Annotated in this window: 46 protein-coding genes; 19 read left to right on the top strand and 27 right to left on the bottom strand. The window is 71.3% G+C overall.

From position 1 onward, the window contains the following. Positions 1 to 325: 325 nt before the first annotated feature. From GON04_RS01440 to GON04_RS01430, 3 genes are all read left to right on the top strand, one after another. The gene (locus GON04_RS01440) at positions 326 to 799 is read left to right on the top strand and encodes a GNAT family N-acetyltransferase (protein ID WP_157396236.1); all 474 of its coding nucleotides are present in this window, start codon (positions 326 to 328) and stop codon (positions 797 to 799) included. Between the two features lie 28 nt (positions 800 to 827). Beyond that, positions 828 to 1,328: a nucleoside 2-deoxyribosyltransferase gene (locus tag GON04_RS01435; protein ID WP_338050953.1), complete on the top strand. Its 501-nt coding sequence runs from the start codon at positions 828 to 830 to the stop codon at positions 1,326 to 1,328. 104 nt (positions 1,329 to 1,432) lie between these two features. Continuing rightward, complete coding sequence (locus tag GON04_RS01430; RefSeq protein WP_157396235.1) at positions 1,433 to 2,560, top strand: NHL repeat-containing protein; 1,128 nt, start codon at positions 1,433 to 1,435, stop codon at positions 2,558 to 2,560. 177 nt (positions 2,561 to 2,737) lie between these two features. Here GON04_RS01430 and GON04_RS01425 read toward each other — a convergent pair whose 3' ends face one another. Then, the gene (locus tag GON04_RS01425) at positions 2,738 to 3,181 is read right to left on the bottom strand and encodes a VOC family protein (protein ID WP_157396234.1); all 444 of its coding nucleotides are present in this window, start codon (positions 3,179 to 3,181) and stop codon (positions 2,738 to 2,740) included. Positions 3,182 to 3,253: 72 nt separating this feature from the next. On the opposite strand from GON04_RS01425, the gene GON04_RS01420 reads away from it, so the two are divergent. Next, on the top strand, positions 3,254 to 4,129 hold the full coding sequence (locus GON04_RS01420) for a LysR family transcriptional regulator (RefSeq protein ID WP_157396233.1): 876 nt from the start codon (positions 3,254 to 3,256) through the stop codon (positions 4,127 to 4,129). Positions 4,130 to 4,349: 220 nt separating this feature from the next. Here the strand turns inward: GON04_RS01420 and GON04_RS01415 are convergent, their stop codons facing one another. The 3 genes from GON04_RS01415 to GON04_RS01405 all read right to left on the bottom strand — a co-directional run bounded on the left by GON04_RS01415 (position 4,350) and on the right by GON04_RS01405 (position 6,333). Beyond that, positions 4,350 to 4,517, bottom strand: a complete 168-nt coding sequence (locus GON04_RS01415) for a hypothetical protein (RefSeq protein WP_157396232.1) — start codon at positions 4,515 to 4,517, stop codon at positions 4,350 to 4,352. Positions 4,518 to 4,560: 43 nt separating this feature from the next. Beyond that, positions 4,561 to 5,280, bottom strand: coding sequence for a pseudouridine synthase (locus tag GON04_RS01410; RefSeq protein ID WP_157396231.1), 720 nt, complete (start codon positions 5,278 to 5,280; stop codon positions 4,561 to 4,563). A gap of 345 nt (positions 5,281 to 5,625) precedes the next feature. Then, positions 5,626 to 6,333 carry a Crp/Fnr family transcriptional regulator gene (locus GON04_RS01405; protein ID WP_157396230.1) on the bottom strand — a complete coding sequence of 236 codons (708 nt, stop codon included), beginning with the start codon at positions 6,331 to 6,333 and terminating at the stop codon, positions 5,626 to 5,628. Between the two features lie 254 nt (positions 6,334 to 6,587). On the opposite strand from GON04_RS01405, the gene GON04_RS01400 reads away from it, so the two are divergent. The 3 genes from GON04_RS01400 to GON04_RS01390 are packed head-to-tail and all read left to right on the top strand — an operon-like array spanning position 6,588 to position 15,892. After that, on the top strand, positions 6,588 to 10,709 hold the full coding sequence (locus tag GON04_RS01400; protein ID WP_157396229.1) for an AAA family ATPase: 4,122 nt from the start codon (positions 6,588 to 6,590) through the stop codon (positions 10,707 to 10,709). A gap of 45 nt (positions 10,710 to 10,754) precedes the next feature. Further along, positions 10,755 to 12,515 (top strand): cytochrome P450 family protein, encoded by a 1,761-nt coding sequence (locus GON04_RS01395; protein WP_157396228.1) that lies wholly within the window; start codon positions 10,755 to 10,757, stop codon positions 12,513 to 12,515. Continuing rightward, entirely contained in the window at positions 12,512 to 15,892 is a 3,381-nt protein-coding gene (locus GON04_RS01390) for a patatin-like phospholipase family protein (RefSeq protein ID WP_157396227.1), read from the top strand. Before GON04_RS01395 ends, GON04_RS01390 begins: the two co-directional genes overlap by 4 nt. A gap of 41 nt (positions 15,893 to 15,933) precedes the next feature. On the opposite strand, the gene GON04_RS01385 is transcribed toward GON04_RS01390, so the two are convergent. From GON04_RS01385 to GON04_RS01370, 4 genes are all read right to left on the bottom strand, one after another. Further along, complete coding sequence (locus GON04_RS01385; protein WP_157396226.1) at positions 15,934 to 16,371, bottom strand: hypothetical protein; 438 nt, start codon at positions 16,369 to 16,371, stop codon at positions 15,934 to 15,936. Between the two features lie 190 nt (positions 16,372 to 16,561). Further along, entirely contained in the window at positions 16,562 to 17,458 is an 897-nt protein-coding gene (locus GON04_RS01380; protein WP_157396225.1) for a LysR family transcriptional regulator, read from the bottom strand. 52 nt (positions 17,459 to 17,510) lie between these two features. Further along, entirely contained in the window at positions 17,511 to 18,470 is a 960-nt protein-coding gene (locus GON04_RS01375) for a Tim44 domain-containing protein (protein WP_157396224.1), read from the bottom strand. A 100-nt stretch (positions 18,471 to 18,570) separates the two neighbouring features. Continuing rightward, positions 18,571 to 19,263, bottom strand: coding sequence for a hypothetical protein (locus GON04_RS01370; protein ID WP_157396223.1), 693 nt, complete (start codon positions 19,261 to 19,263; stop codon positions 18,571 to 18,573). A 128-nt stretch (positions 19,264 to 19,391) separates the two neighbouring features. Here GON04_RS01370 and GON04_RS01365 point away from each other — a divergent pair, with 128 nt between their 5' ends. Beyond that, the gene (locus GON04_RS01365; protein WP_157396222.1) at positions 19,392 to 19,604 is read left to right on the top strand and encodes a hypothetical protein; all 213 of its coding nucleotides are present in this window, start codon (positions 19,392 to 19,394) and stop codon (positions 19,602 to 19,604) included. 436 nt (positions 19,605 to 20,040) lie between these two features. On the opposite strand, the gene GON04_RS01360 is transcribed toward GON04_RS01365, so the two are convergent. From GON04_RS01360 to GON04_RS01350, 3 genes are read right to left on the bottom strand one after another with little or no spacing between them, the layout of a single operon-like run. Beyond that, entirely contained in the window at positions 20,041 to 21,447 is a 1,407-nt protein-coding gene (locus GON04_RS01360) for an efflux transporter outer membrane subunit (protein WP_181653826.1), read from the bottom strand. Beyond that, positions 21,444 to 22,634: an efflux RND transporter periplasmic adaptor subunit gene (locus GON04_RS01355; RefSeq protein WP_157396221.1), complete on the bottom strand. Its 1,191-nt coding sequence runs from the start codon at positions 22,632 to 22,634 to the stop codon at positions 21,444 to 21,446. The genes GON04_RS01360 and GON04_RS01355 overlap by 4 nt, the downstream gene beginning before the upstream one ends. A gap of 8 nt (positions 22,635 to 22,642) precedes the next feature. After that, entirely contained in the window at positions 22,643 to 25,822 is a 3,180-nt protein-coding gene (locus GON04_RS01350) for an efflux RND transporter permease subunit (RefSeq protein ID WP_157396220.1), read from the bottom strand. Between the two features lie 205 nt (positions 25,823 to 26,027). Between GON04_RS01350 and GON04_RS01345 the strand changes: the two genes are divergently transcribed. From GON04_RS01345 to GON04_RS01325, 5 genes are all read left to right on the top strand, one after another. After that, positions 26,028 to 27,083, top strand: coding sequence for a serine hydrolase domain-containing protein (locus GON04_RS01345; RefSeq protein WP_157396219.1), 1,056 nt, complete (start codon positions 26,028 to 26,030; stop codon positions 27,081 to 27,083). 124 nt (positions 27,084 to 27,207) lie between these two features. Further along, on the top strand, positions 27,208 to 28,176 hold the full coding sequence (locus GON04_RS01340) for a Bug family tripartite tricarboxylate transporter substrate binding protein (protein WP_157396218.1): 969 nt from the start codon (positions 27,208 to 27,210) through the stop codon (positions 28,174 to 28,176). Between the two features lie 93 nt (positions 28,177 to 28,269). Further along, on the top strand, positions 28,270 to 28,683 hold the full coding sequence (locus GON04_RS01335) for a DUF3597 domain-containing protein (RefSeq protein WP_157396217.1): 414 nt from the start codon (positions 28,270 to 28,272) through the stop codon (positions 28,681 to 28,683). Positions 28,684 to 28,728: 45 nt separating this feature from the next. Next, positions 28,729 to 29,268, top strand: coding sequence for a GAF domain-containing protein (locus GON04_RS01330; protein WP_157396216.1), 540 nt, complete (start codon positions 28,729 to 28,731; stop codon positions 29,266 to 29,268). Positions 29,269 to 29,369: 101 nt separating this feature from the next. Beyond that, on the top strand, positions 29,370 to 29,657 hold the full coding sequence (locus tag GON04_RS01325) for a hypothetical protein (RefSeq protein WP_181653825.1): 288 nt from the start codon (positions 29,370 to 29,372) through the stop codon (positions 29,655 to 29,657). A gap of 70 nt (positions 29,658 to 29,727) precedes the next feature. Here the strand turns inward: GON04_RS01325 and GON04_RS01320 are convergent, their stop codons facing one another. Continuing rightward, positions 29,728 to 30,108, bottom strand: coding sequence for a hypothetical protein (locus GON04_RS01320; RefSeq protein ID WP_181653824.1), 381 nt, complete (start codon positions 30,106 to 30,108; stop codon positions 29,728 to 29,730). A gap of 320 nt (positions 30,109 to 30,428) precedes the next feature. Here GON04_RS01320 and GON04_RS01315 point away from each other — a divergent pair, with 320 nt between their 5' ends. Continuing rightward, positions 30,429 to 30,878: a GAF domain-containing protein gene (locus GON04_RS01315; RefSeq protein WP_157396214.1), complete on the top strand. Its 450-nt coding sequence runs from the start codon at positions 30,429 to 30,431 to the stop codon at positions 30,876 to 30,878. Between the two features lie 31 nt (positions 30,879 to 30,909). Next, entirely contained in the window at positions 30,910 to 32,196 is a 1,287-nt protein-coding gene (locus tag GON04_RS01310) for an ATP-binding protein (protein ID WP_157396213.1), read from the top strand. A gap of 77 nt (positions 32,197 to 32,273) precedes the next feature. On the opposite strand, the gene GON04_RS01305 is transcribed toward GON04_RS01310, so the two are convergent. From GON04_RS01305 to GON04_RS01290, 4 genes are all read right to left on the bottom strand, one after another. Then, on the bottom strand, positions 32,274 to 33,050 hold the full coding sequence (locus GON04_RS01305) for a slipin family protein (RefSeq protein ID WP_157396212.1): 777 nt from the start codon (positions 33,048 to 33,050) through the stop codon (positions 32,274 to 32,276). Between the two features lie 29 nt (positions 33,051 to 33,079). After that, the gene (locus tag GON04_RS01300) at positions 33,080 to 34,432 is read right to left on the bottom strand and encodes an NfeD family protein (RefSeq protein ID WP_157396211.1); all 1,353 of its coding nucleotides are present in this window, start codon (positions 34,430 to 34,432) and stop codon (positions 33,080 to 33,082) included. A 313-nt stretch (positions 34,433 to 34,745) separates the two neighbouring features. Next, complete coding sequence (locus GON04_RS01295; protein ID WP_157396210.1) at positions 34,746 to 35,414, bottom strand: hypothetical protein; 669 nt, start codon at positions 35,412 to 35,414, stop codon at positions 34,746 to 34,748. Beyond that, complete coding sequence (locus GON04_RS01290) at positions 35,411 to 36,814, bottom strand: selenium-binding protein SBP56-related protein (protein WP_157396209.1); 1,404 nt, start codon at positions 36,812 to 36,814, stop codon at positions 35,411 to 35,413. The genes GON04_RS01295 and GON04_RS01290 overlap by 4 nt, the downstream gene beginning before the upstream one ends. Before the next feature lie 140 nt (positions 36,815 to 36,954). Between GON04_RS01290 and fusA the strand changes: the two genes are divergently transcribed. Next, the gene (fusA, locus tag GON04_RS01285) at positions 36,955 to 39,003 is read left to right on the top strand and encodes an elongation factor G (RefSeq protein ID WP_181653823.1); all 2,049 of its coding nucleotides are present in this window, start codon (positions 36,955 to 36,957) and stop codon (positions 39,001 to 39,003) included. A 17-nt stretch (positions 39,004 to 39,020) separates the two neighbouring features. Here fusA and GON04_RS01280 read toward each other — a convergent pair whose 3' ends face one another. Further along, the gene (locus tag GON04_RS01280; RefSeq protein WP_157396208.1) at positions 39,021 to 39,425 is read right to left on the bottom strand and encodes an RNA-binding protein; all 405 of its coding nucleotides are present in this window, start codon (positions 39,423 to 39,425) and stop codon (positions 39,021 to 39,023) included. Between the two features lie 325 nt (positions 39,426 to 39,750). On the opposite strand from GON04_RS01280, the gene GON04_RS01275 reads away from it, so the two are divergent. Beyond that, a complete protein-coding gene (locus GON04_RS01275) occupies positions 39,751 to 40,245 on the top strand; it encodes a hypothetical protein (protein ID WP_157396207.1) in 495 nt (164 codons plus the stop codon). Positions 40,246 to 40,261: 16 nt separating this feature from the next. Here GON04_RS01275 and GON04_RS01270 read toward each other — a convergent pair whose 3' ends face one another. From GON04_RS01270 to GON04_RS01225, 10 genes are all read right to left on the bottom strand, one after another. After that, entirely contained in the window at positions 40,262 to 41,539 is a 1,278-nt protein-coding gene (locus GON04_RS01270; protein ID WP_157396206.1) for an amidohydrolase family protein, read from the bottom strand. After that, entirely contained in the window at positions 41,539 to 42,462 is a 924-nt protein-coding gene (locus tag GON04_RS01265) for an ABC transporter permease (RefSeq protein ID WP_157396205.1), read from the bottom strand. The genes GON04_RS01270 and GON04_RS01265 overlap by 1 nt, the downstream gene beginning before the upstream one ends. 436 nt (positions 42,463 to 42,898) lie before the next feature. Next, the gene (locus GON04_RS01260) at positions 42,899 to 43,960 is read right to left on the bottom strand and encodes an ABC transporter permease (RefSeq protein WP_157396204.1); all 1,062 of its coding nucleotides are present in this window, start codon (positions 43,958 to 43,960) and stop codon (positions 42,899 to 42,901) included. Next, positions 43,957 to 45,618, bottom strand: coding sequence for an ABC transporter ATP-binding protein (locus GON04_RS01255; RefSeq protein ID WP_338050867.1), 1,662 nt, complete (start codon positions 45,616 to 45,618; stop codon positions 43,957 to 43,959). The genes GON04_RS01260 and GON04_RS01255 overlap by 4 nt, the downstream gene beginning before the upstream one ends. Before the next feature lie 120 nt (positions 45,619 to 45,738). Next, positions 45,739 to 46,737 carry a BMP family protein gene (locus tag GON04_RS01250; protein WP_157396203.1) on the bottom strand — a complete coding sequence of 333 codons (999 nt, stop codon included), beginning with the start codon at positions 46,735 to 46,737 and terminating at the stop codon, positions 45,739 to 45,741. A 223-nt stretch (positions 46,738 to 46,960) separates the two neighbouring features. Beyond that, a complete protein-coding gene (locus tag GON04_RS01245) occupies positions 46,961 to 48,091 on the bottom strand; it encodes a HupE/UreJ family protein (protein WP_157396202.1) in 1,131 nt (376 codons plus the stop codon). Then, positions 48,088 to 49,266 carry a tetratricopeptide repeat protein gene (locus tag GON04_RS01240; protein WP_157396201.1) on the bottom strand — a complete coding sequence of 393 codons (1,179 nt, stop codon included), beginning with the start codon at positions 49,264 to 49,266 and terminating at the stop codon, positions 48,088 to 48,090. Before GON04_RS01240 ends, GON04_RS01245 begins: the two co-directional genes overlap by 4 nt. Positions 49,267 to 49,270: 4 nt before the next feature. Beyond that, complete coding sequence (upp, locus tag GON04_RS01235) at positions 49,271 to 49,900, bottom strand: uracil phosphoribosyltransferase (RefSeq protein ID WP_157396200.1); 630 nt, start codon at positions 49,898 to 49,900, stop codon at positions 49,271 to 49,273. A gap of 72 nt (positions 49,901 to 49,972) precedes the next feature. Continuing rightward, positions 49,973 to 51,241: a DUF1688 family protein gene (locus GON04_RS01230; RefSeq protein ID WP_181653822.1), complete on the bottom strand. Its 1,269-nt coding sequence runs from the start codon at positions 51,239 to 51,241 to the stop codon at positions 49,973 to 49,975. Further along, positions 51,238 to 52,506, bottom strand: a complete 1,269-nt coding sequence (locus GON04_RS01225) for a GTP cyclohydrolase II (RefSeq protein ID WP_157396199.1) — start codon at positions 52,504 to 52,506, stop codon at positions 51,238 to 51,240. Before GON04_RS01225 ends, GON04_RS01230 begins: the two co-directional genes overlap by 4 nt. A gap of 285 nt (positions 52,507 to 52,791) precedes the next feature. On the opposite strand from GON04_RS01225, the gene GON04_RS01220 reads away from it, so the two are divergent. Continuing rightward, positions 52,792 to 54,429 carry a ShlB/FhaC/HecB family hemolysin secretion/activation protein gene (locus GON04_RS01220; RefSeq protein WP_157396198.1) on the top strand — a complete coding sequence of 546 codons (1,638 nt, stop codon included), beginning with the start codon at positions 52,792 to 52,794 and terminating at the stop codon, positions 54,427 to 54,429. Positions 54,430 to 54,456: 27 nt separating this feature from the next. Continuing rightward, the coding region (locus GON04_RS01215) for a two-partner secretion domain-containing protein (protein WP_157396197.1) at positions 54,457 to 56,506 on the top strand (2,050 nt) is incomplete at its 3' end.

Raw genomic sequence — 56,506 nt, 5'->3', positions numbered from 1 at the left:
CCGGGCTCGACCCGGCATCCATCTCCTGAACCAGGCCGCGCCAGAACCGCGACTGGGAGATGGATTGCGGGTCAAGCCCGCAATGACGGGGCAGGGGGCGCGCCGGGCTCGACCCGGAGAGTCGTCATGCCGGGCCCGACCCAAGATTTCGTCATGCCGGGCTCGACTCAAGAAGTCGTCATGCCGGGCTCGACCCGGCATCCATCTCCGGAACTAGCCCACACCTGAACCGCGGACGGTTCCAGCCCCTGATCACAGGGACGCCAGGCCCACGCCCACCCAGGAATTGATCAAAGGTCGACAATGGGTCGCGAGGCGCCTCATCATGACCGTCGACCCACCCATCCACCTGGCCACCCCCGGCGACGCCGGGCGCATTGCCGCGTTGTCCCGCGACCTCATCGAGCACGGCCTGCCGTGGACCTGGCGGCCGGCACGCGTCCTGCGGTCCATCCGCGACCCGGAGACCAACGTGGCCGTGGTGCGCCAGGACGGCGACCTGGCGGGGTTCGGGATCATGGAGTACCTCGACCAGGATTCCCACCTGGTGCTGTTCGCCGTGCGGGCGGCCAGCCAGCGCCGCGGCCTGGGCAGCGCGCTGTTGCGCTGGCTGGAGGCCTCAGCCATCGCGGCCGGTGCGCAGCGCATCCGGCTGGACGCCCGGCGCGACAACGTCGCGGGCCGCTCCTTCTACAACGAGCACGGCTACCACGAGCTCGGCATCCGGCCCGGCCGCTACGGCGGCGCCATCGACGGGATCCGGCTGGAGAAATGGTTGCGGCCGTCCGACGTGGCCTGAAGGCGGCGCGCCACAATCGGGCGTGCCCATCCGACGCCTCTACCTCGCCGGTCCCGATGTGTTCCGCCCCGATGCCGCCGCCCATGGCCGCGCGCTGGTCGCGGCCTGTGCCGAGTTCGGCTACACGGGCGTGTTCCCGCTCGACGAATCGCTGCCGCCCGGCGCGCCCCTGGTGCCCGCCACCGCGGCGCGCATCTACCGGCACAACGTGGCCCACATCGACGGCTGCGACGCGGTGCTGGCCAACCTCGACTTCTTCCGCGGACCGGAGCCGGACAGTGGCACCTGCTTCGAGGTCGGCTACGCCGTCGCGCGCGGCAAGCCGGTGGTGGGCTACGTGCCGGAGTCCGGCAGCTTCGCCCAGCGCATCCGGCAGCGCCACCCCGCCGCGGTGGGCGGGACGGCGGTCGATGCCGACGGCTGGCAGCTGGAAGAGTTCGGCCTGCCCCTGAACCTGATGCTGGCCGTGCCGTGCCGCATCGTGGTCGGCGACATCCGGGTGGCCCTGGCGGCACTGCGCGACGGCTAGGGTTGCTGCGGGGGCCGCGCCGCGGGCTCTTGCGGCATAAAGGCTGGCCTCGCGCACGGCTGAGCCTGCGCGCCGGCTTCCTTCCTCGCCCGGAGACCTCTTCCATGCAGCAGCTCGCACGACTCGCCCTCGCGGTGGCCTCCGCCGCCTCCATCCTGCTCGGTGCCGGGTGCGCCGCCCCGTCCGGCTCGCCGGGCGGCGCGGCGCCGCCGGTGTTCCAGGTCGATGCGGCGTGGCCGCAGGCCCTGCCCAACCAATGGATCCTGGGCCAGGTGAGCGGCGTGGCGGTGGGGCCGGACGACAACGTCTACGTGCTGCAGCGACCGAAGAGCCTGAGCGAGGACGAGGCCGGCGCGGCCGCCCGGCCGCCGCACGGCGACTGCTGCCTGCCGGCGCCGCCGCTGCTGGTGTTTGGGCCCGACGGCCGCCTGGTGCGCTCGTGGGGTGGCCCGGGCGCCGGCTACGACTGGCCCGGCAACGAGCACGGCGTGCACGTCGACGGCAAGGGGTTCGTCTGGATCACCGGCAACGGCGACAACGACGGCCAGATCATCAAGTTCACGCCCGAGGGCCGGTTCGTGCTGCAGATCGGCAAGGTGGGGCCGCAGACCAACAGCGCCGACACCACGCGCCTGGGCCGCGCGGCCGGCGTGGAGGTGGACCTGGCCGCCAACGAGGTCTACGTGGCCGACGGCTACCACAACCGCCGCGTCATCGTGTTCGACGCCACCACCGGCGCCTACAAGCGCCACTGGGGCGCCTATGGCCGCCCGCCCAACACCACCGAGAAGCCCGAGTCGCGCCGGTCGGTCGCGCCCACCAACGAGCAGCTGCAGCACTTCGGCACGCCGGTGCATTGCGTGCGCATCGCCAACGACGGGCTGGTCTACGTGTGCGACCGCCTGAACAACCGCGTGCAGGTGTTCCGCAAGGACGGCAGCTACGTCAAGGAGTTCAGCGTGGCGCCGCGCACGGCGGCCAACGGCTCGGTGTGGGACATCGTCCTCTCCAGGGACCCGCAGCAGAAATGGCTGCACCTGGCCGACGGCCGCAACAACCTGGTCGTCACGCTGGAACGCGAGACCGGCCAGCTGGTGCAGACGCTCGGCCGGCCCGGCCGCTACGCCGGCGAGTTCCACTGGGTGCATGACCTGGCGATCGACTCCAGGGGCAACCTCTACGCCGGCGAGGTCGACAACGGCAAGCGGGTGCAGAAGTTCCAGCGCAAGTAGGTTCGCGCCGGGCCTGACACCGGAAGTCGTCATGCCGGGCTCGACCCGGCATCCATCTCCCGAACGCGGATCGGGCAGGTACGACGGGCCTGAGATGGATTGCGGGTCAAGCCCGCAATGACAGAGGTGCGGGTCAAGCCCGCAACGACGGGAGCGTGAACAGGGCGTCCGCCGCCGTCACTTCGCGAACAGGTTGTTGATGTCGGCGAACGCCTTGACTTCGATCGCGTTCTCCGACGGGTCGAGGAAGAACATCGTCGCCTGCTCGCCGGGCTGGCCCTGGAAGCGGATGTAGGGCTCGATCACGAACCGGGTCCCCTGCGCCTTCAGCCGCTGGGCCAGCGCCTCCCACTCGGCCATGGGCAGCACGATGCCGAAGTGCCGCACCGGCACGCCGTGGCCGTCGACCGCGTTGCGCTGCGCCGTCCCGGTTGCCTGGGGCGCCAGGTGGGCCACGATCTGGTGGCCGTAGAAGTTGAAGTCGATCCACTCGTCCGAACTGCGGCCCTCCGGGCAGCCCAGCTTCTCGCCATAGAACTGGCGGGCGAGGGCGAGGTCGTGCACCGGAAACGCGAGGTGGAAGGGCGAGAGCGGGGCGGGATTGGTGGTCGGGGCTTGCATGGGCGCAGATCCTACCGAGTCGAAGGCACAAATAAAATCAATGGTTCGTTGCGCTGAGCCTCAAGGAAATCGATGATTCGCGAACTCAAGACCTTCGTCGCCGTCGCGCGGGAAGGCACGTTCGCGGCCGCCGGCGACCGGATCGGGCTGACGCAGGCCGCCGTCAGCGCGCAGATGAAGCGGCTCGAGCAAGAGCTGGGCTTCGAGCTGTTCGACCGCAGCGGCCGGGCCGCCCGCCTCAACGCGATGGGGACCGACCTGCTGGCGCAGGCGCAGGACCTGCTGCAGGCCTACGGCAACCTCGGGGCGCGCCGGCCGCAGGCCGCGGCCCCGGCCGTCGTTAACGTCGGCGCCATCGCCTCGGTGCAGCGGTCCGTGCTGCCCGGCGTGCTGGCCCGGTTCCACCGGCAACTGCCCGGCTGCCGCACGCGCGTCGTGCCCGGGGTGTCGATGCAGTTGGTGGACCTCGTCGACGCCGGCGAGATCGACCTGGCCGTCGTCATCCGGCCGCCGTTCTCGGTCCAGAGCGACCTGCGCTGGACCACGCTGGCGCATGAGCCATTCCGGCTGGTGGTGCCGCGCGGGGTGCGCGGCAACGACTGGGCCGGGCTGCTCGCCACCCGGCCGTTCATCCGCTACGACCGCGCCTCGTATGGCGGCCGCCAGGTCGACCGCTTCCTGCGGGCAGCGCACATCGAGGTGCGGGAAGTGTGCGAACTCGACGAACTCGAGGCCATCGTGCAACTGGTGGCCCACGGCGCCGGCGTCGCCCTGCTGCCCCAGACGGTGGCCCAGCGGCGCTGGCCGTCGGGCGTGCGCGCGATCGACCTGGGCGAGCGCACCTTCCACCGCGACATCGGACTGGTGCACCGGCCCGTGCAGGGCCTGGGCGAGGCGGCGCGGCGGCTGGCCGACATGGTGGCCGCGGCCTACCGCCGGCGTCCCTAGCACACGCCGGCGGGCCGTCTGTCCACGGCAAGCGTGGAGAAGGGTGTGGACAAGCTTGTGGAGCGCCCCGCCGAGCCGCGCCGGCATTGGGCTGGCACGCGGTGCCACTTTCTTGGGCAGCGGCTTGCGGGAATCTGACGGTGCCGCGCGATCCGTGCATTCGTCCTCGCCGGCCGGCCGCTGGCTCGGCCTTGGAGCCGGCCTTTCGGCACCGGGGCACTCAGTGCGGCGTGCTCTTCTTCTCGCTGTGCTTGCTCGGGCCCGTGGGCGACGTGCTGGAGCGGCTCGGCTTCTTGGCGACGGCCTTGTCGGACACCGCGGGCTTGGCGGCGCCCTTCTTCTTCGCGTGGGTCTTCCCGCCCGGGGAGTCTTTGGTCGATTGGGGCATGGTGGTCCTTCCGACAGCCAGACCATCCGGCTGCACCTGCAATCTAGCCAAGGCCCGGCCCCGGTCTGTGATCCATCGCGGCGGACTCGCGTAGGACATTCCACTCCGGCCCGCATGGTGCCTCGATGCGCGGCCCCCGGGGGAAGTCGACGCAGGCCGCGTGCAGCCACAGCCGCTGCACCCCCAGCCAGGCGGCGACGGCGCGGTTGTGGGCGCCCTTGCCGTGCGTGCTGTCGCCCACCACCGGATGCGCCAGCTGCTTGAAGTGGCGCCGGATCTGGTGGCGGCGCCCGGTGAGCGGCGTCACCTCGACCAGTGCGTAGCGGCTGGTGGGGTGGCGGCCGTCGACGGCGAACGGCCATTCGAAGCAGGCCTGGCGCTCGTAGCGCGTGACGGCCGGCAGGCGCTCCTGGCCGGCCGAGGGCAGCTCCGGGTCGCGGGCCAGCGGGTAGTCGATCTCGCCGCCAGCGGGCGGCCAGCCGCGCACCAGGGCCACGTAGCGCTTGGCCACCGTGCCGGCCTCGAACGCCATCCGCCAGTGGCTGGCCGCCGTGCGCGAGCGCGCGAACAGCAGCACGCCGCTGGTGGCCTTGTCGAGCCGGTGCAGGGGGAACAGGCGCTCGCCCAGCTGGGCCTCCAGGGTGCGCAGCGCGGTGCGCTCCTCGTGCGCGTCGAGCGCGCTCGGATGGACGAGCAGGCCGGCCGGCTTGTCGATGGCGACCAGGTCGGCGTCGAGGTAGAGGAGGGTGAGGGAATCGGACATGCGGGGCCGCCGGCACTGGCGGGGGATGCGCCGCGCCGAGGCCGGCGGCGGTGGCGCGCGATCATAGGGCGTAGCCCCGTCGCCGTGGACGGGGGATGGATGCCGGATCGAGTCCGGCATGACGACGGTTGTGGTGGCACCGGGAAATTCAGGTTGTGGTGGCACCGCGGAATTCCTGGAGTGCGCCAGCCTTCACCGCACCCCCGTCATTGCGGGCTCGACCCGCAATCCATCTCCGATACCTGATCAGACCCGTCCCATCACCCACGGCCAGGACGCGGGAGCCGAATCAAATCCGGCATGACGACAGTTGGTGTGGAGCCTGATCAGGGGCCCTTCAGCGCCTCAGTGCGCCACCTCCCGGTTCGCGATGTGCTTCAGGCGCTCGAGGTCGCGCACCACCAGGGCGCCGTCCTGCCGGGCCACGACGCCCGCCTTGGCCAGGGCGGACAGCTCGCGCGTGACCTGCTCGCGGTAGCTGCTGACCAGGTGCGCCAGGTCGGCGTGCTTGGGCGCCGGCTCGATGCGGGCCTGGTTGCCGTCGACGCCGGCCGCTTGCGCCAGGCGCAGGAGCTCCAGGCACACGCGCTGTTGCACGCTCAGCGTGCTGAGGTCCAGCACGCGGTCGATCAGGCTGCGGGCCAGGTCGGTCAGTCGCAGCAGCACCCGCTCGGTCACGGTCCACTCCTGCTGCAGCAGTGCGCGGAAGGCCGCCGGTGGCAGGGAGGCGATGAGCCCGGAGCGCAGACCGATGACGTCGGCGGATCGCGGCCGCCCGTCCAGCGCGGACAGCTCGCCGAACGACATGCCGGCCTGCAGATCGCGGAAACTCGTTTCGCGCCCGCCCGGCGCATAGCTGGTGACGCGCACGGCCCCGGCCACGATCAGGTGCAGGTCGCGGTCGTCGTGCTCGCGCGCGATGAGCAGCTGGCCCGGCTCGAACCGGCGCCACAGGCACTGGCGCGAGATCTCGTCGAGGCGCTGTGGCGGCAGGCCCTGGAGCAGCTCGAGGGTGCGCAGCCCCAGGCTGGAAGGCGGCATCGGTGCGGACATGGCTTCCCCTGCGATCAGGCGTGCAGGGCGCGGAGGGTGGCCCGCGCAGCGCCTGGCGCGATTGTGCGCATGGAGCGCCTGCGCGAGGGGCGCGTGGCCTGCTGAGCTGGCGGTAACCCATCGGGGACGCAGGCCCAACGCCACGGCATTCAGTCATTGACAGCGCGCGGGACCCGTGCAGATCATGCGGACGTCCGAGGACGCCAACGACATGACTTCCCGCGCGATGGTCCCACCACGATCGACGGACGACCATGTCCCCGCCGACTGAAGGCCCGCCACTGCACCTGACCGTGCTGCCCCAACGCGGCGGGTTGGCGGCCGTGCTGACCGACCTCGGTCCGCTGGCCAGGCTGGAGACCATCGACACCGCCGAAGCCATCCTGCTCGACCTGCAGGTGCAGTCGGGGCGGTGGCTGGACACCGAAGCGCCTTCCACCGCGGATGCCAGCAGCGACCTGCGGGCGTTCGGCCGCCAGCTGCTGGACCGGCTCATCCCGCCCGGCATCGCCACCTTCCTGCGCGAGGCAGCGCCCGGCGCACTGACGCTGCAGCTCGACCGGTCGCTGGCCTGGGTGCCCTGGGAGCTGGCCTGGGACGGCCAGGACTTCCTCGGCGAGAAGTTCCGCCTGGCGCGCCGCATCGTGGCCGGCATGGAGGCCGCGCGGGCGGCGCCACCGGCCCCCACGCGCGGCACCCTGAAAGTGCTGCTGGTCGCCGGCGGCGGTGCGGCTGCTGCGACCGCGTCGCGCCTCAATGCCGGGCTGCGCAGCATGGCCGGCGTCGCGGTCAGCGTCGTCTCCTCGAACGACCTGCCGCGTGACGACCTGCTGCGGCTGATCGGCGCCAACGACATCGTCCATTTCGCCGGCCCGGTCGACGGCCGGCCGGCGCCGGACGACTCCGTGCTCTGGTGGTGGGAGGGCGAACCGCTGGACATCGGCTCGATCGGCCGGCTGGCGTCACCGCCGCCGTTGCTGCTGTCGCAGAACACGGTCCCCGGCACGGATTCGGCGCAGCCGCCGAACCGCGCGGTGGCGCTCGATGCCTGCCGGCACGGACTGAACCTCCTGTCCTGCGAGCCGGCCGGCGCCGGGCAGGCCGCTGATTTCCTGCTGCCCCTGTATGCCGCGCTGGCCCGCGGCGCGCCGCTCGCCGAAGCCCTGCGGTCGTCGCGCGGCGCGTTCCGGCGCACGGCAGGGCCCACCGCGCTGGCGGCCCTGCGGGCCGAGCTGTACGGCGACGGCGCCGTGGTCCTGTGCGACCGCCGTGCCTCGGTCGAGGACAACCTGCGCCAGGTGACCATCCTGTCGATCGACCTGGCCGGCTCGACGCGCCTGCTGGGCGAACTGGGCGCCGAGACCTATAGCGACCTGCTGTCGCGCTACCACCAGGCCTGCGTCGACATCGTGCGCCGGCACGGCGGCACGCCCGACGACTTCCAGGGTGACGATGGCGCCATGTGCTACTTCGGCACCCCGGTGGCGCGGGAGGACGCAGCGGCGCAGGCCCTGCAAGCCGCCCTGGAACTGGTCGATGCCATGCAGGCGCTCGGGCTGGGCGTGCGCATCGGCGTGTGCACGGGGCAGGTGGTGGTGCGCGACGGCCAGCCGGTGGGCTCGGCCATCCACCTGGCGGCCCGCCTGCAGGCGCTCGCGGCGCCGGCCACCGTCGTGGTGGGCGAGTCGACGCGGCGCATCGTCCGGGACCGCTTCCGCTTCGAGGCGCTGGACGACGCCATCGGGCTCAAGGGCTTCGACGGGCCGCAAGCCTGCCACCGGCTGCTCGGCGCGGCGCCGGCCGCAGCCACGCCGCTCCCGGCCGCGGCCGGTCAGCCGTCGATCACGCCCTTCGTCGGCCGCCGCGACGAGCTGCAGACCCTGCAGGCGCACTGGGCGGTGGTCAAGGCCGGCTCGCTGCGCATCGTGCGCATCCTGGGCGAAGCGGGCATCGGCAAGTCGCGGCTGCTGCGCGAGTTCAAGCAGGCCCTGGCCGACGACGGCCAGGTGTTCGAGTGCCGCTGTGCGCCCGAGCACGCCAACAGCGCCTTCCAGCCGCTGATCGGCTCGCTGCGCCACCAGCTGCGCCTGGGCGGCAACGAGCTGCCCGAGGCCGGCCTGGCGCGCCTGCGCACCGTGGTGTCGCGCGTCGACACGGCCGGGGAGGGCGCGCTGGCGCTTCTCGCCGACCTGCTGGCGCTGCCGCTGCCCACGCCGCATCCCATCCTGGAGCAGCCGGCGCAGCGCCGGCGCGAACTCACGCTGGACCTGCTGGTGGGGCTGGCCCGGCAGCGCGCGCAGCATGCGCCGGCCTGCCTCATCGTCGAGGACACGCACTGGCTCGATCCCTCCTCCGCCGAATTCCTCGACCGGCTGGCGGCGGTCACGCGCGCCCTGCCGCTGCTGATCGTCGTCACGGCCCGGCCGGACGCCGAGCTGCGCTGGCGCCCGCGGTTTCCGGCCTACGAGACCGAGTTGCAGGGCCTTGCGCCCGAGCTGGCGCGGGCCATGGTGCGGGGCGCGAGCGGCGGCCGCCGGCTGCCCGGCGAGGTGGTGCAGCTGATCGCCGAGCGCGCCGACGGGGTGCCGCTGTTCATCGAGGAGTCCACGCGCATGGCGCTCGAGACCGAGGCGAGCGGGGACGTTCCGCCGACCGGTGCCCGGGCCGTGCCCGCCACGGTGCTGGACCTGCTGACGGCCCGCCTCGACCGGTTGGGTGCGTCCAAGCAGGTGGCGCAGGTGGGCGGCACGATCGGGCGCGAGTTCCCGCTCGCGCTGCTCGAGGCCGTGCTGCAGCACCCCGGCTCTCCCATCGCCGTGGCGGCCCCGGCGGCGGCGCTGGCAGAGCTCGTGCGTGCCGGCATGCTGCTGGCCCGCCGCGACGGCGACGGTCCGCGCTACGCGTTCCGCCATGCGCTGATGCGCGATGCCGCCTACGGCTCGCTGCTCGAGCGCGACCGGCTGCGCCTGCACCAGGTCATCGCCGGCGTGATCCGCGAGCGTTTTGCCGACCTCGCCGAGCGCCAGCCCGAACTGCTGGCCGACCACTACACCGAAGCCGGCCTGGACGCCGAGGCGCTGCGGTTCTGGGAGGCGGCGGTGCGCCGGGCCGCGTCGCGCTCCGCCCATGCCGAGGCCATCGCCCATGCGGACCGCGCCCTCGCCGTGCTGGCACGCATGCCGGCCGGCGAGGACCGCGCACGGCTCGAACTGCGCCTGCAACTGCTGCTGGCTGCGCGCCTGATCGCCACCCGCGGCTACGGCTCCGAACGGGTCGAGCGCGCCTATGCCCGGGCGATGGAACTGGCGCGTCTGCTCGGCGACGAGAGCGCCGCCATGCGCGTGCTGCTGGGCCTGGAGGGCTTCCATTTCATGCGCGCCGACTTCGCCAAGGCACGCTCCTACGTGCTGGACGCCGCGGCCCGGGCCGGCAGCGGCAGCGGCGGCCCCATCCAGCGCGTGCAGTCCCGGTGGGCCCTGGCCAACATCCGGATGCACCAGGGCCAGATGCTGGAGGCGGTGCAGGAGATGGACGCCTGCCATGCCGACTACCTGCGCCTGGAGCACCGGCCCGAGGCGGTGCAGGACCCCGGCGTCATGTGCCTGTGCTACTCGGCCTGGTCCCTCTGGCAGCTGGGCCGTCCCGACGAGGCCAGGCGCCGCGTGCTGGCCGTGTCGGCGCATGCGCAGGAGATCGGGCACCGCTTCAGCATCGGCGTGGCGGACGGCTTCCGTGCCGCGGTGCTGCACTTCCGCGGCGAGAACCGCGCCGCGCTGGACGCGGCCGAGCGCGCCATCCGGGTCTGCGAGGAGAACGGTTTCGCGGTCTGGCTGGCCCACGCGCGCGTGATGCGCGGCCGCATTGCCGCCGACCTGGGCGACGTGGCGGCGGGTGTCGAGGAGATGCGGCAAGGCTTCGAGGCCTGGTCCGATTCGGGCGCCGTGGTGACCACGCCGTTCTACCTGACCATGCGCGCCGAGGGCCACGCGCTCGACCAGCGGCCGGAGGCCGGCCTCGCCCTGCTGGAGCAGGCGCTGGCGATCGTCGAGCGCACCGGCGAGCGCTACTACGAGGCCGAGATCCGCCGGCTCACCGGGCGGCTGACCTTGCAGAGCGCGCTGCGGGCCGGGCTGGACCGCGCCGGCGAAGCCGAGAGGTGGCTGCTGCAGGCGCAGGCCTGTGCCCAGGCGCGCCGGCTTGCCTCGCTGGCGCTGCGGGCGGCACTGGACCTGGCCGACCTGCGGGAAGGGCAGGGGAGGCCCGAGGAAGCACTGGCCATCCTGGCACCGGCCCGCCAGGCGGTCGAAGGGGGAATCGGCACGCGCGACGTCGACTGGGCGATGGCCCGCCTGGCGGCGCTGCGCGCGCCTGCGTAAGTCGTCTCACACAACGCGGCCGGCCGGGCCGCACGGGAGGGAGCGATGGAACACTCCAGGCTGGCCAGCATCCGGATGCAGGCCGACCCCCTGCGGCAGAACCGCAAGCTGTTCGAGACCCTGCGCAACGACCGCAAGCGCGCGCTGCTGTACCGCGAGCTGGCGGTCGAGGGCTTTCCGCCGCTGGTTTTCAAGAGCGTGCTGCGCACCGGGGGGACCGCGCATTGGCCGAGCGAGGACGTGTACCTGCTGACGGCACGCGAACACGTCGAGGCGGCGCTGGCAGCCGGCAGCGTCGCGCCCTACGCGGCCCTGGACAGCGGCGGGCGCTTCATGCTGGGCCAGGACGACCTGGACGGGCGGCCGGACTGCCCGCACGCCCGGCAGCGCCGGGCCGCCCTCGACGCCCTGGATCTCGATCCCGCCACCATCGAAGCCTGCGTCACGGCGGCCATCGACCGGGCCCTGGTGCTGCCGCGCAAGCACCACCAGTTCGACCTGGTGACCGACGTGGCCGAGCAGGCGGCCCTGCGGCTGGTCGCGGTGGTGTTCGGCCTGCCGGCGAAGTCGCATGTCCTGCTGGAGCGGGCGCTGCGGGCCACCTACACGCGGCTCACCTTCCAGATCATCGGGCGCCACTTCGTGCCGGACGACGGCCTGCCGCCCTCCGGGTCGGACGCCGCGCTGGACCTCAAGGCCCGGCTGGAAGAACACGTGGACCGGGCCATCGGCGTGGAGGATCCGCAGGAGTGGTGGGACGAGGGCGTGATCGACCACGAGGGCACCTGCAGCGCCCGGCTGGCCGGTGCGCTGGGGGAGGACGCGGGCGACACCCGCACCGTGGCGCTCGGGCTGATGGCCGGCACCGTCGGCAACGTCACGGCGGCCATCGCGAACACCGTCGACCACTTCTTCCATGCGACCGACGCATCGGACGCGAGGCTCATCGACCAAGCGACGCATGCGGCGCGGCACGGCGACGTCGGGACGCTGGAGCAGATGGTCGACGATGCCCTGCGACGCCGGCCGCCGGCCCCGTTCCTGGCCCGCACGGCGGTCAAGCCCCTGCAGTTGCGCCACCCGGGGCGCGGCCCCGACCTCCTGGTTCCGGCCGGTGCGCACCTGCTGTTGGCGATCGGCGCGCAGCCGCCGGCCAACCTGGACGCGCTGTTCGGCGGCGCCGTCGACGACCCGCGCCTGCCGCACAACTGCGTCGGCCGCCACCTGGCGCTGCCCCTGGTGCATGCCACGCTGCGCCAGGTGCTCGCCTTGCCGGGCCTGGCGCTGGACATCGACCCGGCCACGCACCTGCCGCGTCCGCTGGTCAAGCGCTGGGGCGCGATCTGCGAGAGCTTCCCACTGCGATTCCAGCGCGACCGCCTGCTCAACCAGCAACCCCTGTTCGTCGTCCTGCCCATCAAGGCGCCGGTGCGCGAGAACGCGCAGAAGCTCAAGGTCCTGACCCGCGCCGGCGCCCCCGTGGTGGAACGCGCACTGCAGGACGCGCAGAACGTGCACTTCGCCTGGTTCGGGCTGGTCGAGAACGAGACCCACCTGGCCATGTACACGGTGTACGACGGCGACTTCGATGCCTACGTCGAGCACTTCGCGCTCAAGGTGCCGCTGTTCGACGAGCAGTTCCGCTACCTCGAGGATGCGCCGCCCACGCCGATCCGGCTGCACCCCAAGGAGTTCGTCGACGTCATCCGCAAGTACAACCGCGAGCCGGTGGGCGGCTACTTCTACAGCGCCTACCCGCGGGTCGGCGTGGCCAGCATCCTGCGCGAAGGCCTGGACACCCCATGACGCACGACGCCGTCGACGCGCTCCTGGAGAAGGAGGTGCAGCGCCTGGCGCTGACGGGCTACAACGCGCCCCGCATGCGCACGCTGCTGCTGGCCGTGACCGATGCCGCCCGTGCGCGGAAGTTCCTCGCCAACCTGCTCGATGCGCAGCTGCTCGCGTTCGGCGCCCGGGGCACGGCCCGCGGCCTCGACTGCGGCATCAACATCGGCTTCACCCACCAGGGCCTGCGCGCGCTCGGCGCGCCGGCGTCGGTGCTGGTCGCGTTCAGGGACAAGTCGCCGGCGTTCGCCGAGGGCGCCGACGTGCGCGCGGCGCGCCACCTGGGCGATGCCGGCGAGAGCGCGGCCGAGCGCTGGGATGCGGTGTTCCACCACGACCGGGCACATGCCTGGATCGCCATCCACGGCAACGACGCCGCCACGCTCGACGAAGCGGTGCGCCGGCTGCGACAGCTGCGCGGCGCCGACGGGCTCGCGGGCTGGGAGCCGGCTGCGGCCCTGCCCGACGGCCAGCAGCTGCGCGACGACCAGGATCCCCGGGCCACCCGCGTGCACTTCGGCCTGCGCGACGGCATCACGCGGCCCAGCATCCTCGACCGCCAGCGCCTGCTGGGCCGCCCCGGGCCGGACGGGCAGGCGTTCCGGCCCCGGCCGGGCGAGCTGCTGCTCGGCTATCCAAACAACGACGGCGCCGACCTGTGGACCGCCGGGAAGACGCCGGACGACGTGGCGCATTTCCTGCGCCATGGCAGCTTCGGCGTCCTGCGCAAGCTCGAGCAGCACGAGTGCCGGCTGCAGCGCTACCTGGACGGGAAGGCCGCCGAGCTGCGGGCGGCCGGCCACGCATTCGTCACGCCGACTTGGCTGAAGGCCAAGATGGTCGGGCGCTGGCCCAATGGCGCGCCGGTGCTGCCCGGGGAGACCGAGGAGCCGCCCGCGCCGGACGCCGCGCGCCTCGCGCAGGTCGACTTCGAGCAGGACCGCGAGGGGCTGGGCTGCCCGTTCGGCGCCCACATGCGGCGCGCCAATCCGCGCACCGATCCGCTGATGCCCCAGCGCGACCGCACGCTGTTCCGGCGCGGCATCCCGTACGGTGCGGTGGGCGACGACGAGGTCGGCCTGTTCGGCCTGTTCTTCTGTGCCCGCATCGACGACCAGTTCGAGCACCTGGTGTCCGAGTGGCTGGAGAAGAACCCCATGGGCCCGCCCAACCGCGGCCGGGCCAAGGACCCGCTGGTGGGCCGCCACGACGAGCCGCAGGCGCAGTTCCTCATCCCGCTGCCCGGCGGCCGGCAGATCGCGCTGGACGGCTTCGAGGCTTTCGTGCGCACGCGCGGCACCCTGTATGCGCTGTTCCCCAGCCGACGGGCGCTGGAGACCCTCGCCGCCGGCGCGACCCTGCGGAATCCGACGCACGCCCACGCGGCCCGCCCGGCGCACCAGCCGTCGACCGTGCCGGATGCAGGGCCCGGGCCCGAGCCGATCGACGCACCGAACGACCGCTTCTGCGACCTCGTGATGGAGGGCGGCATCACCAGCGGCGTCATCTACGCATCGGCGGTGGTCGAACTGGCGCGCCACTACCGCTTCCGCAGCATCGGCGGCAGCTCCATCGGCGCTTTCGCCGCGGCGCTGGCGGCGGCGGCGGAATACCGGCGCCGGCACGGCTCGGGCGACGGCTTCGACCGGCTGGCGAAACTGCCGCAGGAGCTGGCCCGCGAGGAGGACGGCCGCACGCGGCTCGAGCGGGTGTTCGTGCCGCAGCATTCCACGCGCCGGCTGTTCGGCATCTTCCTCGCCACGCTGGAGCGCAGCGGGCCGGTGTCGCAGGTCGTGCATGGGCTGGCCGCGGCGCTGTGGCAGTACCGCCGTCTGGTCGCCGGCCTCACGATCGTGCTGGCCGCCATCGTGCTGGCCGGGCCCATCCAGACGGCGCTGCAGTGCTGGTCGGGCCCGGCCGCGGCGCCTTGCCTGTGGCCGCTGGTCTCCTGGACCGCCGCCGCGTTGCTGGCGCTGGGCACGGGCGCGTTCGCCGCGCTGGTCGCCGGGATCTGCTGGGACGTGCACCGCGGCCTGGTGCGCAACGGCTTTGGCCTCTGCCGCGGCTGGGACCCCGAGGCGCCGGTCGACTCGCCCGACCTGGCCGCCTTCCTGCACTACGCCATCCAGGCGGTGGCCGGGCGCGGCCTGCACGACAAGCCGCTGACCTTCCGCGATCTCTGGGATGCACCGGGCGCCGCCGACAAGGCGCTCGGCTTCGAGGTGCACGGCACCGGGGCGCGCTCGATCAACCTGGAGGTCTATGCCAGCAACCTGGCGCATGGGCGGCCGTACCGGTTTCCGCTCGACGAGACCGAGGACATGGGCCGGCTGTTCTTCCGCGTCGAGGAACTGGAGAACTACTTCCCACGCGGGCTGGTGCAGTACCTGGCGGCGCTGTCCAACCCCTACGCGGCGCGCAGCGAGGCCGACCCGCCGGCCGACACGGTGCGTCCCGGCTTCCTCGAACTGCCGGTGGCCGACCTGCCGATCGTGGTGGCGGCCCGCCTGGCGATGAGCTTCCCCCTGCTGATCTCGGCCGTGCCGCTGTACGCCGTGGAGCACGGCGCCCGGCGCATGGGCCGCTGCTGGATGTCCGACGGCGGGCTGTGCTCGAACTTCCCCATCCACCTGTTCGACAGCTTCCTGCCGATGTGGCCGACCTTCGGCATCTCGCTCGAGACGCGCGACGAGAACAACCGGGAGGCCGTGCGGCTGCCGGCCTTCCACACCAGCGGCCGTGCCGACACCTGGGACCATGGGCCCGAGACCCGGCCCTGGCAACTGGCCGGCTTCCTCGGCAGCCTGTGGCGCACGACCTGGCGCTGGAACGACAGCACCATGATGCGCATGCCCGGCGTGCGCGACCGCGTGGTGCGGCTGTACCTGACCGAGGGCGAGGGCGGCGTCAACATCCGCATGCCACCCGACCGGATCCGCCGGCTGGGCACGACCTACGGCACGCCGGCGGCGCGGGCGTTCATCGAGAAGTTCCAGTCCGTCGGCTGGCAGGAGCACCGCTGGGTGCGGCTCAACTGCCTGCTGGTTTCGGTGCGCGAGCGCATCCGCAACTTCGGCGTGGCGGCCCGGATGAACCGGCATGCGGTGCCGCTGCTCGACCAGATCGAAGCCGCGAAGACCAAGGCGCCGCTGAGCAAGCCAGGGCGCCGCAGCCGCAGCCTGCCTTCCGAGACCCCGCTGGAGCCCGGGCAGGCCGCGGAACTGCAAGCGTTGCTGGCGGCCCTGTGCGACCTGGAACAGACCTTCCTGCAGGCCGGCGACAGCGAACCCTACCGGGCCGTGCCGCGGTCCAGCCTGCGCATCCGCCACCCGACCTAGCGGTGGCGGCACCGGGCGCGTCGTGCGCCCGGCGCGCCGGCTCAGTCGGCGGTGCTGGCGGCCATCTGGGCGGGGGCGCTGCGTGCCGGCAGGCGCGCGTGCATCGTCGTCATCATTCCGCTCTGGCCGCCTTCGAAGACGTCCGGGTGGGCCTGGCGCGAGAAGGCGAAGGCTTCGCGGCGCACGTCGTCGCGGCTGCGCGTGCTGGTCGCGCGGACGTGCAGGTGCTCTTCGGCATCGGTCTGTTGGCCGCTGCGCGAGTTCATCTGGCGCCAGGTGGCGCGGGCCTCGGCGGCAACGTCGGCGCGGCTGCGCGGGGCGCCGCCGCCGTTGACGGACATGTCGACGAGGGTGATGCCGGTGGCGCCGCCACCCTCGATGGGGATGGTGGTGCCGGCATGGGCGGGCCTGCCGAGGGCAACCGCGAGGGCGGCGGCAGCGGCGAGGACGGCGGCGACTGTGAAGCGGATCGAGTTCATGGCGGTGCCTTTCGGAAGGGTTGATGACGGCGTCGGGGCGGCGGGCGTTGCTGTCTCGACGAACGCAATCTAGGCACCGGGGGAGGCACTCGAGGTGCGCGAACGCACCGGAAATCGAAGCCCGCGGCATGCGCGGGCGGGCCGGACCGTCAGTCGTCGTGCGCGCGGCGGCAGACGGCTTTCGGCGGCCTCAGCGTGCGACCTGTTTCTGCGGTGCGGGCAGCAGGCGCTGCACCAGCGGGTGCTGGATGCGCCGCTCGGCCGAGATCAGGAAGAACTGCTCGACCAGTTCGGGCGTGTCGCCCAGCCGCTGCAGGCCGCGGTCCGTGGACAGCTCGTCGCGCGACCAGCTCGACGCCGGGAAGGCGCCCAGGCCGCTGCGGCCGAACGCCGCCAGCAGCGCGCTGTCTTCGAACTCGCCGGCCACGCGCGGGCGCAGGTTCTGGCGCTCGAACCACTGGTCCAGGCGCGTGCGCACCGCCGACTGCCCGGTGGGCAACAGCAGCGGCATGTCGGCCAATGAGGCCGGGAACGGCTGCCGGGCCGCCCGGGCCATGGCCACCGGCGCCCACCAGTCCAGCACCGCCTCGCCCAGGGCATGGCTGTACAGCCGCAGGTTGGGATTGGGGGGCGCCGCCCGGTCCGACAGCACGGCGTCGAGCCGGTGCAGGGCGAGGTCGCCCAGCAGGCGGTCGAATTCGTCCTCGTGGCAGAGCAGGCGCACGTGCTCGTCGAGCGCGGGCTGCAGCAGGTGGCGCACCACCAGCTTGGGCAGCGCATCGGAGATGCCCACCGCCAGCCGCAGGCCCTGGCCGGTGGCGGCCTCGCGCACCGCATCGGGCAGCTGCTCGCCCAGCTGGAAGATCTGTTCCGCGTGGGCCAGGGCGACGGTGCCGGCCTCGGTGAGCGCCATGCCCCGCCCGGCGGGCTTGAACAGCGCGTGGCCCAGGGACTGCTCGAGCGACTTCACCTGCGCGCTGACGGTCTGCACCGCCATGTCGAGGCGGGCGGCGGCGCGTGCCATGCCGCCTTCCTTGGCGACGACCCAGAAATAGTAGAGGTGGCGGTAGTTGAGCGGGGCGGCCATGCAAGCGAGTGTGCCCTCCGGGAGGAGGGCACACGGTGGGGGACGAGGCGCGTCAGGCCGCGTTCTGCTGGATCCCCGCGATCACCCAGCCGCCCAGGCCGGCGCGCGGCTTGGTCAGGTGCCAGGTCTCGTCCAGGTCCTCGGTGGGCGAACCGGGCTCGTCGCGCACGCTGCCGGTGAAGCGCACGCTGGCGACGTAGCGGCTCTCCTCCTCGGCCACCGCCAGCACGCGGGCGTCGAGGCCGTACACCTCGGTGCGCTGCGGCGCCTGGCCGCGCTCGGCGATGTCGGCCTGGACGAGGGCGAACATCTCGGGCGTGAGGAACTCGCGCAGGCTGGCGAGGTCACCTGCATCGTTCGCGGCCTGCAGCGCCATGAACTGGCCCTTGGCATTGGCCGCGAAGCCGACCGCATCGAAACCGGCCGGGATGCTGGCCGGCTGGCCCGCCGCGACCGCGTTGCCGATGCCGCCACCGAGGCGCGAGCCGATCAGCGAGCCGCCTTGCGGGGTCTCGTCCTGCGTGTTGCGCTCCAGGATGGATGCGGGCTGCTGGCGCTGGAACGGGCCGGCCCCGCCGCCGGCACCGGCCAGTGCGGCACCCTGGGCCGCGCGCTTGCGCATCACGAAGCCGATGACCAGCAGCACGCCCATGACGAGCAGGCCGATCATCATCATGTTGGCCAGCGCCTCGCCGAACCCGAAGTGCGAGGCGAGGGCGGCCAGGCCCAAGCCTGCGGCCAGGCCGGCGATCGGGCCCATCCAGCTGCGGCGCGGGGCCGCGGCCGCGGGTGCCGTCGCAGCGGCGCCGGCAGCCGGTGCGGCCTGGGACGGCGCGCCTTGTGCGTTGTTCGCCGGCGGGGTCTGGGCCGGCGCCGACTGGGGCGGGGTCGCCTGGCGCTGCATGCCGGTGGACTTTCCACCGCCCAGCCGGCGGGCGGCTTCCGCGTCGATGGACAGCGTCGACAGGCCCACTGTCAGGGCGACGGCGAAGAGGGCCAGTGCTTTTTTCATGGAAGAGTCTCCAGGGAGATGATCGAACGGTACAAGGTAGCGGCTGGAAGCCGAAGAAAAAAGCAGAAGAATCCTGCGTCGAGCTCAGAGAAAACCGAAGTCACTGGGCCGGCGACGGCGGCACCGGTTCACCCTCGAAGCGTACTCTGATCGGGCGCTGCGCAGCGGGCTCCATTTGTTCGGCCATCCAGCGGCTGGCGAACTCGGCCACGGTGGCGGCGGCGCCTGGCTCGGCCAGGCGCTTCATCTCGGCGCGCCGGGCCCGCACCGCCAGTTCGGGACCGAGCTGGCGCACCACCGCCTCGCGGTTCGGCCCCGCGGCCGGGCTGAACCAGCCGCCGCGTTCGGTCTGCACCTGCATGCCGGCGGTCTCGAACGCGACCGGCAGCTTGGGCTCGAGCGGCGGCACCACCAGCTCGTAGTGGTCACCGTCGAGCCGCAGGGTCCACTGCTCGGCCAGGGGGATGCGGTAGGTGACATGCGCGGTGACCCTGACACGCGAGGTGGTCTTGCCCAGCAGCTCACCGCAATCGACCAGGGGGCAGGTATGGCTGACCTGCCAGCCGAACTCCTCGACCTTCTGCAGCGTGGCAACCTCCAGCATGCCGCCCGGCGTGCGCACGATGCGCACCCTGGCCGGGTCGAGCACCGTGACGGCCTCCTCGTGCGGTCGTGCCGACCACCAGGCCAGCGCGAGCACGACCACGACGGCCAGCGCGATCAGGACGAGCCAGCCCGGCCGCGAACCCGACGGCTCGGGGCGCACCGGCGATCCAGGCGGGACGGACGACATGCGCCCCACGATAGGACAGTTCGGCACCCGCGTGTGCGGCTGAGCCAGCTGCCCGACCATTGCACGCGCTGGGCTGTGGTCCCTATGATGGCCGCGGGCAATCCGCCCGACCCACCCCGGAGATCGCCATGACCCTCGACGAATACAACGCCGCCGTGAAGAAGATCGTCACCGAGCAGCAGGCCATCGCGCAGTCCACGGCGCAACTGGCGATGACCGGCCAGGCCAATCCCACCAACCCCCAGTTCACCGAGATCCTGACCAAGCAGTGGACGCTGATGCAGACCATGGCGAAGCTGAACACGGACCTGATGATGGGGATCATGTCGATGAAGAAGTAGCGCCCCGTCGTTGCGGGGACTCCCGTCCTCGCGGGCTTGAACCGCGCGTTTTCACTGCGGGCTTGTCCCACTCTGTCATTGCGGGCTTGACCCGCAATCCATCCAAGTTCGTGGTTCGTGACCGATCCGCGTTCGGGAGATGGATGCCGGGTCGAGCCCGGCATGACGACGTTCAGGGTCGAGCCTGCGCGGCGATTTTCCGAGCCCGTCACCCCCCACTCCGTCATTGCGGGCTTGACCCGCGATCGATCTCCAGCGTTGCTCCCGTCATTGCGGGCTTGACCCGCAATCCATCTCCGGTTCGTCGTTCATGCCCGATCCGCGTTCAGGAGATGGATGCCGGGTCGAGCCCGGCATGACGACTCTCGGGCGAGCCTGGCATGACGGGGTCGCCAGCGGCACGACGTCCCAGTGGACGGCGAAGGCCGCCGCCCCCTCACCACTCCCCGCCGACCGCCTTCACCAGCGCCACCGTCACCAGCAGCCGCTGCCCGAGCAGCTGCGCGGCCAGGCGCTGGCTGTTCAGGAGCGATTGCTGCGCGGTGATGACCTCCAGGTAGGTGGCCGCGCCGCCCTGGTATCGGTCGGTGGCCAGTTGCAGCACGCGCTGCGCGCTCTGCTCGGCCAGGCGAGCCTGGGCCAGCGCGCGATCGAGGGAGGCGCTGCCGTCGAGGGCGTCCTGCACTTCCTGCATGGCGGTGAGGACGGTGCGGCGGTAGTTGGCCACGGTGGCCTGGTAGCCGGCCTGGGCGAAAGCCACGGTGGCATCGGCGCGGCCGCCGTCGAACAGCACCTGCGAGGCCGAGACGCCGAACGACCACAGCAGGCTGGGCGTGTTGAACAGGGCCTCGAAGTGGCGGCTGTCGTAGCCCAGGGTGGGCAGCAGGGCGATGTTCGGGTAGTAGGCGGCGCGGGCGATGCCGATCTGCGCGTTGGCGGCGGCCACGGCGCGCTCAGCCGATGCGACGTCGGGCCGCCGCTGGAGGATTTCCGAGGGCAGGCCGACCGGGATGGCCGGCGCCGTCCTCGGCCCCAGTTCCGGGGCGATGGCGAACAGCGGGGCCGGCTGCCCGGTGAGGGTGGCGATGGCGTTCTGGAACTGGCCGCGCTGGCGGCGCAGCAGGTCGACCTGGACCAGGGTGGCATCGAGCAGCGACTGCTGCTGCGCGACGTCCAGGCCGCTGGTGGCACCCAGGTCGTAGCGGGCCTTGGCCAGGTCGAACGAGCGCCGCTGCAGCGCGATGGACTGGGCCAGCACGTCCAGCTCGATGTCCAGCTCGCGCAGGTTGAAGTACGCCGCAGCCAGGTCGGCGCCGAGCGCCAGGCGCACGTTCTGCAGGTCGGCCGCCGACTGCTCGGAGCTGGCGCGGGCCGCGGCCTGCGTGCTGCGCAGCCGGCCGAACAGGTCGAACTCCCAGGCCGCCGTGAAGTTGAGGGTGAAGTCGTCCTGGACGGTGGAGAAGTTGGGCGCGTTGTAGTTGGTCAGCGGCCGGTTGGCGGAGATGCGCTGGCGCGCGACGCGCCCGCTCGCCACCACCTGCGGCATCAGGCCGGCGTTGGCCACGTCGACCGTGGAGCGCGACTGGTCGAGGCGGGCGGTGGCGGCGGCCAGCGTGGGGCTGGCGGCCAGGGCCTGCTCCTGCAGTGCATCGAGCCGGGGGTCGCCGAACAGCTTCCACCAGGCCCCGCGCACCGCGGCGTCGTCGGGCCTGGCGACCCGGAACGGCTCCTCGATCTTCCACGCCGGGGGCACGTCGACCACCGGCTGCTGGTAGGGCGGCGCGCCCGCGCAGCCGGCCAGCGCGGCCAGCACGGCGGCCGCGACGAGACGCCGGCCGCTCACGGTGCCTTGGGCGCCGACGCCACGGACGCCCTGGCGTCCGCGACGACCTGCACCTTGTCGCCGGCCGCCAGCGAGTCGGACGGGTTGAGCACCAGCGTCTCGTTGCCGGACAGCCCGTCGAGCACCTCCACCGCGTCGCCGAAGTTGCGGCCCAGGCGCACCGGCACCAGCTGCACCGTGCCGACGGCATCGACGCGCGCCACCAGCACGCCCTGGCCGCGCATGAGCAGCGCATTGGCCGGGATGGTGGGCGTGCCGCTGGCGGCGGCCGCGAGCTGCACCTGCACGAACGCGCCAGGCAGCAGTGCGCCGTCCTTGTTCGGAATGGCCACCTCGACCTGCATGGTGCGGGAGGCGGTGTCGATGGAGCCGGCAGTGCGGGCCACCTGGCCGGTGAAGTTGCGGCCACGCAGCTCGGCCTGCACCACGGTGGCCTTCTGTCCCGGCTTGACCAGGTGCGCATAGGCCTGCGGCACGTTCACGTACACGCGCAGCGGGTCGGTCTGCGACAGCAGGAACAGGGGCCGGTTGCTGTCGATCAGGTCGCCGATGTCGACGTTGCGCTTGGTGATGACGCCGGCGAAGGGCGCCACCACGCGCTTGAAGCCGCCCAGCTGCTTGAGGCGCTCGACGTTGGCGTCGGCACCGGCCAGGTTGGCCTTGGACTGGGTGAAGGCGCTGCGCCGTTCTTCCAGTTCCTGCTGCGACACCGCATCGCGCTGGCGCAGCGCCTCCCAGCGTTCGACCGTGGTGCGCGCCAGCTCCAGGCTGGCCGCGGCCTGGTTGCGGGCGGCGACGGCCTGCGACAGCTGCTGGTCGAGCTCGGGCGTCTCGATCTCGGCCAGCAGGTCGCCCTGCTCGACGCGGCTGCCGATGTCCTTGGTCCAGCGACGCAGGTAGCCGCCGGCGCGCGCCGACACCGGCGCCTGCACGAAGCCCTGCAGCGTGCCGGGGAGCGACAGGTTCTGGCCGGTGCCGGCGGCGCGGACGGTGGTGGTGCGCACGTATTGCACCGAGCTGTCGGCTGCGATCTTGTCGAGCGCCTTGGCGTTGCTGTTGCGGCTGACCAGGGTGCGGGCGGCCCCGAGGGCCAGCAGCACCAGCAGGGTGGCGGTGACGATGCGGGTCCAGCGCTGGACCTGGCGGGGCGGCGGGCCGCCGGCGGGCAGGGTCGTGTCTTCGGTCATGGGAGCGGTCAGCCTTCCTGGGGCAGGGCGGTGGGCGGCGGGACACGGCGCGCCGCCCGGCGTGCGAGGCGTTCGTGCACGCCGGCATACAGCACGGGCACGAACAGGAGCGTGGAGACGGTGGCGAACAGCAGGCCGCCGATGACGGCGCGGCCCAGCGGCGCATTCTGCTCGCCGCCTTCGCCCAGGCCGAGGGCCATCGGGATCATGCCGATGATCATCGCCAGGGCGGTCATGAGCACCGGCCGGATGCGGGTGGCGCCGGCCGCCTGCGCCGACGCCAGCGGGCCCATGCCGGCCTCGCGCTGCTGGCGCGCGAACGAGACCACCAGGATGCTGTTGGCCGTGGCCACGCCCATGGTCATGATGGCGCCGGTGAGGGCCGGCACGCTCAGCGTGGTGCCGGTGATGAACAGCATCCAGGCGATCCCGGCCAGCGCCGCGGGCAGGGCGGCGATGATGATGGCGGCGTCGATCCACGACTGGAAGTTCACCACCACCAGCAGGTAGACCAGCACGATGGCCCCGGCCAGGCCCACGCCCAGGCCGACGAACGAGTTCTGCATCGTCTGCACCTGGCCGCGCAGCTCCACCTGGTTGCCGCGCTTGAGCTTGGGTCGGACCTCGTCGACCAGCTGGCGCACCTGCGTGGCCACGCTGCCCAGGTCGGTGCCCTGCACGCTGACGAAGACGTCGACGGCCGGCGCGATGTTGTAGCGCGAGACGATGGGCAGCTGGCGGGCCGGCTGCGCCGACACCAGGTTGCCCAGCAGCTGCGGCGTGCCGGTGCCGCCGGGCGCGCCCACCGGGATGTTCAGCAGCGAATCGATCGAGTCGACCGTGTACTGCGGGCTCTGCACCACGATGTTGTAGACCACGCCGTTGCGCGGATCGAGCCAGAACGCCGGCGCGGTCTGCGAGCTGCCCGACAGCGCGATCAGCACGTTCTGGCCCACGTTGGTGGCCGACAGGCCCAGCTGCTGCAGGCGGGTGCGGTCCATCTGCAGACTGAGCATGGGGCCGTCCAGCCGCTGGTGCACGTGGGCGTCGACGGCGCCGGGGATCTTGCGGATGGCCTTGGTCAGTTCCGCCGCCAGCTGCGCGTTGCCGGCCAGGTCGCTGCCGGTGAACTGCACGTCGATGGCGGCCGGCAGGCCGAAGTTCAGGATCTGGGTGACGATGTCGGCCGGCTGGAAGAAGAACTCCACGCCGGGGAAGCGCCGCGGCAGCTCGCGGCGCAGCTCCGACACCCAGTGCTCGGTGGGGCGATGCCCCTTCTTCAGTGACAGCAGGATCTCGCCGTCGAGGGTGCCGATGGTCCCGGCGTTGCTGTACGACAGGTTGATGCCGCTGTTGGGGATGCCCAGGTTGTCGAGGATGGTCTCCAGCTCGCTCTCGGGCATCAGCTGGCGGATGGCGTTCTCCACCTGGTCGGCAATGCGGGCCGTCTCCTCGATGCGCGTGCCGGTGGGCGTGCGCATGTGCAGCCGGATCTGGCCGGCGTCGACGCTGGGGAAGAAGTCGCGGCCGAGGAAGGGCACCAGCCCGCACGACACCACGCAGAACAGCAGGAAGACGCTGCCGAAGCGGCCCTTGCGCGCCAGCAGCCCGGCCAGCAGCACCGCGTAGGCGCCACGCAGCCGCTCGAACTGGCGGTCGAAGCCCAGGTAGATGCGGCGCAGCGGGCCCGGCGCGCCTTGGTCCTGGCCGTGCTGCTTCATCAGCAGCATCACCAGCGTGGGCACCAGCGTGCGCGACAGGAAGTAGGACGCCAGCATGGCGAACACCACCGCCTCGGCCAGCGGCACGAACAGGAAGCGCGCCACGCCGGTGAGGAAGAACATCGGCACGAACACGATGCAGATGCACAGCGTGGACACGAAGGCCGGCACGCCGATCTCGCCGGCGCCGACCTCGATCGATTCGAGCAGCGGCTTGCCCTCGTGCAGGTGGCGCTCGATGTTCTCGATGGTCACGATGGCCTGGTCGACCAGGATGCCGACCGACAGCGCCAGCCCGCCCAGCGTCATGATGTTCAGCGTCTCGCCGAGCGCGAACAGCGCCAGGATGGAAGCCAGGATCGACAGCGGGATGGTGACGGCGATGATCAGCGTGCTGCGCCAGTTGCCCAGGAACAGCAAGACCATGGCGGCGGTGAGGAGGGCGGCGATCAGCGCCTCGGCCACCACGCCCTCGATGGCGGCGGTGACGAAGATCGACTGGTCGAACAGCGGCGTGACCTTGACGTCCGCCGGCAGCTGCTGGCCCGCGATGGGCAGCATGGCCTTGAGGTTCTTGACGATGTCCAGCGTGGAGGCGCCGCCGTTCTTCAGCACCGACAGCAGCACGCCGCGCTGGCCGTCCTGGCGCACGATGTTGGTCTGTGGCTGGAAGCCGTCGCGCACGGTGGCCACGTCGCGCAGGTAGGTGGTGGCGCCGGCGGCGGTTCGCACCGGCAGTTCGCTCAGCCCGGCGATGGCGTCGGGCGAGCCGTTCATGCCCACCGTGAACTCGGTGTCGCCCAGCTTGGCCGTGCCCGAGGGCAGGATCAGGTTCTGGGTGTTGACGGCGTTCACCACGTCGGCCGGCGCCAGGTTGCGCGCCTGCAGCGCCTGGATGTCGAGGTCGACCGAGATCACCTTGACCTTGCCGCCGTAGGGGAACGGGATGGCCACCCCGGGGATGGTGACCAGCCGCGGCCGCAGGATGTTGACGGCGGCGTCGAACACCGACTGCTCGGGCAGCGTGCCGCTGGACAGGGCCAGCTGCACCACCGGGATGCTGGAGGCCGAATACTTGATGACGAGCGGCGGCGTGATGCCCGGCGGCAGCTGCCGCACCTGGGTCTGCACCGCGGCCACGGTCTGGGCGATGGCGCTCTGGATGTTGGCGTTGGGCTGGAAGAAGACCTTGATCACCGAGATGCTGGGCAGCGAGGTCGACTCGATGTGGTCGATGTCGCTGACGGTGGTGGTCAGGCCGCGCTCGCTGGAGGCGGCGATGCGCTGCCCCATCTCCTGGGCCGGCAGGCCGTTGTAGTTCCAGATGATGCTGACCACCGGGATGTTGATCTCCGGGAAGATGTCGGTGGCCATGCTGCGCAGCGCCAGCGGCGTGGCCAGCACGATCAGCAACGCCATCACGAGGAAGGTGTAGGGGCGCCGGAGTGCGGTCGAGACGAGCGACATCGTTCGGTTACAGCTGGAAACCTGCGATCTTACGAGCGCGACAGCGGAGCGCGAAGGGGGTGCGGACCTTGTAGCGCTGCTTTACCTGGGATTCACACGGCCCTGACCCGGGCGCACCAGGGCGGCGCATTGCTGATCGGGCGATCAGCGGGGCCCGTGGTTCCCCGATGGGCCTGGCCCGGCCGGATCCGTATGCTCGGGGCCCATGACCGCCTTCACCGATGCCATCGCCTACGCCAGCGCGCACGAGGTTCCCTGGCCGCGCGACCCCGCCGCCGACCCGGCGAGCTGGGGCGTGCACCACGCCGATCCGGCGCCCTTCAACCGGCTGCGCGGGCCGGTGCACCCGCGCGGCGGCGTCTCCGGGGTGGTGCGGGTCGGCGGCCATGAGGTCGCGGCCTGGGGCGAGCCCGACCGGGCCGACCTGACCTTCAGCGTGGCCAAGACCTACCTGGCACTGCTGGCCGGGGTGGCCCTGGCGCGGGGGCTGCTCGATCCGGCCGAGCGGGTCGGCCACCGCCTGCCCGGCATCGGCTTCGACGGCGACCACAACGGCGCCATCACCTGGACCCACCTGCTGGAGCAGACCAGCGAGTGGAGCGGCACCTGCTTCGGCATGCCCGACCAGGTCGAGCACAACCGGCGCGTGACCCACGATCCCAAGCCGCCGCAGGGCCGCAAGGGCGAGGCGCGGGTGCTGCAGGCGCCGGGCAGCTACTGGGAATACAACGACGTGCGCATCAACCAGCTGTCGCTGGCGCTGCTGCACCTGTTCCGCCGGCCGTTGCAGGAGGTGTTCCTGGACACCGTGCTGCGGCCCCTGGGCGGTGGCGAAGGCTTTGCCTGGCAGGGCTACGACGATGCCTGGGTCACGCTCGACGGCCAGCGGCTGCCGTCGGTGCCGGGCGGCTCGCACTGGGGCGGCGGCGTCTCGGTCGGCGCGCGCGACCAGGCCCGGGTGGGCCAGCTGCTGCTCGATGGCGGGCGCCATGCAGGGGTGCAACTGCTGCCCGGGGGCTGGGTCGAGCGCATGCGCCAGCCGTGCGCGATCGCGCCGTTCTACGGCTGGCTCAGCTGGCTCAACCGCGATGGCGCGATGTTCCCGCAGGCCTCGCCCGAGAGCTGGTTCATGGTGGGTGCCGGCGGCCACTACGTCTGGATCGACCCGGCGCACGAGGCCGTGGTGGTGGTGCGCTGGCTCGACCCGGCGCATTCAACGGGCTTCGTGGAGCGGGTGGCGCAGGCGTTGGCGCGCGGGTAGCGGGCCCGTCGCTTCGCGGCCCTTCGCATCGCGTGCCCCGGTAGTCACCCCGTTGACGCGCCATGCGGGCACCGTCTAGCCTCGCCGGGCGCTGTTGGCGCACCTTCAAGAACGAGGAGACACGATGCGTTTGCTGCAGAGAATCGTCGCCGGTGTGGTGCTCACGTGCGGACTGGTCGGGCTGGCCGCCGCGCAGTCCGACTATCCGAATCGTCCGCTGCGCTGGATCGTGTCGTACCCGCCCGGGGGCAGCACCGACGTGACGGCTCGCCTGATGGGGCAGTGGCTGTCGCAGCGGCTGGGCCAGCAGGTGCTGATCGAAAACCGCGCCGGCGGCGGCAACAACATCGGGACCGAGGCCGCCGTGCGCGCGGCGCCGGACGGCTACACCATCTTCCTGGTGAACCCGGCCAACGCCATCAACGCCACGCTGTACCCCAAATTGCCGTTCAACTTCCTGGACGACCTGGTCCCCGTGGGCGGCATCATCCGCGTGCCCAACGTCATGACCGTGACCAAGAACTTCCCGGCCAAGACGGTGGGCGAGTTCATCGAGTACGCCAAGAAGAACCCCGGCAAGGTGAACATGGCCTCGTCGGGCGCGGGCACCTCGGTCCACCTGTCGGGTGAGTTGTTCAAGTCGATGGCCGGCATCGACATGAAGCACATCCCCTACAAGGGGGCCGGCCCGGCCACCACCGACCTGATCGGCGGCCAGGTCGACGTGATCTTCGACAACATGCCGTCGATCATCACGCACATCCGCGCCGGCACCGTGCGCGCGCTGGGCGTCACCACGGCCCAGCGCTCGCCCGTGCTGCCCGACACCCAGACCGTGGCCGAGTCGGTGCCGGGCTACGAGGCCAGCGCCTGGTTCGGCGCCGCGGCGCCCAAGGGCACGCCGGCCTACGCCATCGAGCGTCTCAACCGCGAGATCAATGCCGCGCTGGCCGACCCCGGCATGCGCGCCAAGCTGGCCGACCTGGGCGGCGTGCCCATCCCCGGCACGCCCGAGCAGTTCTGGGCGCTGCACCGGATGGAAACCGAGAAGTGGGCCAAGATCGTCCAGTTCTCGGGCGCCAAGGCCGAGTAACGGCCCGACCAGCGGCGCGCGGTACGCGACTGCGTCCGACAGCGCCGCACCCTGTGGGGTTCCAAGATGGCCGGCCATCTGAAGGAGAACCTCATGAGCATCTTCGGCAACATCTTCGGCCGCATCTTCGGCAAGCCCCCGGCGGAAACGACCACGGCGGACGCCGGCGCCGCGCAGGCGGCGCAAGCCGGCGTCGAGGCGCAGGCCGCTGCCAACGCCGCGGCAGCGGTCGCGGCCGCTCCCCCGCAGACGGTCGACATCGAGGCCGTGCTGAACGACATGGCCTCCAAGAACCCGCAGAAGCTGAACTGGCGCACCTCCATCGTCGACCTGATGAAGCTGGTGGGCATGGAAAGCAGCCTGCAGGAGCGCAAGGAGCTGGCCGATGAACTGGGCTACACCGGCGACAAGGCCGACAGCGCCAAGATGAACATGTGGCTGCACAAGGAAGTGATGCGCCGCATGGCCGCCAATGGAGGCAAGGTACCGGCGAACCTGCTGGATTGAGCCGCGCCAGCCCAGCCGCGGACCGATTCTTCTACACTCGGAAGAATGCATGCTAACGATCGAACCGCCGAGCGCGACCATGTCGTGGCGGCCGCGGTCCAGCGTGCCGAATCCCTGCTGGATCGAGGCGCGCCGCTGCGTGAGGTGCTCTCGCAACTGACGGGCGCCGTCGAGACCCTGTCGAACGGCACGACCGTCGCGTCGATCCTTGCGCTCGACCGCGAAGGCCTGCTGCGCAACGGCGCCTCGCCCAGCCTGCCGGCCGACTACCTCGACCAGATCGACCGGCTGCGGCCCGATCCCGCGGTCGGCACCTGCGCGGCCGCCGCCGCCACCGGCCGCATCGTCCTCACGCCCGACTTCCACGCCGACGAGAAGTGGCGGGAACTGCGGCACCTGCCGCTGGCCATCGGCTTCCGGGGCGCCTGGAGCATGCCGCTGAAGGACGAGGCCGGCCGGGTGGTCGGCACCTTCGGCACCTACTTCCGCGAAAGCCGCCAGCCCACCGGGCAGGAGGTCGAGGACGTCACGGCGCTGGCGCCGGTGGCGGCGCGCGCGATCAGCCGGCACGCCCGGCGGGTCTGAACGGCCAGGCGGCAGCACCGGCCTGGTCGCCGGACGGTGTTGCGCGCACGGGTGGACGTGCTCCTACGAGCCAGGTCGCCACGCGAGGCTAGGGTGCCGCCATGTACTACGTGATCGATGGAGTTCGCTGGGGCCCCCAGGGAGGCCTCACGCACGTCCGCTGGCACTCGGTGGACATCCCCGACGATGCGATCCAGCACGGCAACAGCCGGCTGGTGCCGGTGGTCGACGCCGCCAAGGTATGCGGCGAATCGGAGGTGCGGGTCTTTGTCGATGGTCCGGTCGGTCACTCGTTCCGCATGAAGGCCTGCCGCGAGGGCATCGAAGCCGAGAACCCGGAGCAGGAACAGACGCTGAGGGATCTGCTGGCGCACCTGCCGGCGGTGTGAGAGCGGCGGTCCAGTGCAGCGCGCTCAGGCGGCGTCGCGCCGCCTGCTTGGGTGAGCTGCGGGCGTGCCCTCAGCGGCTGCAGCTGGCGCGTGCCTTGGGCATGAACAGCAGGACGATGAACACCAGCAGCAGGGCCAGCACCAGCAGCGTGGTCGTGCCCGGCATGCGGGGAAAGCGGCCCCCGGCGAACACGGGTGCCAGCAGCCGCCAGCCCTGGAACAGCGCCGCCGCCAGCCCGAGCCACCAGGCCCACGCGAAACGCGCCCACAACGAGCAGCCGATTACCACGGCCAGCAGGCCCACCAGCCAGGTCAGCGGGCTGGCGATGCTCAGGCGCATGGTCACCGACTCGCCGCCGGCCCCGAACTGCACTGGCCCGCCGACCAGCACCCACAGGCCGTAGCCGATGGCGAGGAGGGCGGCGATTCGGATGGAAGTGAGGCCGCTCACCGGAGCGGGCCTCGCGGTGCGGGCGTGGCCCTGGTAGTTGCTGTTGTCGATGCGGTCGTGCGCATCGTGTCCCGTCCCTGTTGTGTCATGCGAAGGATTCTAGGAAGGCCTGGCACTGGTTCTCGCTCGGAGTAAGGCTTAAGCAGCATTCCTGATCACCCTTGAACGTCTTTTGTCGCGCCGGCGTGACGACCACCCGTCGTGCGCTTGTCATGCCGAGGCGAGGGACGCGTGGAAGACGTCTTCGGCCGACGGTCTTGTGACCGTGTACTGCATCCATGTGCAGTCTGTGACTAACGGTGGTCAGCTATGATGACCTCGTGAGTGAAACGCCGGCCCTGCAAGTAGTCCGCGGGCTCCTTGAACGTGGTGGCCTGTCGCCTGCGCTGGATTTCCTCAACCGAAGGGTGCGCCACCGGTTCACTGCCGTCTACAGGCTCGAGAGTGGCGTCATGCGCAACGTTGCGATCGTGGACAAGCAGCGCGACGTCATTCCAGACCATCTGAAGGCCGTTCCATTCGAGACGAGCTTTTGCCAGTTCGTGCTTCGTGACGGATTCTTCCGGTACCACGGCCTGCGCGACGACAGGCTGGAGGGCCATCCCTACAAGGGCGTCGTGGAGTCGTACGTCGGGCTTCCACTGGCCGACGGCGACGCCCAGCTGGTGGGTACGTTCTGCCACTTTGACTTTCCACCACTGCCGGTCTCGGACGAGGAGTTCGAGTTCATGCAACAGGTCGCCAAGGTCTTGCCCGACTACCTGCCGTAGTCTGGCCACTCAGTCGCGTCAGGAACAAGCCGTGCTGGAGCGATTCGCCCATCCGATCTCGAGCGTCGACTTCCGCACGCACGACGTGTCGATGATCCGCGCGGACACCCGCGCGTTCGCCAGCAGCGTCGGCCTGGATGCGATGCAGCAGGCACGTTTCTCGACCGCCCTGTCGGAGATCGTCCGCAACGCCGTCCAGCATGCCGGCGGCGGGTCCGTCGACTTCTTCGTCGGCGCTTCCCCGGACCCGACGCGCCAATGCGTGATCGCCGTCGTCCGTGACCAGGGGCCAGGCATCGCGGACATCAGGAGCGTCCTTCAGGGCGCCGCCCGGTCCGACGGCCGCCCGGCGATGGGAATCCAGGGCGCGCAGCGGCTGACCGATCGCTTGACCGTCGAGTCGCCGGAAGGTGGCGGAACATCGGTGCGGCTGGAGATCGACCTGCCCCGCGGTTCGCGGCGGCTGGACGCGGAGGAACTCGACCGGATCCGGACAACCCTGGCCGGCCAGAAGGCCCGGTCCCCCTACGAACTGCTGGCGGAGCAGAACCGCGAACTGATGGCCGTCCACCAGGAACTGCGCCACAAGCAGACCGCCCTCGAAATGGCGGACGAGCGCAAGAACCAGTTCGTCACCACCCTGGCGCACGAACTGCGCAACCCGCTGGCCACCATCGAGATGACGACGTTGATCCTTCGGCGCAGCCGGGACCTCGGCCACGACGAGGTCGTCCGGCGTGCGGAGATCATCTCGCGGCAGGTGGGCCAGATGGCACGCCTGGTCGATGACCTCGTGGACGTTGCCCGCATCAGCCAGGGGAAGGTGGACCTCGTCCTGGAAGTCGTCGACATCAACCAGGTGGTGCGGCGGGCGATCGAGACCAGCGGGGCGGTCGTCGCCGGCAAATCGCATGATCTCTCGACCCAGCTGCAGGCCGAGCCCATCTGGGTCGTGGCGGACGCCTCCAGGATGGAGCAGGTCTTTTCGAACCTGATCCAGAACGCGGCGCGCTACACGCCACCGGGCGGCAGCATCCAGATCTCGTCGCGGGCCGACGCGGAGTCGGCGATCGTCGACGTTGTCGACAGCGGCATCGGGATTCCGGGCGATCTGTTGCCACACATTTTTGACCTGTTTGTCCAGGGCGCTCCCGACCGGGTGAAGGAGGGAGGCCTGGGCATCGGCTTGACGCTCGTCCATCGCCTGGTGACGGAGCATCAGGGCCAGGTGGAGGTGCGCAGCCTCGGGGCCGGGCATGGCAGCCAATTCACCGTCATCCTGCCCCGGATCGGTGCGGCGCCGGAACCCTCGCAGTAGGCAGCGACCAACTCGCCGCCCCTGCGCATCGGCAGCCACATCTCCAGGCGGCGCCGGCAGGTCAGGGCATCAAATCCTCAAGCGACCCTCGCGCCCCCATCTCTGCCCCCAATCCCCTTCACCAGCGCCCCCAACACCTCCATCGGCAACGGAAACACGATCGTCGAGTTCTTGTCCGTCGCAATGACGGTCAGCGTTTCCAGGTACCGCAGCTGCAGCGCCTGCGGCTGCTGCCCCAGCACTTCCGCGGCCTCGGCCAGCTTGTGCGACGCCTGCAGTTCTCCCTCGGCGTGAATCACCTTCGCCCGCCGCTCGCGTTCGGCTTCGGCCTGGCGGGCGATGGCGCGGACCATGGTGTCGTTCAGGTCGACGTCCTTGATCTCGACGTTGGTCACCTTGATGCCCCAGGTGTCGGTCTGCGCGTCCAGCACCTTCTGGATGTCCAGGTTCAGCCGCTCGCGCTCGGACAGCAGGCCGTCCAGGTCGTGCTTGCCCAGCACCGCGCGCAGCGTGGTCTGTGCCAGCTGGATGGTGGCCTCGAGAAAGTGTTCCACCTGGATGATGGCCCGCTCGGGGTCGACCACGCGGAAGTACAGCACCGCGTTGACCTTCACCGAGACGTTGTCGCGCGTGATCACGTCCTGCTTCGGGATGTCCATCACCACCACGCGCAGGTCGACCCGCACCATCTGCTGGATGGCAGGGATCAGGATCACCAGCCCCGGGCCCTTCACCTTCCAGAAGCGGCCCAGCTGGAACACCACGCCGCGCTGGTACTCGCGCAGCACGCGCAGCGAGCTGGCCAGCAGCACCGCCAGCAGCAGCACCAGCACCCCGAGTCCCGTGATCGCCATGGTGTTCTCCTTGTTGTCGTGACCGGTTCTCAGTCCGCCGCCACCTCGAGCACGCCGTCGCGCATCGAGAGCACGCGCACGGCGTCGCCGGCTTGCAGCCACTCCGGGCCGTGCACCCGCCAGTGTTCGCCGCGCACCAGTGCCCAGCCTTCGCCGCCCGCGAACTCCACCAGCTCGCCGGTCGCGTTCGCCAGGGTGGCGAGGCCGGTGACCACGGGGCGGCGCCGGGCCCGCGCCGCCATGCCGACCACGCCGAGCACGAAGGCCGCGGACGCCAGTGACAGCACGGCGATCAGCCACAGGGGGACGCCCCAGCCGGGCGAGTCGCTGTCGATCAGCACGGCCGCGCCGAGCGCGAAGGCGATCACGCCACCGACGCCGAGCACGCCCACGCTGGGCACGAAGGCTTCGGCCACCAGGAAGCCGATGCCCAGCACGATGAGGGCCAGGCCGGCGTAGTTCACGGGCAGCAGTTGCAGCGCGAACAGCGCCACCAGCACGCAGATCGCGCCGATCACGCCCGGCGCGATCAGGCCCGGCGAGCTGAACTCGAACACCAGGGCGTACAGGCCCACGGTCAGCAGCAGCAGCGCGAGGCTCGGGTTGGCAATGGTGGCCAGCAGGCGGCTGCGCCAGTCCTGCTCGAAGCGCACGACCGGCGCATCGCGCGTGTGCAGTTGCTGCGTGCCGGCGGCCAGCCGCAGCTCGCGGCCGTCGAGTTGTCGCAGCAGGTCGGGCACGTCGGTGGCGACCAGGTCCACCACCTTGAGCTGCAGCGCCTCCGCCGACGACAGGCTCACGGCCTCGCGCACCGCCTTCTCGCCCCATTCGGCGTTGCGGCCCCGCAGTTGCGCCAGGCTGCGGATGTAGGCCGCGGCATCGGAGACGCGCTTGGTGCCCAGGGGGTCGGTTTCCGCCGCGCGCGGCGCGCTGGCACCGGAGGCGGGCGGGTGCGGGGCGGTGGCGGGCGGGGATCCTGGCATGCCGACCGCGACGGGCGTGGCGGCGCCCAGGTTGCTGGCCGGCGTCATGGCGGCCACGTGGCTGGCATAGAGGATGAACGTGCCGGCGCTGGCGGCCCGCGCACCGCCCGGCGCGACGAAGGTGGCCACGGGGATGGCCGATGAGAGGATGTCGCGGATCATCCCGCGCATCGAGGTGTCGAGTCCGCCGGGGGTGTCCAGCTGCAGCACGAGCAGTTGCGCGGCGTGGCGCTGCGCGAGGGCGAGCCCGCGGCGCAGGTCGTCGGCGCTGGCCGGGCTGATGGCGCCGTCGATCTCCATCACCAGCACGGGCGCACGCGCGGCGTCCTGCGGCCACGCGGCAGGACTGCAAGTAAACAAGGCCAGCACGCAGAGCAGGCGACACAGGGCACGGGCCATCGGGCAACCTCCGCTTCAGGGGCTGCTGTGCTACGAGCCTTTGGAACAGCCGAGCGGCTCCTGCACCCACTCTAGGCTGCCCGGCCGCGCAGTCAACCTGCGGGTAGCCCGGCTGTCGACTGGCGCGAGGCCGCGCGCCCGACAGTGTCCTGCCGGGCTTGCCCCCCTAGAGTCGTCATGCCGGGCTTGACCCGGCATCCATCTCCGGAACGAGGCCGCACCTGAGCCACGATTGGGAGATGGATTGCGGGTCGAGCCCGCAATGACGGCGTGGGGCGTGGAATGACGGGGAGGGGCAGGCGGCCCTGTCCAGTCACAGCGCCGTCGCGATACCCGCCGCCCCCGCCACCACCAGGCTGCCCGCCCACACCCGGTCGAGGTTGAACCAGGCCTTGGACAGGTAGCGCAGCCCCAGGTAGCGGTACACGGTCCAGGCCGCCAGCAGCGCGGCCAGCAGCATCGCCAGCGTGTGGAGCGCCGCCACCGCCAAGGCCAGGCCGACGGTCGACTGGGCCAGCGTCCCCATCACCGTCGCATGCGCAGCCGCCAGGCCGCCACGTGCCGGTGGTTCCTGCGCACACAGCCCCAGCATGAAGGGCACCAGCATCAGGCCCGCGCCGTGGGCGGTGGCGGCCAGGAAGGACCACCAGGCCAGCTGCGTCGGACGCACGCGGGCCAGGGCGCGCGGGTGGCGCGGCTGCACCAGCTTGTACAGGCCGTAGAGCACGACCAGCGCGCCGGCGGCGAGTTGGATGACGTGGCGCCACGACAGGTAGCCCAGCAGCCAGGCGAAGGGCACGAGCGCGACCGCCATCGCGGCGAGGTGGCCGCCGCCCAGGGGCAGCAGGGTGGCGAACACCGCGGTGGCGCGGCGCTCGGTGAGGCCGTTGGCGACGGCCAGCGGCCAGCCCATCGCCGGGTTGAGGCCGTGCCAGGCCCCGATCACGGCGATGCTGAGCCAGAGTGCCGTGGTGCTGCTCAAGCCGACGGGTAGCAGAACGAATCGGTGGAGCAGTCGCCGCCCTGCAGGCGGACCTGGTGCGCGCCGTAGTCCTTGCCGAAGTCGACGTAGAAATCGCCGTCCAGCTCGAGCCCACCATTGGCGCCCACCTTGCACATCACCTGGGCGCCGGAGATGCCGTCCGGGTAGAACTGGGTGTCCCAGCTGCTGTACAGCGAGTTGGTGAAGAACACGCGGCGGCCGTCGCGGCTGATCTCGGTCATCTGCGGCCCGCCCGCGAACGGCCGGCCGCTCGGGTGCGCGGCATGCGCGGCCACGCCGCCGATGCGCACGTCGCCGGCCAGCGTCGGGTTCATCGGATCGGTCACGTCGTACTGCCGCAGCTGGCCGGTGCCCCAGCACGCCACGTAGAGGAACCGGTCGTCGAGCGACAGGTCGATGTCGCTGATCAGCGGTGGCACGGCACCGAATCCCTTCAGCAGCGCCGGCAGCACCGCCGGGTCGGCCGGCTCGGGCGGCACGACTGCCGTCTTGCGGGCGTGGAAGCTGCCGTTCTCGCGCCACCAGGTCCAGATCGATGCCTCCAGGTTGGTGGTGTCCACGACCACGCCCACGAAGCCGTACTCGCGCGAGGGGTCGTGCGCGGGCCGCACCTCCAGCGCCATCTGGTGGTTGGCGCCCAGGTCGATGGTCTGCACGTGCCGGCGGTCGCGCAGGTCCCAGAAGTGCAGGCGGTGGCCGTACCTGTTGCCCAGCAGGTCCTCGGCCACGATGCCGTTTTCGAACTGCGGCGGCAACCCCCATTCACTCGACACCATGTAGTCGCGCGGCAGGTTCCACCAGAAGTCGTAGTGCAGCTGCTGCGGCCCGCGGTCGATCTCCCAGCGGCCCAGCACCTCGAAGGTCCGGCAATCCATGATGAAGACGCCGGGCGGCCCCTGCGTGCCGTCGGCGCCGCCGCCGCCGAGCGTGCTGATGTAGATGCCCTCCGGGCCGCAGTGCACGGTGTGCGGGCGCGAATAGCCGGTCTTGCGCACGATCTCCTCCGGCTCGATGGTCTTGAGCAGGGTCGGCCGCGTCGGGTCGGGATGCGTGTCGAACACGTGGATGCGCGACGACCGCATGCCCGGCACGATCAGATACCGGCGTTGCAGGAAAGGATGGCCCGACAGGGGCGACAGGGCCGAGCTGCAGGCATTCCAGCCGAAGTGGTGCAGTTCGTCGCCCTTGTGCGGCATCAGAGCGCGGTTGAGCTCCTGGCCGTAGGTGGGCGAGGCGGGATCGACGTCGATCACCGCGATCGCGTCGGGCCGCGACCGGTCCGGCGAGAGAAGGGCGGTGTAGGCGAGCTTCTCGGGTTCCGCGGCCATGGCCAGGCGTGGCGAAGGATGGAAGGTGGGATCGGGGAACAGGGGTTCCATGGCGCAACTCCAGAACAGGCCGGGGACGCAACCGTAGTCCGCGGGCGGGTGAATTCAAGCCGGAATGCGAATGGCAGAGCTACGCGAAAGCCCACTCCCGACGACAATGCTTTTCGCCTCCACGCGAAAGGAGTTGTCCCGTGCCAGCTCATCGTGACGTCGCCTCCCGGCGGACCCTGGCCCTGGTCGGCCCCAGCGCGGCCGGCAAGACCAGCCTGGCCGAAGCCGTGTTGTGGAAGGCGGGTGCGCTGGGCGCGCCCGGCAGCGTGGAGAAGGGCACCACCGTCTCCGACTGGGACCCGCTGGAGAAACGGTCGCTGCGCTCGCTCAATGCCACCCTCCTGCATGTCGAGCATCGCGGCATCACCACCTACCTGATCGATACCCCCGGCGCGCCCGACTTCCTGGGCCAGTCGTTGCCGGCGCTGGAGGCGGTGGAGTCGGTGGCGGTGGTGATCAACGCCTCCCTCGGCGTCGAGCCGATGGCGGTGCGCATGATGCAGTGGGCGAAGGACCGCGATCGCGACCGCCTGATCGTTGTCAACCGCATCGACACCGGCGCCGACCTGCAGGCGCTGGTGGAGAAGATCCAGGCCGTGTTCGGCAAGGAGTGCCTGCCCGTCAACCTGCCGGCGCAGAAGGGCGAGACGGTGGTCGACTGTTTCTGGTCGCGCGATGGCAGCGGGCCGGCACCGGACTTCGGCTCGGTCGAGGCCGCCCACCGCGCGCTGGTGGAGCAGGTGGTCGAGGTGGATGCGGCCTTCGTCGAGCGGTACCTGGAGGACGGCGACGTCGACCCTGCCGAGCTGCACGCGCCGCTGGAACAGGCGATGCGCGAGGGCCACCTGGTCCCCATCTGCTTCGTGTCGGCGCGCACCGGCGCCGGCGTGCCCGAGCTGCTCGACATCATCGAGCGGCTGCTGCCCGACGCCACCGAGACCAATCCGCCGGCCTTCCTGGAGGGCGAGGGCGATGCCGCCAAACCGATCGAGGCGGTGCCCGACCCCAGCAAACATGTGCTGGCCCATGTCTTCAAGGTGTCGCAGGACCCGTATGTGGGCAAGCTGGGCGTGATCCGGGTGCACCAGGGCACCATCACCCCCAACAGCCAGCTGTACGTGGGCGACGGCCGGCGCCCTTTCAAGGTCGGCCACCTCTTCCGGCTGCAGGGCAACAAGCTGACGGAGGTGGCCAAGGCGGTGCCGGGGGACCTGTGCGCGATCGCCAAGGTCGACGAGTTGCAGTTCGATGCCGTGCTGCACGACGCGGCCGAGGACGCCCACATCCACCTCAAGCCGCTGCAGTTCCCCATGCCCGTGCACGGGCTGGCCATCGAGCCGAAGCGGCGCGCCGACGAGCAGCGCCTGCACGACATCCTGCACAAGGTGGTGAGCGAGGACCCGTGCCTGCGCGTCGAGCTGGCCGCCGGCACGCACGAGACGCTGGTCTACGGCCTGGGTGAACTGCACCTGCGCACGCTGCTGGACCGCCTGACCGAGGTGCACGGCTGCCAGGTCGACACCCGCCCGCCGCGCATCGCCTACCGCGAGACGGTGGGCGCCCCGGCCGAGGGCCACTACCGGCACAAGAAGCAGACCGGCGGCGCCGGCCAGTTCGGCGAGGTGTTCCTGCGCATCGAGCCGCTGCCGCGCGGCGCCGGCTTCGAGTTCGTCGACGCCGTGCGGGGCGGAGCCATCCCCGGCAACTTCATGCCGGCGGTCGAGAAGGGCGTGCGCCAGGCGATGGAGCAGGGCGTGATCGCGGGCTATCCGGTGGTTGACCTGAAGGTGACCGTGTACGACGGCAAGCACCACACGGTGGACAGCAAGGAGATCGCGTTCGTGACGGCGGGCCGCAGGGCGCTGGTGGCCGCCGTGCGGGAGGCCCGGCCCTCGGTGCTGGAGCCCATCGTCGACGTGGAGATCGGCGTGCCCGAGCAGAACCTGGGCGACGTCACCGGCGACCTGGCGGCGCGGCGCGGCCAGGTCACCGGCACGCAGGCATCGGCGGACGGCCGCTCGACCGTCATGGCGCTGGCGCCGCTGTCCGAACTGGCCAGCTACCAGAGCCGGCTGAACGCGCTGACGGGCGGGCAGGGCAGCTACACGCTGGCGTTCAGCCACTACGAGCCGGTGCCGCCGGCCGTCCAGGCCGACCTGGTGGCGCAGTACCGGCCCAGGGACGAGTAGAGCCGGCTGGCGCCCGGCTATTCGACCAGTTCCTCGATCACGAAGTGGCGGTAGCGCACCGCGCACGAGATGCCGGCGTCCTTCAGCGCGGCCATCACGCGCTCGCGGGCCTGCAGGTTGCGCACCGGGATGAGCAGGGCGTAGTGCCCTTCGCGCGCCAGTTCGCCGAAGTGCCGGGCCGTGCGCTCCTCGGCGCCGACGGTCGGCAGCGCGACGTCGCGGTCGTCGAAGATGTGCACCACGTCCAGCACGTCCTGCGGCGTCAGCAGGCTGATCTCGCCGACGTCCTGCCCGTCGATCGTGAGCAGCGTCTCGGCCTTGCGGGCCTGCGCCTCGGACGGAAACATGATGAACAGATGGCCCGTGGGATAGAAGTCACCCAGCAAGGACATCATCCTGCGCTCGAGATGGAATGCTTTCACGAGAACCCTCCCTGGTTCATGCACGCGGCTGGAGGTCAGCCCGGCAACAGCTCTTGGGGGCCGGTCGACGCGGTCGCGTGACACCTGTATAGCCCCTGGATCCCAGGCTGCGCAAGAGGCGGCGGCCGCTTCCCACGGGCGTGTGCAGCCCGACACGGGCCCTGATCGCCGGCCCGACCCTTCCGTGGGCAGCGCTGCCGCAACCCAGGCCGGCCGTGCGGCTGCTTACCCGGAAGTGCCCCGACTAGCTTGCCCGGTGCAGGGCCCCACCTAGACTGCCCATTTCCCGTCGCCACGCGCGGCCCGCCAACCAGGGGAAACAGGCATGAGCACGAAAGCAACCGGCACCACGTCCGACACCCGCCGCGAGGTTGCCGCTGCCGCCAAGGCGGCGCCCACGATCCCGCCGCAGCAGTTCGCCCGCAATGCCGACTGGGCGGCCGCGGCGTTCCGCGCCGCGGGCGCGCTGCAACTCGCCGGTTCGCAAACGAGCCAGCGGGTCGCCGCGCTCTACGCCCTGGCGGCCGACAGTGCCCGCAAGGCCGGCTCGCCGCTCGAGGTGGTGCAGATCCAGTCGTCGCTGCTGTACTCGCAGTGGCAGGAATGGGCCCTCTATGCGCAGGAATGCCTGCTGACGACCTCGCGTGTGCTCGGGCAGCCGCTGGCCGGCGATCCGGCCGACCAGGCGGTGTCCCGCAGCCCGCAGGGCACCGGCAACGGGTTCGGCGATGCCGCGATGGGCGCGGTCGCACCCATGGTGCAGGCCTGGCAGAAGATGTTTGCCGGCCTGATGCCGGAAGGCTCGCAAGCCCGCCACTGAGGCGAGCCGCAGCGTTTCAGGCCGGGCGGACGAAGCCGACCCGGTCGGCGCGCCCTGGCACGTGCAGGCGGGACGAGACCTCGGGCGTCTCGGCCAGCAGCCGGCCCTGGCGCCACACCTTCAGCCGGTTGGCGCGCAGGCGGATCGCCTCCACCGGGTCGCTCGCCTGCAGCAGCACGAAGCTGGCCGCGCAGCCCTGTTCGATGCCGTAGCCCTGCAGGTGCATCACCTGCGCCGCATGGCGGGTGACCGCGTCGAAGCAGGCCCGGATGCCCTTCTGGCTGGTCATCTGCGCCACGTGCAGTCCCATGTGCGCCACCTCCAGCATGTCGGCCGAACCCATGCCGTACCACGGGTCCATCACGCAGTCGTGCCCGAACGCCACGGTGACGCCGGCGGCCATCAGCTCGGGCACGCGGGTCATGCCGCGCCGCTTGGGGTAGGTGTCGTGGCGGCCCTGGATGGTGATGTTGATCAGCGGATTGGCCACCACGCTGACGCCGCTCTCGGCAATGAGGGGCAGCAGCTTGCTGACGTAGTAGTTGTCCATGCTGTGCATGGACGTGCAGTGGCTGCCGTTGACGCGGCCCTGCAGCCCCAGGCGCTGGGCCTCGAAGGCCAGCGTCTCGATGTGGCGCGACAGGGGGTCGTCGGTCTCGTCGCAGTGCATGTCGACCAGCTTGCCGCGCTCGGCCGCAATTTCGCACAGCAGCTTCACGCTGGCCGCGCCGTCGGCCATGGTGCGCTCGAAGTGGGGGATGCCGCCGACGACGTCGACGCCGAAGTCGAGCGCCCGCTTCAGGCTCTCGATGCCACCTTTCGTGCGCAGCACGCCGTCCTGCGGGAAGGCCACCAGCTGCAGGTCGAGGTAGCCGGCCACGCGCTTCTTCACCTCCAGCATCGCCTCGACCGGCAGCAGGCTGGGGTCGCTGGTGTCCACGTGGCTGCGGATGGCCAGCAGGCCTCGCGCGACGGCCCAGTCGCAATAGGCCAGGGCGCGGGCGATCATGTCCTCGGCCTTGAGCAGCGGCTTGAGCTCGCCCCACAGCGCGATGCCCTCCAGCAGCGTGCCGCTCTCGTTCACCCGCGGCAGCCCGTAGCTGAGCGTTGCGTCCATGTGGAAGTGCGGATCGCAGAAGGGCGGCGCCAGCAGGTTGCCGCCGGCATCGACGGTCTCGCGGGCGGGCGCGCGCAGGCCGGCCGTGACCTCGGCGATGGTGCCGCCCTGGACGGCGACCGACATGCCGGTGCGGCCGTCGGGGAGGGTGGCGTTTGTGACCAGGAGATCGAGCATCAGCGCTCTCCTTTGCGGTAGGGCTTCATGAGGGCCTGAGGATAGGCGGCCTTGCGGGCCACCAGCACCAGCGCCAGGATGGACAGCAGGTAGGGCAGCATCAGGTAGACCTGGTAGGGCAGCGCGGCGTCGCCGGCCTGCTGCAGGCGCAGTTGCAGGGCGTCGAAGAACGCGAACAGCAGGGCGCCCAGCAGCGCCTTGCCCGGCCGCCAGGAGGCGAACACCACCAGTGCCACGCAGATCCAGCCGCGGCCGTTGACCATGTTGAAGTAGAACGAGTTGAACGCCGACAGCGTGAGGAAGGCGCCGGCCACGCCCATCAGGGCCGAGCCCGCCACGATGGCACCGGTGCGCAGGCCCAGCACCGAGACCCCCTGGCTCTCGGCGGCCTGCGGGTTCTCGCCCACCATGCGCAGCGCGAGGCCGACGGGCGTGCGGTACAGCAGCCAGCCGATGGCGGGCACCAGCAGCAGCGCCAGCAGGGTGAGCGGCGTCTGCGCCGAGAGCACCGGCAGCCCGAGCCAGTCCATGGGCTGGAACGGCTGGATGGTGGGCGGCGTGTTCACCTTGGGAAAGCTCACGCGGTAGCCGTAGTAGCTGAGCGACGTGGCCAGCAGGGTCACGCCCAGCCCGGCGACGTGCTGCGACAGCGCCAGTCCCACCGTCAGCCAGGCGTGCAGCAGCCCGAACACCGCGCCGCAGGCCGCGGCAACCAGCACCCCGGCCCACAGGTTCGCGCCGGCATACACGGCCAGCCACCCGGTGAAGGCCCCGGCGACCATGATCCCCTCGATGCCCAGGTTCAGCACCCCGGCCCGCTCGCACAGCAGCACGCCCAGCGTGCCCAGGATGAGCGGCGTGGCGATGCGCAGCACGGCGATCCAGAACGCCGGATTGGCGAGGATGTCGAGGAGGTCGGTCATGTCCCGGCTCGGAAGCCGCCAGCGGCCGGATCACCGCCTCGGTTCGACGTGAACCTGGAGATGGATTGCGGGTCGAGCCCGCAATGACGGGGTTGGAGTTGCGGGGCTTTCCCCCGTGCCTCGTCATCCCGGGCCCGACCCCGCACTTCGTCATCCCGGGCTTGACCCGACATTTCGTCATCCCGGGCTTGACCCGACATTTCGTCATCCCGGGCTTGACCCGACATTTCGTCATCCCGGGCTTGACCCGACATTTCGTCATCCCGGGCTTGACCCGGGATCCATCTCCCGTCGCGGAACCCGCCAGCGACCGGATCACCGTCCCGGTTCGACGTGAACCTGGAGATGGATTGCGGGTCAAGCCCGCAATGACGAGAGCGCGGGTCGACCCCGCCATCACGGGAAAGACGGGCACAAGCCACCATCGCTCCCACCCTCACCGCCACCGCACCCGGTACTGCGCCAGCAGCGTGGCCACCAGCACCGCCAGCAGCGAGGCAGCGACGATGACGTCGGCGATGTAGGTGGGCACGCCGATGGCCCGGCTCATGGTGTCGGCGCCGACCAGCACACCGGCCACGAACACCGACGCGAGCAGCACGCCCAGGGGGTGCAGCCCGGCCAGCATGGCGATGACGATGCCGCTGTAGCCGTAGCCTGGCGACATGTCGAGCGTCACGTAGCCGGTGCGGCCTGCCACCTCGACGGCGCCGGCCAGGCCCGCCAGCGCACCGGAGAGCAGGGCGACGCCGACCACGGTGCGGGTCACCGGCACGCCCGCGAAAGCGGCCGCGCGCGCGTTGGCGCCGAGCGCCCGGACGTCGAAGCCGAAGGTGGTGAATTTCAGGACGGCCCATACCACCACGGCGAGGGCGGCGGCGCCCAGCAGGCCGGTGTGCAGGCGGGCGCCCTCGACCAGGTGGGCCAGCGAGAGCTCGTCCTTCAGGGCCACGCTCTGCGGCCAGCCCATGGCCGTGGGGTCCTTCATCGGGCCGTCGAGCAGCGCCGAGACGCCCAGCAGCACCACGAAGTTGAGCAGCAGCGTGGTGACCACCTCGTCCACCCCCAGCCGGGCCTTGAGCAGGGCCGGGCCGAGCAGCAGCAGCGCACCGGCCAGCGCGGCGGCCAGCATCATCAGCCCGAACAGCAGGGGAGACGGCAGCCCGTAGCCCTCGCCGCCGTGCAGGCCGCCCACGGCCACGGCGGCCAGCGCGCCCGCATAGAGCTGGCCCTCGGCGCCGATGTTGAACAGGCGCGCCTTGAAGGCCACGGTGGCGGCAAGGCCGGTGAAGATGAGCGGGGTGGCGCGGGTCAGCGTCTCGGTCCAGGCGAAGACCGAGCCGAAGCCGCCCCGCACCAGATGGCCCCAGGTCGGGCCGACCGGCGCGCCGGCCCACAGCACGAGCAGGGTGCTGACGGCCAGCGTGAACGCGACAGCGCCGAGGGGCGCCAGGGCCAGCGCGAGCGGGGACGTGGAGGTGCGGGGTTCGAGCCTCATGGGGGCGATCCGCTCCCGATGCCGCTGCCGCTGCGAGTGGGACCCGCATCCAGCAGGTGGCCGTCGTCCCCTTGAAGGCCGGACTCCAGGCCGTCCGCATCCCCCGCGCCCGCCATCGCCAGCCCGATCGCCTCGCGCGTCCACTCTCCGGCCGGCCGCGTGGCCGTGAGGTGGCCGGCATGGATCACCGCGATGCGATCGCCCAGCGCCAGCACTTCGTCGAGGTCGTCCGACAGCAGCAGCACGGCTGCGCCGGCGTCGCGGGCGGCCAGCAGCTGCCGCTGCACATAGGCCACCGCGCCGATGTCCAGGCCCCAGGTGGGCTGGTGGGCCACGATCAGGCGCGGCGTGCGGCCGTCCGGCGCCAGCAGGGCACGGCCCAGGATGAGCTTCTGCATGTTGCCGCCCGACAGCGCGCGGGTGGGCGCCTCCACGCCGGCGCCGCGCACGTCGTAGGCCTGGGCGATGCGTTGCGCATGCGCGCGGGCGGCTGCGCGCCGCACGAACGGCCCGCGCGCAAAGGCCGGGGAGTGCAGCCGCTCGGACACCGCGTTCTCCCAGACCGGCAGGTCGCCCACCACGCCGACTCCGTGGCGGTCCTCCGGGATGCGGGCCACGCCGTGCCGGGCCACCCAGCCCGGCTGCGCGCGCCAGGGCTGGCCATCCAGCCACACGGTGCCGGCGGCAGCGGCGCGCGTGCCGCACAGCAGGTCGGCCAGGGCCAGCTGGCCATTGCCCGAGACGCCGGCGATGGCGGTGATCTCGCCGCTGCGCAGTTGCAGCGAGGCGGCTTCGAGGCGCTCGCGGCCGCCGGCAACGCTGACGCCTTCGAGCCGGCAGGCCACGTCACCGACGGCGGCCGGTGGCGTGCGCTGCGGCAGCTGCACGGCCTGGCCGACCATCCAGTTGGCCAGCTGCGCCTGGGTGGCGCCGCGGGCCGGCGCCTGCGCCACCAGCCGGCCGCCACGCAGCACGGCCACGCGGTGCGCGACCCGCAGCACTTCGGCCAGCTTGTGGCTGATGAAGACGATGGACAGCCCCTGGGCGACCATCTGGCCCAGGGTGGCGAACAGGGCCTCGCTCTCCTGCGGCGTCAGCACCGCGGTGGGCTCGTCGAGAATCAGGATGCGGGCGCCGCGGTACAGCGCCTTGAGGATCTCGACCCGCTGCCGTTCGCCGACCGACAGCGTGCCGATGCGCGCCTCGGGCTGCACCGGCAGGCCGAAGCGCTGCGCCACCTCGAGCAGGCGGGCCCGCGCCGCGGCGCGCCGGCTGAGCGGGCGCCAGAGCGGCTCGGTTCCCATGAGCACGTTGTCCAGCACCGAGAGGTTGTCGGCCAGCGTGAAGTGCTGGTGGACCATGCCGATGCCCGCGGCCAGCGCGGCCCGCGGTTGCCCAGGTGGCAGCGGCTGGCCGAACACCTCGATCGAGCCGGCGTCGGCCGTGTAGTGGCCGAACAGGATGGAGACCAGCGTCGATTTGCCGGCGCCGTTCTCGCCCAGCAGCGCCAGCACCTCGCCGGCCGCCAGGTCGAGCGAGATGGCGTCGTTGGCGACCAGCGATCCGAACCGCTTGGTGATGCCGGACAGGCGCAGGACGATCCGGCTCTGCTCCTTCTCCCCTGGGGGGAGGGCTGGGGAAGGGGCGGGTTCAGCCACCAGGGCGTGCCCCCACCCCGGCCCTCCCCCAGCGGGGGAGGGAGGAAAACGAGCACCTCCCAAGTCTCGCGAGGAAGGAAGACGACCTCCCCCGGCGCGCGAGGGAGCGGGGAAGCGGCATTACTTCGCCGTCGACTTCGGCTGGCTGTCGTCGACCTTGACGAGGAACTTGCCGGCCAGGATGTCCTTCTGCTTGGCCAGCACCTTGGCCATGACCTCGGTCGGCACCTTCTTCTCGAATGTGCCCAGGGGCGCGAGTTCGGAGCCCTTGTGCTTCATCGTCGAGTAGGGACCGTAGTCCTCGGCCTTGAACTTGCCGTCCTTGACGTTCTTGAGCGCCAGGTCGATGGTGGGCTCCATGTTCCACAGCGCCGAGGCCACCACCGTGTCGGGGTACTTGTCCTGGGTGTTGATCACGTTGCCGATGGCCAGCTTGCCCTTCTCCTTGGCGGCGTCGGACACGCCGAAGCGCTCGGCGTACAGCACGTCGGCGCCCTTGTCGACCATGGCGAAGGCCGCTTCCTTGGCCTTGGGCGGGTCGAACCAGCTGTTGATGAAGGTGACGGTGAATTCCACCTTCGGATTCACTTCCTTGGCACCGGCCATGAAGGCGTGCATCAGGCGGTTGACCTCGGGGATGGGGAAGCCGCCCACCATGCCGATCTTGTTGGTCTTGGTCACGCCGCCGGCGATCATGCCGGTCAGGTAGGCCGGCTCCTGGATGTAGTTGTCGAAGACGCTGAAGTTGGGCGCCTGCGGCTTGCCCGACGAACCCATCAGGAACGACACCTTGGGAAAGTCCTTCGCGACCTTGCGTGCCGCCGCTTCCACCGCGAACGACTCGCCCACCACCAGCTGCACGCCGCCGGTGGCGTACTCGCGCATCACGCGTTCGTAGTCGGCGTTGGCGACGTTCTCGCTGGCCTTGTATTCGATCTCGCCGCGCGCCTCGGCCGCCTTCAGCGCCTTGTGGATGCGGCTCACCCACTGCTGCTCGAACGGCACGGTGTAGACGGCGGCGACCTTGATCTTGGCCTGCGCCAGCGCGAGGCCAGGGGCGAGAGCGGTGGCGGCCAGGACGGCGGCGGCGGTGCGGCGGGAGATGGCTTGGCGGGTCATGGGGCTCCTCGTTGTTGGACGTGCGGGTCGTGCAAGGGTCGTGCCAGCGAGGCCGCGACGTCAAGGGCGGGAACCCGGGGACGGACACCCCGACGCAGAAGGCGCAGAAGGCGCAGAAGGCGCAGACGTGGCGCAGAAAAATGCGGAAGGCGCCATCGAGGAAGACCTCATCGGATGGCCTTCTGCGCCTTCTGCGCGCGGTTGTCCGCTCCCGCTCCCGCCTTCAGAGGTCGAACGCCCGCTGCAGGAACCACCAGCTGGCCAGGATGGCGATCAGGATGGAGCCGAACTGCAGGATGCCTACCCGGTAGAACACCGTGCGGCGCAGCCAGAACGCCACCGGCAGGAAGGCCGCCACGATGGCCAGCTGGCCGAGTTCGACGCCGACGTTGAAGCCCACCAGCGCCAGCGCCAGCGCCCCCTGCGGCAGGCCCAGGTCGGCCAGAGCGGAGGCGAAGCCGAAGCCGTGGATGAGCCCGAAGACGAAGGCCATCACCCAGCGCCGCTTCTCGACCGTTCCGCGCAGGTTGTTCAGCGCCGCCAGCACCACCGAGGCGGCGATCACCGATTCGACGAAGCGCGACGGCAGGCTGGCGAAGCCCAGCACGGCCAGGCTCAGCGTGATGGAGTGGGCGAGCGTGAACGCGGTGACCACCTTGACCACCGCCCCCAGCGCGCCGGGCAGCCGCGCCACCGGCATCCAGCGGCCGCCGGCGCGCAGCAGCACGGCCGGCAGCAGCAGCGACAGCAGGAACAGGATGTGGTCGAAGCCGATCCAGATGTGCCAGATGCCTTCGAGGATGTACTGGCGCAGGGTTTCCAGCGCGCTCGGGCCGCGCAGCGCCAGCGGCTGCTCGGCCGACTCGGCCGAGAACACCAGGGCCTGGGCGCCGGTCGACCCGGGTGCGAGCCACTGGACCAGTCCTCGGTGCGTGGGATCGACGTCGAACAGGGCCGAGTACCGCAGTCGCAGCGAAGCGGCGTCGGGCGCGCAGCGCGCCTGCAGGCCCAGGACGGCGTAGGTGCCGTCGCTGTGCCGGTCGAGCCGCAGCGGCGCCGGTTCGGCCCAGGTGCAGGCCTGGCCGCCGGCGGCCAGCGCCAGCCGCTGCAGGGCGTACTGGTGGATGTCGGCGCCGCGCCGGCGCACCTCGCCCCATGTGATCTCGCCGTTGCCGTCGCGGTCGATCTCCAGCACGTAGTCGAGATCGCGCAGGGCGATGTCCCAGCGCACCTCGATGGTCGCGCCGTCAGGCGACGCCCGCAGCGTGAGGTAGCTGTCGCTCGGCTTGTGGGCGAAGGCGCTGCCGGCCAGCAGCAGGAGGGTGACGGTGAGCCATTGCAGTGCCCGGCTCATCGGACGGTCCCGAGCTGCGTCGCCAGCGCCTGCAGCGCCGGGTCTTCGTAGCGGCTGGCGGCCAGCCAGTCGAGAGCCGGCCGGGCGGCCTGCGGTTGCCGGGCGGCCAGGGCCGCGCGCAGCAGGATCCAGGCATCGCGCGGTTCCTTCTGCACCTGGTAGTTGCTGCCGGCCAGCTGCAGCGCCCGGGCTGGCTGGCCCTCGACGTCGAGCGCGAAGCGGGCGGCCTCCTGCTCGTGCAGCCGGTCGCCGCGCAGCGCGGCGGCGGCGAAGCGGTCGCGCAGCTGGTCGGCCCAGTCGGCCGCCTGGCGGGCGCCGGTGGCCTTGCCGGCCAGGGCCAGCCGCAGCAGCAGGACGTCGGACCGCTCCCAGCCGGCCAGCAGCTTCAGCACCTCGGCCGGCCGGCGGGCATCGAGCAGGAAGTCGGCGTAGGCGCCGAGCAGGAACTGGTCGGTGACGCCTTGCGCCAGGGCGGCCTTGTAGTGGTGTTCGGCCGCCGCCGTGTCGCCCAGGCGCTGCGCCATCTCGGCCAGCCGCGTGTGCTCCCAGACCAGCAGCTCGGGCGAGGCCTGCGGCGCTGCGGCCACCGCCGCCGCGAGCCGCTCGTAGGCCGGTCGCAGGCCACCGGTGGCCGCTTGGACGTAGGCGCTGCAGCCGGTGGCGAACAGCGGATCGGCGATGGGCGCCAGGCGCTCGCATTCGGCCGCCGCCTCGGGGTAGCGCGCCTGCACCATGAAGATGGCGGCGCGCCAGGCCGGCGCATCGGGCAGGTCGGGTGCGAGCCTGGCCGCCTGGGCCAGGCTGTCGAGTGCCGGGGTGAACTGGTGGCTGTATTGCTCGAGCTGGCCGCGCACCAGCCAGTAGGCCGGATCGGACGGACCGGCGCCCGCCAGCGGCGCGATGGCGGCACTGGCATAGCCCACCAGGCGCGGATCGCCCTGGGCCATCGCCAGCTCGAAGTAGCGGCGCGCCACCTCGATGCGCAGGGCGGCGTCGCCCGGGCGCGCGGCCAGCTGCCGGCGCAGTCCCTCGACGCGCTTGGCGGCCGCGTCGGTGGCCAGCGGCAGCTTCTCGACCACTTCCTCATCGGAGGCGGGCGTGAAGGGCGCCGCCTGCGCGAGTGCCGCGCCGGACACAAAAACGGCGGCCACGAGCCGCCGGAGGGTGGGGCGCATGGACCTACTTGGTGCCGAAGATGCGGTCGCCGGCGTCGCCCAGGCCGGGCAGGATGTAGCCGTGGTCGTTGAGCTCGCGGTCGATGGCGGCGGTGTAGATGGGCACGTCGGGGTGGGCCTTCTGCATCGCGGCCACGCCCTCGGGACAGGTGAGCAGGCACACGAACTTGATCGACTTGGGCCGCAGCTCCTTGATGCGCTCGACGGCGGCGATGGCCGAATTGCCGGTGGCCAGCATGGGGTCGACCACGACCACGTCGCGCTCGTGCATGTCCTGCGGCATCTTGAAGTAGTACTCCACCGCAACCAGCGTCTTGGGGTCGCGGTACAGGCCGATGTGGCCGACGCGGGCGCCCGGCACCACGTTGAGCATGCCGTCCAGGATGCCGGTGCCGGCGCGCAGGATGGACACGAACACCAGTTTCTTGCCGTCGATGACCTTGCCGGTCATGGTCTCCATCGGGGTCTCGATCTCGATGTCCGACAGCGCCATGTCGCGCGTGACCTCGTACGCCATCAGCGACGCCAGCTCGCCCAGCAGCCGGCGGAAGCTGTTGGTGCTGGCCTCCTTCTTGCGCATGAGGGTCAGCTTGTGCTGCACCAGCGGGTGGTCGAGGACGTGGACTTGGGTCATGGTGCTGTGGGTGAGCAGGGGACGGGCTGACTATAGCGAGGCTGCGGGAATGCGGACTCCCTTCGATGCGGACTAGAAAACAGTCCCGTCGCTGTGCACCTGCAACGGCGGCAGGCCGTTGCGGGCGCGCTGCGCGAGTTCGCGGCCGGCGGCCCAGGTGCCGCCTTCCAGCACGCAGGCCAGCGGCAGCTTGTCGTCGGACAGCGACAGCTCGCGCCGGACGCCGTGCGCCAGTTCGTCCAGCAGCGCCACCGTCAGGGCGCGCCATTCCACGATGATCTCGTCGCCCGGATGCCAGACCTGCCGCGCCGCCTCGGGCTCGCGGAGCTGCAGCACGCCAGTGTCCAGCAGCAGGCCGCCGTTGCGGTACTCGGGCAGGCCGGTCAGGCGCTCGATGCCGCTCAGCCGGCAGCCGGCCCAGTGGAAGGGCTCGAGCAGCGAGTACGTGAGCCACTGCGACAGCTTGTGGAACGGCACCCAGCCGTCGGAGGCGCCCTCGCCGCGCACGGCGTCGTGGCGCCAGACGTCGCCCAGGGGGATGCCGCCGATGCTGTGGCCCAGGGGCCAGATGGGGGACAGTGACACCAGCAGCTGCGACAGGATGTCGTGGACGTCGACGTCGGCGGTGTGCGCGATGCCGCCCTCGCCGGCCACCAGCAGGTCGAACAGGCCGGCCGGCCGCGCCTCGTCGCCGAACACCTCGGGCTGCTCGGCCATCACCTCGCCGAGCCGGCGCAGCAGCACGGCGCGGCCTTCCAGTCCCACCAGCTGATTGTTTTCCGACACCTGGAACGCCTCGGCCAGCAGGTCCGTGTCGACCGCGCGCAGCCCTTCGGCATCGGCCTGCAGCGGCCGCAGCTTGTCGCTGGAGAACAGGCCGGCGGTGAAGGCATGGAAGCTGGCCACGCCCAGCCCTTCGGAGCGGGTGAAGGTCTGGCCGGTGGCCGACTCGATGTACTTCCAGTGGGCGCCGGCACCGGCGTCGAGCAGCACGCTGGTCACCGTCAGGTCGACCATGGCGCGAGCGCGCACGGACATCGGGGCGTCGCCCAGCAGCTTCTCGAGCTCGGCCTTGCGGTCGGTGCCGCCGGCCTCGAAGTGGCGCCAGCGGCTGTGGAACGGGATGTGCAGCTTGGGGTAGCGCCGGCGCGTGGCAGTGGCCACCTCGGCGGCGGCGTCGCGCAGGCGGCCTTCGTCGAGGGTAAACCAGGCCGAATGGCCGATGCGGGCGCGGTCGAGCAGCTGGCCGCAGCGCTCGCGTACCGCGACCGTGGAGCGCAGGGCGGCGGCTGCGAGTTCGCCCTGCGAGCGCTCCCGCACGAAGTCGGTGCCGGCCGTCACGACAGCCCCCGGCCCTTGGTCTGCTTCAGGCGCTCGGCATCCGGCACCGCGCCGGGCGTGAAGTAGCCGGCGGCCATCTTGGCGTCCATCTCGACCCGCGCATCGGCCGGGATGAGTTCATCCGGGATGTTGACCCGTTCGCCAACCTCGATGCCCGAGCCGGTGATGGCGTCGTACTTCATGTTGCTCATCGAGACCAGGCGGTGGATCTTGCGCACGCCCAGCCAATGCAGCACGTCGGGCATGAGTTCCTGGAAGCGCATGTCCTGCACGCCCGCGACGCATTCGGTGCGGGCGAAGTACTGGTCGGCCGTGTCGCCGCCGACCTGGCGCTTGCGGGCGTTGTAGACCAGGAACTTGGTGACCTCGCCCAGCGCCCGGCCTTCCTTGCGCGAGTAGGCGATCAGGCCCACGCCGCCGCGGCCGCCGGCTTCCTTGGGCTGCGCGCCGCGGATGCATTCCTCGATGGCGTGCGTGAGGTAGGGGCGGCAGGTGCAGATGTCCGATCCGAACACGTCGGAGCCGTTGCACTCGTCGTGCACGCGCGCCGTGAGCTCGACCTCGGGGGTGGCCAGGTCGCGCGGGTTGCCGAAGATGTAGATGGTCTGGCCGCCGATGGGCGGCAGGAACACCTCGAGGTCGCTGCGCGTCACCAGCTCGGGGTACATGCCGCCGGTCTCCTCGAACAGCACGCGGCGCAGGTCGGTCTCCGAGCAGCCGAAGCGCTTGGCCACCCCGGGCAGGTACCAGACCGGCTCGATGGCCGCCTTGGTCACCATGGCGGCGCCATTGGCCGTGAGCAGCTTGCCATCGGGCTTGAGCCGGCCCTTCTGCACCGCCTCGATGACCTCCGGCAGGATGACGTGGGCCTTGGTGACGGCGATGGTCGGGCGGATGTCCAGGCCGGCCGCGATCTCCGCGCGGTACACGTCGGCCACCGCCGCGCCCCAGGGATCGAGGCTGACCATCTTGCTGCCGTCGCGCCACTGCGGATAGGGGCCGATGAGGTCGGTCGGCGAGGTGTTCGTCAGGTCTGCGCGGTGCTCGCGCTTGAGGGCCCCGGCGGCCACGGCCAGCGCGCGGTACACGCTGTACGAGCCGCTGTGGGTGCCGATGACGTTGCGGTGCGCGCGCGTGGTGGTGGTGCCCACGATGGGGCCCCGCTCGGCCGGGGTGGCAGCCCCCCAGTGGATGGGTGGTGCGCCGACGCCGCCGCTGTGGGATGTCAGGCGGATGTGGCGTGGCGCGGAGGTGGTGTCGGCCATCGTGTCTCGCTGGGACCAAAAGGCCACTCTAGCAAAGCGCAGGCCAGTTGGTGGTGGCGCGGGACGCCGACGTTGCGTTCCGGTCCTTGTAACCCTCTGCGGGTTATCCCTCGGATTTCTGTCAGTCAAAAGTAACATACCCCATACGAGGGATGGACACATCTGTGTCCGACTGTAAGAGTCCGCGCGCAATCTAAAAAAGACGGAGCAGCAGTGCAGAGAAGAACGACGCGGGTGGCCGCAATGGCCGCCATGGGACTCCTTGTTTCGCCCGCATTCGCGCAGTTGAGCACCCGACCCGACGCGGGAACCATCCTCGAGACACCACGGCAAATCCCGACGCTGCCGGAGCCGGGCGGTCCGCCCGCCGTGGTGGTGCCGGTGCCACCTCCGGCAGCCACCTTCGATCGCTCGGTCCAACTGACGCCCGCGGCCTTCCGGGTGCAGGGCAACACGCTGATCGCCGAGGCCGACATCCAGGGGGTGCTGCAACCCTACGTGGGCAAGTCCATCGACATGGCCGGCCTGCTGCAGGCGGCGGCCGCCGTGCGCCAGCTGTATCGCGAGCGCGGCTACATCCTGACCGAGGCCTACCTGCCGCAGCAGCAGTTCTCCGCGACCGGCGGCACGGTGACCATCCAGGTGCTCGAAGCGCGGGTGGGCAAGGCCACCGTGCGCCTCGAGGGCAGCGGCCTGTCGCCGACCCTGGCCGACAGCATCGTGCGCCAGGCGCTGCCTGCAGGCACACCCATCACCGAGCAGCTGCTGGAAAAGCCGGTGCTGCTGCTGCGCGACCTGGCCGGCTACGAGGCGGTGGCCGACGTGCAACCGGGCGCCAATGCCGGCGAGGCCGACGTCGTCGTGGTGGCCAAGCCCAGCGACAAGCGCTTTGCCGCCCTGCTGGGTGCCGACAACTACGGGGTGCGCTCCGCCGGCGAATACCGGGCCTACGTGGACCTCGAGGCACAGAACCTGGCCGGCCGCGGTGACGTGCTGTCCGGGCGCCTGCAACTGGCCGACCGTTCGGACAACAACCTCTACCGCCTGGGCTACAGCAGCACGCTGGACCGGTACGCGACGCGCCTGGGCGTGCTGGTCGCGCGCACGGAGTACGCGCTGGGCAAGCAGTTCGCGGCGCTCGGCGCCTTCGGCCAGGCCGAGGTGTTCAACCTCTCGGCCACGCAGCCCTTCATCCGCTCGCGTGCCTACAACCTGTTCGGCAGCGTGGCGCTGGAGCGCAAGGACCTCACCGACCGCACCACCACGCCGGCCAGCACGGCGGAGCGCCGAGTGGATTCGGTGCGCCTGAGCGCGCTGGGCAACTTCGTCGATGGACTGGGCGGCAGCTCGTTCAGCAGCTATGCGCTCAGCCTCACCCATGGGCGGCTGAAGCTCGACCCGGTGTCGCAGGCGCTGGACGCGAGCGCCGCTCTCGGGCTGAACACCGCGGGCTCCTTCAGCAAGCTGAACCTGGAGTTCCAGCGCGCGACCTTCCTGCGCGCGAGCGACCGCGTCCAGGTGAACCTGCTGGCGCAACTTGCCTCGCGCAACCTGACCTCGGCCGAGCAGATCGGCCTGGGTGGCCCGACCGGCGTGCGCGGCTATCCCGTGGGCGAGGCCGTGGGCGACACCGGCGCCGTGCTGAACCTGGAGTACCGCCACCAGTTCGCCGCCGTCGGCGGCGTGCCGCTGGGCGGGAGTGTGTTCTACGACTGGGGCTGGGTGCGCTTCCACCAGGACGGGGCGCCGTTCCCCGCGCCCGAGTCGCAAGCCCTGGGCTCGGCGGGCTTCGGCCTGACGGCAGGCACCTGGGGTGACTACCTGGCCACGCTGCAACTCGCCTGGCGCACCACCAGCGACCGTCCCGCCAGCGATCCGGACCACAAGCCGCGCGTGTGGCTGACCGTTCAGAAGTGGCTGTAAGCCTGTAGCAGTACCCGAAGGAAGATCATGAACAGCACCCGTCCCGCCTCGCACCGCCTGCAGATCCGCACCGTCGTCGTGCAGATCTCGCGCAAGCTGAAAGCCACCTACCGCCTGCGCACCGGCCGTCTCTTCTCCGTGCTGCTGGCCACGCTGGTGTCCACCTTCACGCCGCTGGCGCGCGCGCTGCCTGATGCCTCCACCGTCAAGATTTCGGCGGGGCAGGTCAACATCGACACCTCCACGGCCAACACCATGCTGGTGAACCAGGGCACGGCCAAGGCGGTCCTGGACTGGCGCACCTTCAACATCGGCACCGGTGAGCTGGTGCGCTTCGCGCAGCCGGATGCGGCGTCGGTGGCGCTCAACCGCGTGTCGGGCGGCGCCTCGACGATCGCCGGCGCGCTGCAGGCCAACGGCCAGGTGTTCCTGGTGAACCCGGCGGGCGTGCTGTTCGCACCGGGGGCGGAGGTCAACGTCGGCGGGCTGGTGGCCTCCACGCTGAACCTGAGCAACACGGACTTCCTGGCCGGGCGCTACCAGTTCAGCGGCGGCGGCCTGGGCACGGTGACCAACCAGGGCAGCCTGGCCGGGCGCTACGTGGTGTTGGCGGGCCCCACGGTGAACAACAGCGGCACCATCGACGCCGCCCGCGGCTCGGTCGGCCTGCTGGCCGGCTCGCGCGTGACGGTCGATCCGGCCGGCGCGGGGCTGGTGAACTTCTCGGTGGATGCGGGTGCGGTGAATGCCGCCATCACCAACAGCGGCGCCATCACCGCCGACGGCGGCAAGGTGGCGGTGCTGGCCAGCAGCCTGTCGGACACGCTCCCGACAGTCATCAACCAGAGCGGGGTGATCCGCGCGAACACCATCGCCAACCAGAACGGCACCATCGTGCTGAGCGGCGGGGTGCAGGGCGTGGTGAGCGTCTCGGGCACGCTCGAAGCCAAGGGCGCCAACACAGGCGAGACCGGCGGCACGGTCAAGGTGCTGGGGGACAAGGTCGGCCTGATGGCGGGCGCGAAGGTCGACGCCAGTGGCGATGCCGGGGGCGGTACGGTGCTGGTGGGGGGCAACTGGCAGGGCAAGGGACCGGAGCAGAACGCATCCGCGACACAGATGGCGACCGGCGCGCAGATCAGCGCCGATGCCGTGAACAGCGGTAACGGCGGCACGGTCGTCGTTTGGGCCGATGGCTCGACGGCCGTGGGGGGCGCAATCAGTGCCCGTGGTGGCGCGCAGGGCGGCAACGGTGGCCGGGTGGAGACATCAGGCAAGGAAGGCCTGGTGATCGCCAAGTCCACCACGGTCGACACGTCTGCGCCGCAAGGAACGGTCGGCAACTGGCTGCTGGATCCGACGAACATCATCGTGGCTACCGGCGGGCCGGCGGCACTGGGCGACGTCGACGAGTTCACTGATTTCGGCACGACGCAGACTATCGATCCGGCGACGATCAACGCGTCGGCGACCACTGTCCAACTGCAGGCGACAAACGACATTACGGTGAGCAACGCGATTGCGATGACCACCAACGGTGCCGGCCTGGACATGCAGGCGGGCCATAACATCGCCGTCAACGCCGGTATCACCCTCACCGGCAGCATGGCGATCAACGCCGGCGGCGCAGTGACGCAGACGGCAGCCATCACGTCGAATGGTCTGCTGCTGGCAGGCGCCGGAACGGTCGCGCTGACCAACGCCGGCAACTCGTTCACCACCATCGCCGCCACCCATGGCGCTGGTGACATCAATGTCGTCAACAACGGCAGTCTGACCGTTGGAACGGTCAACGGCACGAATGGCATCAGCACTGGGGGCAATGTGACGCTGACGGCCACCGGAGCCGCCGCCGACCTCACGGTCAACCAGAACATCACCGTCACCAACGCCGCCGCGAAGACGCTGACGCTGCGCGCCGATCGCGATGTGCTGGTGAACGCCACGACCGGCTCCGTGGCCATCGCGGCCGGCGGTACAGGTGCACTGAACGTGGACCTCAACGCCGATCGTGACGCCAGCGGCGGTGGCGCGGTGGTCATCAACGCGTCCACGGGCACTGCCAGCATCACGACCA

The organism is Ramlibacter pinisoli (assembly GCF_009758015.1).
GTDB lineage: Bacteria > Pseudomonadota > Gammaproteobacteria > Burkholderiales > Burkholderiaceae_C > Ramlibacter > Ramlibacter pinisoli.
Note: the sequence above shows the minus strand (reverse complement) of the source record. Positions and strands in the feature narration are given on the sequence as shown.

What these genes read in the sequence shown, in the direction of transcription:
- GON04_RS01270 (WP_157396206.1), bottom strand. Translation starts at nt 41,539, where the DNA reads ATGCTCGATCTCCTGGTCACAAACGCCACCCTCCCCGACGGCCGCACC.
- GON04_RS01305 (WP_157396212.1), bottom strand. Translation starts at nt 33,050, where the DNA reads ATGGCGATCACGGGACTCGGGGTGCTGGTGCTGCTGCTGGCGGTGCTG.
- GON04_RS01325 (WP_181653825.1), top strand. Translation starts at nt 29,370, where the DNA reads ATGTACTACGTGATCGATGGAGTTCGCTGGGGCCCCCAGGGAGGCCTC.
- GON04_RS01420 (WP_157396233.1), top strand. Translation starts at nt 3,254, where the DNA reads ATGATTCGCGAACTCAAGACCTTCGTCGCCGTCGCGCGGGAAGGCACG.
- GON04_RS01350 (WP_157396220.1), bottom strand. Translation starts at nt 25,822, where the DNA reads ATGTCGCTCGTCTCGACCGCACTCCGGCGCCCCTACACCTTCCTCGTG.
- GON04_RS01245 (WP_157396202.1), bottom strand. Translation starts at nt 48,091, where the DNA reads ATGAGCCGGGCACTGCAATGGCTCACCGTCACCCTCCTGCTGCTGGCC.
- GON04_RS01335 (WP_157396217.1), top strand. Translation starts at nt 28,270, where the DNA reads ATGAGCATCTTCGGCAACATCTTCGGCCGCATCTTCGGCAAGCCCCCG.
- GON04_RS01340 (WP_157396218.1), top strand. Translation starts at nt 27,208, where the DNA reads ATGCGTTTGCTGCAGAGAATCGTCGCCGGTGTGGTGCTCACGTGCGGA.
- upp (WP_157396200.1), bottom strand. Translation starts at nt 49,900, where the DNA reads ATGACCCAAGTCCACGTCCTCGACCACCCGCTGGTGCAGCACAAGCTG.
- GON04_RS01375 (WP_157396224.1), bottom strand. Translation starts at nt 18,470, where the DNA reads ATGAAAAAAGCACTGGCCCTCTTCGCCGTCGCCCTGACAGTGGGCCTG.
- GON04_RS01290 (WP_157396209.1), bottom strand. Translation starts at nt 36,814, where the DNA reads ATGGAACCCCTGTTCCCCGATCCCACCTTCCATCCTTCGCCACGCCTG.
- GON04_RS01390 (WP_157396227.1), top strand. Translation starts at nt 12,512, where the DNA reads ATGACGCACGACGCCGTCGACGCGCTCCTGGAGAAGGAGGTGCAGCGC.
- GON04_RS01250 (WP_157396203.1), bottom strand. Translation starts at nt 46,737, where the DNA reads ATGACCCGCCAAGCCATCTCCCGCCGCACCGCCGCCGCCGTCCTGGCC.
- GON04_RS01365 (WP_157396222.1), top strand. Translation starts at nt 19,392, where the DNA reads ATGACCCTCGACGAATACAACGCCGCCGTGAAGAAGATCGTCACCGAG.
- GON04_RS01300 (WP_157396211.1), bottom strand. Translation starts at nt 34,432, where the DNA reads ATGGCCCGTGCCCTGTGTCGCCTGCTCTGCGTGCTGGCCTTGTTTACT.
- GON04_RS01355 (WP_157396221.1), bottom strand. Translation starts at nt 22,634, where the DNA reads ATGACCGAAGACACGACCCTGCCCGCCGGCGGCCCGCCGCCCCGCCAG.
- GON04_RS01405 (WP_157396230.1), bottom strand. Translation starts at nt 6,333, where the DNA reads ATGTCCGCACCGATGCCGCCTTCCAGCCTGGGGCTGCGCACCCTCGAG.
- GON04_RS01415 (WP_157396232.1), bottom strand. Translation starts at nt 4,517, where the DNA reads ATGCCCCAATCGACCAAAGACTCCCCGGGCGGGAAGACCCACGCGAAG.
- GON04_RS01440 (WP_157396236.1), top strand. Translation starts at nt 326, where the DNA reads ATGACCGTCGACCCACCCATCCACCTGGCCACCCCCGGCGACGCCGGG.
- GON04_RS01275 (WP_157396207.1), top strand. Translation starts at nt 39,751, where the DNA reads ATGAGCACGAAAGCAACCGGCACCACGTCCGACACCCGCCGCGAGGTT.
- GON04_RS01225 (WP_157396199.1), bottom strand. Translation starts at nt 52,506, where the DNA reads ATGGCCGACACCACCTCCGCGCCACGCCACATCCGCCTGACATCCCAC.
- GON04_RS01410 (WP_157396231.1), bottom strand. Translation starts at nt 5,280, where the DNA reads ATGTCCGATTCCCTCACCCTCCTCTACCTCGACGCCGACCTGGTCGCC.
- GON04_RS01265 (WP_157396205.1), bottom strand. Translation starts at nt 42,462, where the DNA reads ATGACCGACCTCCTCGACATCCTCGCCAATCCGGCGTTCTGGATCGCC.
- GON04_RS01370 (WP_157396223.1), bottom strand. Translation starts at nt 19,263, where the DNA reads ATGTCGTCCGTCCCGCCTGGATCGCCGGTGCGCCCCGAGCCGTCGGGT.
- GON04_RS01430 (WP_157396235.1), top strand. Translation starts at nt 1,433, where the DNA reads ATGCAGCAGCTCGCACGACTCGCCCTCGCGGTGGCCTCCGCCGCCTCC.
- GON04_RS01400 (WP_157396229.1), top strand. Translation starts at nt 6,588, where the DNA reads ATGTCCCCGCCGACTGAAGGCCCGCCACTGCACCTGACCGTGCTGCCC.
- GON04_RS01345 (WP_157396219.1), top strand. Translation starts at nt 26,028, where the DNA reads ATGACCGCCTTCACCGATGCCATCGCCTACGCCAGCGCGCACGAGGTT.
- GON04_RS01260 (WP_157396204.1), bottom strand. Translation starts at nt 43,960, where the DNA reads ATGAGGCTCGAACCCCGCACCTCCACGTCCCCGCTCGCGCTGGCCCTG.
- GON04_RS01385 (WP_157396226.1), bottom strand. Translation starts at nt 16,371, where the DNA reads ATGAACTCGATCCGCTTCACAGTCGCCGCCGTCCTCGCCGCTGCCGCC.
- GON04_RS01240 (WP_157396201.1), bottom strand. Translation starts at nt 49,266, where the DNA reads ATGCGCCCCACCCTCCGGCGGCTCGTGGCCGCCGTTTTTGTGTCCGGC.
- GON04_RS01395 (WP_157396228.1), top strand. Translation starts at nt 10,755, where the DNA reads ATGGAACACTCCAGGCTGGCCAGCATCCGGATGCAGGCCGACCCCCTG.
- GON04_RS01425 (WP_157396234.1), bottom strand. Translation starts at nt 3,181, where the DNA reads ATGCAAGCCCCGACCACCAATCCCGCCCCGCTCTCGCCCTTCCACCTC.
- GON04_RS01330 (WP_157396216.1), top strand. Translation starts at nt 28,729, where the DNA reads ATGCATGCTAACGATCGAACCGCCGAGCGCGACCATGTCGTGGCGGCC.
- GON04_RS01380 (WP_157396225.1), bottom strand. Translation starts at nt 17,458, where the DNA reads ATGGCCGCCCCGCTCAACTACCGCCACCTCTACTATTTCTGGGTCGTC.